This is a genomic window from Streptomyces daliensis (assembly GCF_054782395.1).
On sequence record NZ_BAAGSO010000100.1, the window covers coordinates 1 to 57136 of the forward strand.

The following is a 57136-nucleotide window of genomic DNA, read 5'->3' on the forward strand; positions in this document are numbered from 1 at the left end:
GTCGCACGTCCGGTTCGGAGGGCGGACCGGAGAAACCCACCTGCCGACAAGACAGACAGGGCGCTCCGGTCCGACCCTACGTGCCCGTGTATCTGGGGGATCGGGTGCTGGTGCGGCTCGGGCGGGAGTCGGGGGCTGTGATCCGGGATCCGTACGGGCGCCGGTTGACGTGGTTGGTGCCGCCTGGTGCGACGCGGGGGTGGGTGGTGCCGGAGACCTCGTGGGTGCAACTGCTCGGCATCGCGCAGCATGTGACGGTTCCGCCTGGCTGGTGTACGCGGTCGGCCTTCACGCACTGGGTGCGGGGGTGGGCTGAGCATGGGCTCACGGACGCACGGTTGCTGTACGTCGTCCTCGACGCGGTGATCCGGGTCGAGCACGGGCCCCGCGACGGTGTGAGGGGGGCCGGGCGGTGAGCGTGCGCTGTTTCCGGTGCTGTCGGGTGCCCGGCACGCAGACGGTCCTGGAGCTGTACTCCGGTGACGAGCGGGGCGCGAGCCCGCAGACACGTACGCGCATCGTTCCCGTGAAGGTCTGCGATCCCTGTGCGAAGACGATCGCCGCCGAGGACGAGGCCCGCGCCGCGAGCACGGAGGCGGCACGGTGACCGGCCGCGCGTGTGAGGTGGAGGGCGGCGGCCACGTGGGTCCCGTCGTGCGCTACCTGGCCACCGCCCGCTACCCCTGGCACGAACCGGTATGGCTCTGCCCTGGGCACGGGGCCTACCTCCCTCTGGCGGCGATCCGCGCGGAGGTCACCGGGGAGACCGCGGCCCGCGCCATCACCGTCTTCACCGGCGCAGGGAAACGCCGCACCGACACCGAGTCCGTCGACTCCGCGCCCACCGTGACCCCCACCTGCAACTGATCTGGAGCAGCCTCGTGTCGCGTGACCACACCGTTCTCATCCCCGCTGACCCCGAGGATGTCTTCTACGACCCCTACGGCTGGGCCACCACCGCCGGTTTTCCCGTCGCCGTTCTGGAAGGCCAGCAGGCGCGCTTCGTGATGCGCCGCATCCAGGACAGGGCCGTGCGCCTCATGTACGAGCTGCCGCAGGGGCCCGCGTTCCTCACCAGCTACCCGCGCCCTATGCCCTCCGGGCAGGTCATCGAGATCATGGAAGGCAACCTCGCCACCCTCCTCACCGCCCACGCCTGCCACCCCCTCCGCCTGCGCGAGAAGGGCGAACGCATCACTGTCGACGGCGAACCCCGCGACTGCCTGTCCACCCTCCTCACCCCCCCGGCACTGGTGGCACGCCCGTCATACCCGTATCGGCAAGGCCCTGCACCACGAGGGCCGCACCGTCATCCTCACCGCACCCCTCGTCGGCGGACGCGCACTCCAACTGGCCACCGCGACCCCATAAAGACGCCCGCCCCCTGGGGAACCGTCGGCAGCGGTCCAGGGGGCGGGCTCGGGTTCCGGTCTCGTGGCGGCGGTGCGGGGCCGGAGCCCCTGCACAGCCGCGGAGCCGGTTACTTCTCCGCGGCGACCAGCTCCGCGATCTGCACGGCGTTCAGCGCCGCGCCCTTGCGGAGGTTGTCGTTGGAGAGGAACAGCGCGAGGCCGTTCTCGGCGGTCTCGTCGGCGCGGATGCGGCCGACGTAGCTGGCGTCCTTGCCCGCGGCCTGGAGCGGCGTCGGGATGTCCGACAGCTCGACGCCCGGCGCCGCGCCCAGCACCTCGCGGGCCCGCTCCGGGGAGAGGGGGCGCTCGAAGCGGGCGTTGACCTGGAGGGAGTGGCCGGTGAAGACGGGCACGCGGACGCAGGTGCCCGAGACCTTCAGCGCGGGGATGTCCAGGATCTTGCGGCTCTCGTTGCGGAGCTTCTGCTCCTCGTCCGTCTCGTCCGAGCCGTCCGCCACGACGGAGCCGGCGACCGGCAGCACGTTGAACGCGATCGGCCGCTTGAACTTGTCGGGCGCGGGGAAGTCCACCGCGTCGCCGTCGAAGGTCAGCCGCGAGGCGTCCGACTCGACGGCCTTGCCCGCCTGCTCGTTCAGCTCGGCGACACCGGCGAGGCCGCTGCCCGAGACCGCCTGGTAGGTGGCGACCACGATGGACGTCAGCCCCGCCTCGTCGTGCAGCGGGCGCAGCACGGGCATGGCGGCCATGGTGGTGCAGTTCGGGTTGGCGATGATGCCCTTGGGACGGCGCTTGGCGGCGTCCGGGTTCACCTCGGACACGACGAGCGGTACGTCGGGGTCGAGGCGCCAGGCCGAGGAGTTGTCGATGACGACGGGGCCCTGGGCCGCGACCTTCTCCGCGATGGCCTTCGACGTCGAACCGCCCGCAGAGAAGAGGACGATGTCGAGTCCGGAGTAGTCGGCCGTGGCCGCGTCCTCGACGGTGACCTCGCCGTCCTGCCAGGGGAGGGTGCGCCCGGCGGAGCGTGCGGAGGCGAACAGCCGCAGCTCGTCGACCGGGAATTTGCGCTCGGCCAGAATCTCGCGCATCACAGTGCCGACCTGGCCGGTTGCTCCGACGATCCCGATCTTCATGGGGCTCCTTCTGAGTCTGTGCTCGTATCGCTTGTCGCTTGTGTCCCGGCTGCCTCCTACCCTGCCCTGCGCGAGGTAGGGGCCGCCAATTCTTTGATTTCGGTCACAGCGGCCCGGCCATGGTGTACGGTCCCGCCTCGCGTTATGTCCGGGCCGTTCCGCCCGTCCGGCTCGGCGGGGCCGCTGACCAGGTCCGTCGCGGGTCCGTCACGGGCGCACATCCGGCTTGTTCGGATCGCTCGGTTCTCTCGGGATTCTCTCGGGCCGGTTCAGGCGCGGGGCGTGTGCAGTCCGGCCGTCAGTTTCCGTACGCAGCTCACCGCGGTCTCGGCCGGTCCCCTGCCCCTGTCCTGCTCCCGCTCCCCGGCTTCCCCCTCGTCCGCCGAGCCCGCCGAGCCCGCCGAGCCCGCCGAGCCCGCCGAGCCCGTCGCGTCCGCCGCGTCCGCCGCCCAGGTCTCCACGGCGACCCGCATGGCGGTGTTGACCGCGGCGGCCAGCAGCCGGACCTCCAGGGGATCGGTGTCCGCGCGTACCAGCGTGCCGAGCACGGGCACCAGGGACTCCTCCGAGTCGGAGTGGACGCGGTGCCAGACCGAGCGCAGCGCGGGCTCGTCGGGCATGGCCCGCAGCAGGTCCCGCGTCCAGCGGAGGGCCTCGGCCGCCTCCTCGCCCTCCGGGGTGAGCGCCGTGCGGACGGCCGACTCCAGCGCCTCAGCGACGGGCAGCCCGGGCGGCGCCGCCGCGAGATCGTCCAGCCACTGCCGTACGCCTCCGGTGAGCAGGGGCGCGACGGCCTCTTCCTTGGTGCGGAAGTAGCGGTAGAAGGTGCGCAGCGAGACTCCCGCCTCCCGTGCGATCCCCTCGGCCGTGACGGATCCGGCGCCGTGCTCGGAGAAGAGCGCGGCGGCGGTACGGGCGATCTCCATCTGGGTCTCGGCCTTGCGCCGCTCGGTGAGGGTGGGGCGGGGAGCTGTGGGCATACGGGGAAGCCTACGTCGGCGGCAAGGGTGCATGTTGTGCAACTGTGGCACGTTGTGCCATGTAGGCGTACGGTGAAGCCGTATGGGTCCTCGCGTGGGCAGAGCGCGGCAGGGCGACAGGGTGGCAGACGGAGGCGGACATGGGAACGACGGGACAGGGGCGCTTCGGAGGGCGGCGGATCCTCGTCACGGGCGGCGGCTCCGGCATCGGCCGGGCCACCGCGCTGCGCCTGCTGGAGGAGGGCGGCGCCGTCGTCGCCGCCGACATCGCCGAGCCCGGCCTCGAAGAGACGGCCGCACTCGCGGCGGAGGCGGGCACCGGCGCCCGGCTGACCACGGTGACCGTGGACATCGCGGACGAGGCGTCCGTACGGGAGGCGGTCGGCACCGCGACGGCGGGGCTCGGCGGGCTCGACGTGCTGGTCAACGCCGCCGGGATCCTGCGCTCCTCGCACACCGAGCACACCACCCTCGAATTCTGGAACCGGATCGTCGCGGTGAACCTCACCGGCACCTTCCTCGTCACCCGCGAGGCGCTGCCCGCGCTGCTCGCCACGGGCAAGGGCGTCGTGGTCAACTTCAGCTCCACGTCGGCGAGTTTCGCCCACCCCTACATGGCGGCCTACGCGGCGACGAAGGGCGGCATCCAGTCCTTCACCCACGCCATCGCCTCGGAGTACAGCAAGCGGGGGCTGCGCGCGGTGTGCGTCGCGCCGGGGTCCATCGACAGCGGCATGACCCGTGATCCAGGGCTGCCCGAGGACACCGACTTCGGGCTGCTCGGCAAGCTCACCCCGGCGATCGGCCGGGGCTTCGCGGGCCCGGAGACCGTCGCGGGAGCCATCGCGATGCTCGCCTCGGACGACGGCGCGTTCATCACCGGCACGGAACTGCGCATCGACGGCGGCACGCACATGTGACGGCGGCTTCGCGCACGCGTGGCGGCGGCGCGCACCTGTGACGGTCACGCGCGCAGGTGGCGGCGGCCCCCCGTGTGCGGCCGGTTCGCCCATCCGCCTGGCGCCCGCCCGTCCGTCCGGCGCCCGCCCGGCGAGGGCTCAGCCCGCGTCCGTCAGCCGGGTCACGGCGGCCAGTCCGCGGTGCGCGCCGGGTGCCGCGCCGCTGGGCAGGACGTACGCGCGCAGCCCCGCGCCCACCGCGCCGCCGTCCTTGGCCGGGTGGTCGCCCACCATCAGCGTCTCGGCGGGCTCGACGCCGAGCTGTTCGCAGGCGTGGAGGAAGAGCGCGGGGTCCGGCTTCTCGGTGTCGTGCTCGTACGAGTGCGTCCACGAGCCGATGTAGCCGTCGAGGCCGTGGTGGGCGAAGGTCGGGCGCAGATCCCAGCCCACATCGCTCACCACCCCCACCGCTATGCCCCGGCGGCGCAGCCCGAACAGGGCGGCGCCGCTGTCCGCGTACGGCAGCCAGTAGCGCGGGGTCCGCAACTGCTCGTACAGCTCCTCCGCGACGGGCGCCAGGAGCGGGACGGACGCGTACCACGTGGTGAACGCGTGCCGGTGCGCCTTCGCCGACACGTCGCGGCCCTGCTGCGCCGCGACCACCTCCGGGTCCGAGAGGCCCGCCTCCAGTCCCGTCAGCACCTCGTCCATGGTGGCGTCGTCCAGCTCCCGCGCCGTCACGGCGGCGCGTATGCGCGCGGAGTAGGGGGCGATCTGGAAGAGCGTGCCGGAGAAGTCGAAGAGCACGGCGCGCAGGGGAGGCGCCGGTCTGCGGGAGACGGGGCCCCGGCGGATCGGCCCCTCGGGGCCGAGTACCGGCAGGGCGGGACCGGGGCCGGGAGTGCTGGCGGGGGTGCTGAGGTGGTCGTGGTCGGTCATGGGTGCCGTTCTAGTCGACGGCGTCCCGTTCGCGCGGGGTTTCCGGTGAGCGGGGGCGGGGCCGCTCCGGGCCCTGGTGCGCGGCACGGCGCCCGTTTCCGGCCACGCATCGTCGCAGGTCAGCGAGGTGTGCGGCGCTGACCTGGGGAAACGTCACGTTCGAACGAAAGTTCGATGGCTGGTTTATGGTGGAGGGGATTCAGCGGACAAGGGGGCGGACGCGACAGGAGGTGCGTGCGGATGTCGGGGTTTGTGCATCTGCACGTGGCCTCGGGCTTCTCCCTGCGGTACGGCGCCTCGCACCCCGAGACGCTGGCCGAGCGGGCGGCCGAGCGCGGCATGGAGGCGGTCGCGCTCACCGACCGGGACACCCTCGCCGGGGCGGTGCGGTTCGCCAAGGCGAGCGCGCGGGCGGGGGTGCGGCCCGTCTACGGGGTGGAGCTGGCCGTGGGGGAGCGGCAGGAGCGGCCGGAGGAGAGGAGTGCGGTGCGGCGTCGGCGGACGCCGGTCAGGGGCGGTGCCTTTGTCGACGAGTCGGCGCAGCGTGTCGTCTTCCTCGCCAGGGACGGCGCCCATGGCTGGGACCGGCTGTGCCGGATGGTCAGCGCGGCGCACGCGGGTGCCGTTCATGGGGGCGCGGCTCATGGGGGCGCCCCCGGTGCGGAGCGGCCGTGCCTGGAGTGGGACGCCATGGCATCGGTCCACGGCGACAGCGGCGCCCAGGGCCTCCCCGCCCCCGGCGCGGGTGACGCGCTGACCGTGCTGCTCGGCGCCGGTTCCGACGTCGGACGCGCGCTCTCCGCCGGGCGCCCCGACCGCGCCGCACGCCTGCTCCGCGACTGGCGCGAGGTCTTCGGCGACGCGCTGCGCCTGGAGGCCAGTGCCGCGGGCCCGCTGCGCGACGCCGCGCGGACGCTGGGCCTGGCGGCCGAGCAGGGCGTGAAGCCCGTACTGACGAACTCCGTACGCTACGCCGACCCCGGGCAGGGCCCCGTCGCCGATGTGCTGGACGCGGCCCGTCGGCTCGTCCCCATCGACCCGCGCAACGGGCTCGACGGCGGCGAGCGCTGGCTCAAGGGCCCCGGCGAGATGGTGGAGGCCGCCGAGCGCATCGCCGAGGCGGCCGGTTACCGGCGGAGCACCGCGCACCGGCTGCTGAAGCTGACCGAGGAGACCGCCGCCGAGTGCCGGGTCGATCCGGAGGACGACATCGGCATCGGGCGCGTCCACTTCCCCGAGCCCCGTCTGGTGGGCGCCGGGCAGCGCACCGCCGCTCGGGTGCTGCGCTCGCGCTGCGCGGCCGGGATGGTCACCCGGCGCTACGAGCGCGACCAGGACCGCTGGCGCCGCCTGGAGGAGGAGCTGCGGATCATCGAACACCTCGGCTTCTCCTCGTACTTCCTCACCGTCGCGCAGGTCGTCGAGGACGTGCGGGGCATGGGCGTCCGGGTCGCGGCGCGCGGCTCGGGTGCCGGTTCCCTCGTCAACCATCTGCTGGGGATCGCGCACGCCGACCCCGTCGAGCACGGGCTGCTCATGGAGCGCTTCCTCTCGCCCCGTCGCGCCGCGCTGCCCGACATCGACATCGACGTGGAGTCCGCCAGGCGTCTGGAGGTCTATCGCGCGATCTTCGCGCGCTTCGGCGAGGAGCGGGTCGCCACCGTCGCCATGCCCGAGACCTACCGGGTGCGGCACGCCATCCGCGACGTGGGCGCCGCGCTCGGCATGGACCCGGCCGAGACCGACCGGCTCGCCAAGGCGTTCCCCCACATCAGGGCCCGCGACGCGCGCACCGCGCTGGCCGAGCTGCCGGAGCTGCGCGGGGTCCGCGAGTCGGCGGAGGAGCGGCACGGGGTGGGGCACGGCGAGCGTTTCTGGGACCTGGTCGAGGGGCTGGACGCGCTGCCGCGCGGGGTCGCCATGCACCCGTGCGGGGTGCTGCTCTCCGACGCCTCGCTCCGCGCCCGTACGCCCGTGGTGCCGACCAGCGGCGAGGGGTTCGCCATGTCGCAGTTCGACAAGGAGGACGTGGAGGACCTGGGGCTGCTCAAGCTGGACGTGCTGGGGGTGCGGATGCAGTCCGCGATGGCCTACGCGGTACGGGAGACCGAGCGGGCCACGGGCGAGCGGATCGAACTGGACGAGATGGCAGACGGCGACGCGCGCACGTACGAGCTGATCCGCTCCGCCGAGACGCTCGGCTGCTTCCAGATCGAGTCGCCGGGCCAGCGCGACCTGGTCGGACGGCTCCAGCCCTCCGGCTTCCACGATCTGGTCGTGGACATCTCCCTCTTCCGGCCAGGCCCGGTCGCCGCCGACATGGTGCGGCCGTTCATCGAGGCCAGACACGGGCGCAGACCCGTCCGCTATCCGCACCGCGATCTGGAGCCCGCGCTGCGCGACACCTACGGCGTCGTGGTCTTCCACGAGCAGATCATCGAGATCATCTCGGTCATGACCGGCTGCGACCGCGCGCTGGCCGACGAGGCGCGCCGCGCGCTCTCGGACGGCGAGCGCCAGGGGCGGCTGCGGGTCTGGTTCGCGCGGGAGGCGGAGCGGCGCGGGCACACGCCCGAGACCATCGCGCGCACCTGGGAGATCGTGGAGGCGTTCGGCTCGTACGGCTTCTGCAAGGCGCACGCGGTCGCCTTCGCCGTGCCGACGTACCAGTCCGCGTGGCTGAAGGCCCACCACCCGGCCGCCTTCTACGCCGGACTGCTCCAGCACGACCCCGGGATGTACCCGAAGCGGCTGCTGCTCGCGGACGCGCGGCGGCGCGGGGTGCCGGTGCTGCCGCTGGACGTGAACCGTTCGGGCGCCGCCTATCGGATCGAACTGGAGTCCGATTCGGGGTCGTCGGGTCCGGGTTCCGGTTCCGGTTCTGGTTCCGGAGTCGGGGGCGACGGTGGTGGCGCGGGACGCGGCGTGTGGGGCATCCGCCTGGCGCTCTCCGAGGTCCAGGGCATCACCGAGGCGGACGCGGAGCGCATCGAGGCGGGCCAGCCCTACGACTCGCTCGGCGACCTCTGGCAGCGCGCCCGGCCGCCCCGCCCCGTCGCGGAGAACCTGGCGAGGGTCGGCGCGCTGGACGCGTTCGCGCCTGGCGGCAACCGGCGCGATCTGCTCCTCCACATCGCCGAACTCCACCGCGCCCAGCGCGGCGCGGGCGCGCGGGAGGGGCAACTCGCGCTGGGCGAGGGCGCGTCGGAGGCACGCGAGGGGGAGCCAGCGGGGCTGCCCGACCTCGACCGCGACGAGCGGCTCGGCGCCGAACTCGGCGTCCTCGGCATGGACGCCTCCCGCCATCTGATGGGGGATCACACCGCGTTCCTGCGGGAGCTGGACGCGTACACGGCACGCGGGCTGCGCGAGGCGGAGCACGGCGAGACGGTCCTCGTCGCGGGCGCCAAGGCCGCCACCCAGACCCCGCCGATCCGGTCAGGCCGCCGCGTCATCTTCACCACGCTCGACGACGGCACGGGACTGGTCGACTGCGCCTTCTTCGACGACAGCCACGCGGCCTGCGCGCACACCGTCTTCCACTCCTGGCTGCTGCTGGTGCGGGGCGTGGTGCAGCGGCGCGGGCCGCGCAGCCTCAGCGTGGTCGGCTCCCGTGCGTGGGACCTCGCGGAGCTGGTCGAGCTGCGCCGCACGGGCGGCCTCGACGCGGTCGCGGCGCGCCTCGCGGAGCCGCAGCGCGTGCCCTCCGGAGAGGGTGACGGTTCCGATTCCGGCTCCGGTCCTGACTCCGGCTCCGGTTCAGGAGAGGAGCCGTCGCGCGGGACCCGTCGGACCGTCCAGGTCACCCCCGGCTACGAGATGCACCCCTGGGCCGACCTGCGTCCCCCCGGCGAGTCCGCCGACTCGGCGAAGGCGCTGCGCAAGCTCTGGCACTCCAGCCCCGGGAGCGCGGGATGAGCGGGACCGCCACCCATGTGCCGCACGCGCCGCACGCGCCGTCCGCGCAGCCCGCGTCGTCCGAACCCCATGTGCTGTACGTGCGGTTCGACGGCTGCGCCGAGGCGGACCACCCCCGCCTCCTCGACCTGCTCACCCGCCTCACCCCCGTCGTGCAGGCGCTGCCGCCCGACGCCGCGCTCGCCGACGTACGGGGAGCGCTGCGCTACTTCGCGCGGGACGCGGTGGGGCTGGCCGAACTCGTGCGCCTCCGCGCCGCCGGGCTGTACGGCACCGACTGCACCGTCGGCGTCGCAGCCAACCCGCTCCTCGCGCGGATGGCCGCGCAGGCGGGGCCCGCCGGCACCGTCCACGTGGTGCGCCCCGAGGACGCCGGGGCCTTCCTCGCGCGCAGGCCCGCCGCCGCGCTGCACGGCGTAGGGCCTGCGACCGCGCGCACCCTGGTCTCGTACGGCCTGGACAGCGTCGGCCGGATCGCCGAGGCGTCGCCCGCCACGCTCCAGCGGGTCCTGGGCGCGACGACGGGCCGCCGTGTGCACGAGCGGGCCCACGGCATCGACCCGACCCCCGTCACCCCGAGCGCCCCGGCACGCTCGGCGAGCGCCGAGTACCGCTTCGGGCGCGACGAACTGGACCCGGACCAGCGTCGCCGCGCGCTGCTCACGCTCGCGGACGAGCTGGGGCTCCGAATGCGTACGGACGGCCAGGTGGCACGCGCGCTGACCCTCACCGTCCGCTACGCCGACCGCTCCACCACCACCCGCACCCGCGCGCTCGCCGAACCGACCGCGCACACGCTCGCGCTGACGTCGGCCGCCTACGCGCTGCACGACGCGCTCGGGCTCCAGCGGGCCCGGGTGCGGGCCGTCGTGCTGCGCGCCGAGAATCTGGCCGCGGCGGAACTCGCGGCGCGGCAGCTCTCCTTCGACCCCCGCGAGGAGAAGGCCCGCCGCGCGGAGGCGGCGGCCGACCGCGCCCGCGCCCGCTTCGGCGCGGACGCGGTCCGCCCCGCGGGGCTGCTGGACGCGGCGTAGGCCGGGAGCGCGGGGTCAGGCCGGGGTCAGGCCGGGTGCGGTGTGTCGTGCGGGGCGTCGGTGAGGAGGCCGACGGGGGTGACCTCCCGCACGTGCACGAGCGCGTCGAACCATCCGGCGAGCGAGCCTCCCGACAGGTGGTGCGCCGCGTCGTCCTCCGGGTCGTAGAAGGGCCCCACCAGCCGGGTCATGGCCGGGGCTTCGAACCAGGCCCGTACGGGTTCGGGGCACGGGGCGCGCAGGTCCAGGGCGAAGGCGTCGCCGCCCGCGCCGCCCAGGACCGCTTCGGCGAACTCCGGCGGCGGGGCGGGCACGGACACGGGTCCGTGCCCGTGCCCGGACAGCGGATGCGTGCCGTGGTGGAAGAGCAGTCCGACGGAGACGTAGCCGTCGCCGAAGCGCTCCCGCAGATGACCGCCCAGGTTGCGGTGCGTCAGCGGAGGAGAGGGAGGGGAAGGCGGGGAGACGGTACGCGGATCGCCGACAGCGGTGTGGGCGCCGCCGCCCCAGTAGACGATCTTGTCGCCGGTGCGCTCGTGCCACCGGACGGTGTCCCCGGCCATGGCCCGCTCGATCTCCGCGAGCCCCGTGGGGGCCCCGAGGGGCGCCGCGTGCGGCGGCGGTTCCTGGGAGGACACGAAGCGGACCGGGTCGCCGGGGTGGCGTGCGTTGTACGCGCGTATCCACCGGACGGCCGCCAGGATCTCCTCGGTCCGCCAGAACGGCCGCGCCCGCGCCAGCAGCGCGCGCGGGTCCCCGTCGCCCGCGGCGACGTACGCGGCGAGCCCGGTCCGTACGGCGTCGTCCCCCTCCAGCGCGAGGGCGCGGAACCCGGCCTCCTCGACCAGCGTCCGGAGGATCCGGTGCGCCACGGCGGACAGTTCGCGCGCCTGCCGGGTGGAGGCGCCCAGCGCGACGACCACGGCGTCGCGCGTTCTCGCGTCCACCGGCCAGGGGTCGTCGAGCGCGGCGTGGGGGTCGGGGGAGCCCACGGGCACGGGACGCGCGTGCCGCGCGATCCATCGGGTCACTGCTGCGGTCATGAGGGTTCTCTCCTTGGCGACGGCGACGGCGACGGCGACGGCGACGGCGGCGGCGGCGTCGGCCGGTTCCGGGCGCCACCGGGAACAGGCTCGGAAATGAACCACGGTTGAGGTCAAGGGAGAGACCGGGAACGGGGAGAGGCCGAGAGAGGGACGCGACGGAGTCATGCGCACCGAACCTTCACCGGTACGCGGCTGGTCACCTCCGTTACCCGCCCGTACGTTGACGGACAGTCAATAGCGTTCATCCATCCTCAGAGCCGCGAGGAGACGAACCGTGAAGCTGTCGAAGTCGTCGAAAACGTCGAAGCCGCCCCTGAAGCGCATACGCATGAAGCGCATACGCAGATCCGCGGCAGTCATCGCCACGGCGGTCGCCGTGACCGTACTCCCGGTCACGGCGACCGCCGCTTCCGTTCCGGGGGAGGAGGCCACTGCTCCGGCGTCGCAGCAGCAGTCGTCGCAGTCGTCGCAGTCGTCGCAGCCGCCGATGCCGCAGTCGTCGGCCGCGAGCGGCGGCTGGAACGACTACTCCTGCGACCCCTCCACCGCGCACCCCCGCCCCGTCGTGCTGGTGCACGGCACCGGAGGCAACAAGGTCGACAACTGGCTCGGCCTCGCCCCGTACCTGGCGCGGCGCGGATACTGCGTCTTCTCCCTCGACTACGGCCAGAAGGCGGGCGTGCCCTTCCTGTACGGGCTCGGGCCCATCGAGAAGTCGGCCGAACAGCTCGCCTCCTTCGTCGAGAAGGTGCGGGCCGCCACGGGCACGGCGAAGGTCGACATGGTCGGCCACTCGCAGGGCGGGATGATGCCCCGTCACTATCTGAAGTTCCTCGGCGGGGCCGACAAGGTCAACGCCCTCGTCGGCATCGCGCCCAGCAACCACGGCACCACCCTCAGCGGCCTCGCCCGGCTCGCCGACCAGTACCCCGCCATCGGCGACGCCGTCGAGGACTTCGGCCCGGCGCTGATGCAGCAGAAGGAGGGCTCGGACTTCCTCAAGCGCCTCAACGAGGGCGGCGACACCGTGCCGGGCGTGAAGTACACCGTCATCGCCACCAAGTACGACGAGGTCGTCACCCCGTACACGACCCAGTTCCTGGACGGGCCCGACGTCAACAACGTGCTGCTCCAGGACCTGTGCCCCGCCAACATCTCCGAGCACCTGGCGATCGGGCTGCTCGACCGGATGGCGTTCCACGAGACGGCCAACGCCCTCGACCCCGCCCACGCCACCCCGACGACGTGCGCGGCCTGACCCGCCCGGCGAGCCCGGCCCGCCGGAAGCCCTCGTCCCGTCAGCCGTCGTAGAGGGTCTCCGCGTACGCGGGACCGTAGTGCTGCTCCAGCAGTTCCAGCGGATCGTTCCGGCGCTCCAGCGCCTTGGACAGCCGGGCGCGGCTCGGCAGCGCGTCCGGCTGCCAGCTCTCCGGGTTCCAGGTGCTGGAGCGCAGGAACGCCTTGGAGCAGTGGAAGAAGATCTCCTCGATGTCCACGACGAGCGCCAGCTTGGGCCTGTTGCGCTTGACGGTCATCTCGTCGAAGAAGGGCGCCTCGCGCACGATGCGCGCCCGCCCGTTGACGCGGAGGGTGTCGCCCCGGCCCGGCAGGAGGAAGATCAGGCCCACCCGCGGGTTGGCGAGGATGTTGCGGAAGCCGTCGACGCGCTTGTTGCCCGGACGGTCCGGGATCGCGAGCGTACGGTCGTCGAGGACCCGTACGAAGCCGGGCGGGTCGCCCTTCGGGGAGACGTCGCAGGAGCCGTCGGGCCCCGAGGTCGCGATCAGGCACAGCGGCGAGTGGGCCAGCCAGGCGCGGTCGAGCGCGTGCAGTGCGGTACGGGCCTTGTCCGCCGCGTACGGTGCGGGCTCGCCGACGAGTTCGCGGAGTTCGGACTCGGACGTGACCTCCACCGTTTCTTTTTCTGTTGTCATGAGCTGATCGTAAATCCGGGTCCGCGCCCGGGGGCGGGTGGTGGAGGGCGCGGACCCGGCTCGTACGGCTCGGCCGCGGTGATCGTGGTGACGGATCAGCCGCGGTGACGGCCGCCGAGGGCGCGGCGGCGGGCACCGGCGAAGAGCGCGCCCGCGCCGATCGCGAGGGCCGCGGCACCGCCGATGGCGATGGTGGCGGTGTTGTCGTCGCCGCCGGTCTCGGCGAGGTTGGTCTTCTCGGCGCCGCCGTTGGGCGCGGGCGTGTTCTCCTCCGTGCCGCTGCCCCCGGTGTCCGAGGCGTCGTCGGCCGTGTACTCGGTGCCGTTGTGGCCCTTGTGGTCGGCGCCGTGGCCGCTGTGGTCCACGGTCGACTTGTCGGCCTCGGCGGTGATCTGCTCGTCGCTCGGCGCGGCGGCCTCGCTCTCGCTCTCGCTCTCGTTCTCGCCCTCGCCCGAGGTGGTGGCGCCGGAGCCGCTGGAGCCGCCGAAGGTGACGTCCGAGCAGGTGTAGAACGCCTCCGGGCTGTCCGAGCGCTGCCAGACGCTGTAGATCAGGTGGTGCCCCGACTTCTTCGGCACGGTGCCGTCGAAGACGTAACTCCCGTTCGTCAGCGTGGGGTTGGTGACCTTCGCGAAGGGCTCGGCCTCCAGGTCCGACCACTTCAGCGGCTTGGCCGGGTCGTAGCCGTCCTTGGTGATGTACAGCTCGAACGTGCCCTTGTGCGGCGCGGTGGCCTTGTACTGGAAGGTGTGGTTGCCGCTCGTCATCTTCGAGGCGGGCCAGTCCGTGCGGGGCAGGTCCAGGCCCTTGTACTTGTCACGGCCCGCGCTGCACAGCTTCCCGTCCGGGATGATCTCCTTGTGCTTGCCAGCGGCGTTCGGGATGTTGACCTCGTTCCAGTCGTAGAACGCCTGGGTGCCGCTCGCCGCGACGGCCGCCTTGCAGGCGGCCGACTTCGGGCTCTCGGGCCCCTCGGCGAAACAGGCGGACACCCGGCTGACCGGGTCCGACATCGACCCGTGCGCGACGGCGGGGCTCGCGGCCAGCGCGGTCAGCGCGAGCGGCGCGACACCGAGGGCGGCAACGCTTGCTGCCTTGCGGCGAACGGTCATCGTGGAGGTCTCCTCACGGTGGGACACGTCAGAGGTGTGGGGGGTTGCGGGGGATCGCAGGGGGGGTGCGGGGACTGTGGGGGACGGCCCGGACCCCGCCTGGCGATCAGCACGTTAGCCCCGCTCAGCAGCGGTTTCGCCTGCTGCGGAGCGTTCTGGGCGATCCTTATGCCCCCTTTAAGGGAGGGCTCAGGCTGGGCTGAGGTAGGCCCCTCGGGAAGCCCTCTAAGGAACCCCTCTGGGGAAGCCCCGTACCGCCCGCTGCCCAGCGGTTCGGCTCCGCCCTCTTCTACCGGAGTGCCGTGGCGTTGGCGGGGGAGCCGACTCCGCCGGTGAGGTGCAGTGGTTTGACCGTGAGGAGGCTGTCCCAGCGGCCGGTGGCCCGGCAGTCGGCGGCCAGGGCTGTGAGATTCCACAGCTCACCCAGGGGGAGGCCGAGTTTGGCGATCAGCTCCTGGTGCATCATCCCGGCGTCCTCGGGCGCGCTGTGCAGGAAGTCGCTGTCCGGCAGGACGGGCAGGACCTCCACGGCGAAGGTGTCGGTGGCCATCAGGGCGATGCGGTGGTTCCAGCACCAGGCGGCGAAGTCGCGGGACTGGGCGAAACCGGTGGCGCGCCGCGACTGCCGCGTTTCGGCGCGGGTGGCGGGGTCGGCGGTGAGGTACCAGTGGGCCCAGCCGGTGTGGACGAGGACGAGGTCGCCGTCTTTGACGCGGGAGCCCTGCGCGTGGAGTGCCGCGTCGAGCAGGTCCGGGGTGAGGGCGGGGCCGGCGGCGTGGTCGAGCGGGGTGCCGCGGTCGCGCAGCAGGCCGTCGACGTCGATGAGCAGTCCCCGTCCGGCCAGCGGCGTCTCGGCCCACATCTGGACGCCCAGGCGCGGGCCGCGCGGGGCGATCTCCTCGTCGGGGACGCCGTTGTAGAAGCCGTGTCCGGAGGCCCGGCGGTGGCGCAGCCCGTCGACCTGGGTGCTCGCCTGGAGATGGAAGTTGTCCAGGACGTCGTCGCGGGCCTGGTCGTGCTTGGCGGTGATGCGGTGCCGGGGGATGCCGCGTGCCGTGGACATGGGCGGGTCGAAGGCGTCGAGGGCGTAGTCGAGGCTGAGGGCGCGGCCGGTGCGTACGCACTGCGCGGCGCGCAGGATCTGCCGGGGGCCGGCGAGGTTGGCCATGCCGCGTTCGGGCTCGTCGGTGAACAGGTGCCAGCTCGATCCGGGCGGCGCGTCGGTGCGGTGGAGGAGTTCGTCGTAGGTCGGCAGGAGTGGCACGGGTGCGGCCTTCGGTTCGGTTCAGGGGCAGCGGGCGGCGACGGCCCCCGCCGCGTGGCGGACTTCGGTGATGACGCGGGCGTGGTCGGACCCGGGCAGGTCGCTGCTGGGCCCGACGACGCTGAGCGCGCCCAGCAGGTGGCCGTCCTTGAGGACGGGGGCGCTGACGGAGGTGACGTCCAGGACACGTTCGTCCTGGGAGAGGGCGAATCCGTTCTGTTTGACGTCGCGCAGTTCGGCGGTCAGGTCCTCGGCGGTGATCTGCTGTCCTGAGGCCCGGGTGAAGGGCACGGCGGCGGCGACACAGGCCCCCTGTTCGTCCTCGGGCAGCCAGGCCAGCAATGCCTTTCCGGCCCCCAGGTGGAGGGGCAGCTTGTCGCCGATGGGCAGTTGGTAGCGCAGCGGATTGCGGCCCTCCACACGTGCGATCGGCACCCGGGCGGATCCGACGCGGACGAACAGGGTCGGGGTGAGGCCGGTGGTGGCGGCCAGTTCCTGGAGGATGGGCAGGGCGACAGGGGTGAGCCGGTTGTTGACCAGGAACGCGTGGGCGGTGGCGACGGCGGCGGGGCCCGCCACGTAGCCGGTGTCCTCCTTGGCCGCGTATCCGCGGTCGACGAGGACGTTCAGGATGCGCTGGGCGGTGGCCACGTGGAGGTCCGCACGGCGGGCGACCTCGCTCAGCCGCAACGGGAGCCGGGCGTCCTCCAGGACGCCCAGCACGTCCAGGGCCCGGTCGACCGAACGCATGGGGCTGGCGGGTGTGGTGGCCATCGACGGGGCTCCTGTGGCAGTCGGCGCGGCACTCGGTGTGCCGTTGTCCGATAAGAGTTATCAGACCACCGCCACCGGTACGTGCGCTCACCCCTCCGCGGCTCCGGTGCCGCCCTTACCGCGTGCTTACCGCGAGCGGGGGCTGCCGGTGGGCTGCATCTCCTTGGACCGGCTGGACGGGCCGGACGGGCCGGACGGGCCGGAGTCATCGGGCACTTCCCCGGGCGTCAGGTAGGACAGGGCGAAGGCGATCAGTCCGCTGATCCCGGCGATGACGAAGGTGGGTGGTCCCGCGTGCTCCTCCACGGCGGTGACCCAGTCGGCGTCGCCGACGACGATGCCCAGGGTCTGGCCGAGGACGAGGAGGAGGCCGCCGGCGAGGAAGCCGATGACGCTGACGCGGAAGAGGAACTGGAGCGGCCGGACGGGTCGAACGGGCCGGATGGGACGGACGGGCATGGGCGGTCTCCGGTTCAGACGGGCAGGACGCCGGTGGCCACGGCGGCGCCGATCAGCAGGATCGGGACGCAGTAGTAGGTGAGCAGGGGGACGAAGGTGCGGGACGGGTCCACGCCCGCGATGCCGCTCGCGACGTAGATGGGAGCCCCGGACGGGGGTGAGGCGCCCTCGGTGGAGGCGAAGATCAGGACGGCGACGCAGGCGGTGGCCGGAGAGACACCGGCACCCGTCAGCGCGGAGACGGCGACCGGGCCGATGGCGGCCATGGTGGCGCTGGCGGTGAGCGGGATCGCGACGCCGACCACGAGGACGCCGACGACCAGGGCCATGACCCACAGCGGGGCGTCCACGCCCGAGAGCAGCTCGGTGAGCTGCTCGGGCAGGCCGAGTTCCCCCAGGGCACCGGCCGCGGCGAAGGCGGCGACGATGGTGACGCCGAGGACACCGAACTTGGGGGCCGCTCCGCCCAGCAGATCCCACCACCCCTTGCCGGTGCGGGGCAGGTGACGGCGGCCGAGCACCAGCACCAGGGCGATCATCAGCACCGGTATCCAGGTGATCAGGCTGATCACGTCGGACATCCTCACGCCGTCGGTCCAGCGGCCCAGCGCGCCGGCGAGCGGCCCGCGGGTCAGCAGCAGCGGCACCGCGATGCCGCCGAACAGCAGCAGACTGGTCCAGCCCGCGCCCAGCGTGCGGCGCAGCGGTTTGAGTTCGCCGGTGTCCACCGCCTGGATGCCGTGCCGGCGGACCATGACGAACGCCGCGACGAGCCGGTACCCCAGGCACCACAGCCCGCCCAGGAACAGCGGCAGCACGACGTCGTCGGTGGACACCACCGAGGCGACACCGGCCGAACCCATGAGGATGAACATGGTGGAGCTGAAGGGGAAGGTCACGCCCATGCCCGCGCCCCCGGCGGCGACGGTGGCGGCGAGTTCGCCGCTGATCCGGGAGCGCTTCATCCAGGGAATCGTCACCGAGCCGACGGCCGCGGTGACCGCGGCTCCCACGTGCGCGATGGCGCCGAACACACCGGCGGCGACGGTCGAGGTGTAGACGGGGCCGCCGCGCAGCCGCCCGAGCAGCGAGTTGAGGATGTCCAGGAGGTGGTCCAGCACCGGAGTGCGGGCCAGTACGTAGCTCATGAACACGAAGGCCAGGGCGGCGAAGGTCACCTCCTCCCGCATTGCTTCGGCGAGACTGCTCCAGAGCACGTGGAGGATGTCGCCGCCGGAGAACAGGCCGGTGACCAGGAACCCGACGATCAGCGCCTCACCGATGTTGCGCTTGAGGACGGTGTTCCACAGGAGGATGGCCGCGATGTAGCAGCCCAGCGCCCATACGGCGATCATGATGTTTCTCCGGTTCCGGCGTGGCCGCCCGCGTCGCCCGCGTCGCCCGCGCCGGCACGGATCCGGGCGCGGCGGCCTGCCTCGTCGGCCTCGACCGCGCGGGCGGCGTCGAGCACCGACACTGTCTTCTCGGCGGCGACCACGGCAACTCCGTCGCTGTCCGCCACGACCAGGTCACCGGGCCGGCAGACCAGCCCGCCCACCGCCACGGGCACGTTGACGTGTCCGGGGCCGAACTTGTAGGGGCCCGCCGGGGTCACGGCCCGCGCCCACACGGGGAAGCCGATCTCGGCCAGTACGTCGACGTCGCGTGCGGCGCCGTCGAGGACCATGCCCACCACACCGCGGGCCTTGGCGCGCTCGGCGATCAGCTCACCGATCAGGGCGCGGGAGGTGTCGCCCTCCCCGTTGACCACGATGATGTCTCCTGGCACCGCGATCCTGACGGCCTCGTGGACGGCCTTGTTGTCGCCCGCCCGCGTCCACACGGTCAGCGCCCGTCCGATCGCCCGTGCTCCCGGCCACAGCGGCCGGATGCCCGAGTCGAGCAGAGCGAGGCGGTCCACCGCGTCGCCGATATTGGCCGTGGCCACGTCCCCGTGCGCGGCCAGCAGCTCGTCCGTGACCTGCGGTATGTCGCGCAGTCCTTCGGGGCGGGCGGCCAGCGTGTGCACATGGCCGATCGCGCGGGCGAGCCAGGCGTCCAGGCCGAGGTCGGTCATGAGGTCGGCGGCGGCCGACGCCTCGAAGGCGCGGCGCACACCGTGCTTGGCGGTTCCGGTGTACAGCCGCTCCAGCGTGCTCTCACCACCGGCCAGCTCGGACGCGATCTGCTCGCGCACCCACGTCTCGTCCCCCGCGGCGCGGCCCGCCTCCACGGTCTGCGCGATGATCGCGCCCAGGCCCTTCATGAACACGCTGCGCAGCAGTTTGCGGGCCGAGGCCGCCCCCGGCTCCCCGCCCAGGTCCTCCACCGGCGCCCCGAGCGCGCCGAAGTGGCCGACGATCATGGCGGCGCCCGGGCCACTGGTCATCAGTGCCGTGCGGTGGCGGTACGCGGGGACCGAACCGATCACCGACACGTCCGCGAAGACGGCCCTCGACGAGTCGGCGACGGTCTGGGCGATCGTCCCCTTCAGCCCGGGAGCGGCGGCGTTCATGTCCGCGTACACCGTGGAGGGGGACAGGTGCGGAGCCGCTTCCCTGGCCACCGCGAGCGCTGCTTTCGCCCCGGTCAGCCCGAGCACCAGATCGCAGCCGCGCACCGCCTCCGCGACGCTGTCCGCCCGCTCGACGCCCTCCGGGGTGGGCACATCTCCCGGGTCGAATCCCGTCACCGACCAGCCGTTCTCCAGAAACCCGGCCGCATACAGGCTTCCTGCCTCGCCCAGTCCGAGCACGCCGACGCGCATGCGTGGCCTCCTTGCCACCCACAAAGGGGTTATCATTCTCTGATAAGTGTTATCGCTCAATGAGCAGTTGGATGTTGCCTGCGCGTGAAGCGGGCGTCAAGGGCTGGAGAATGATCGATCAAATGGCCCCGGGGTTCGGGCGGGAGGGGCCGGTGCCCGGCCGGGGCGGGAGCCGGGCGTTGGCGTAAAAGGCAAAGGGACGTAGATTCGCGCCATGGGTGTCGGGGAGAACAGGGGAGCGGCGACGGGACGCGGCGGGCCGGGAGGTGAGGGGCCGGTGCGGGTCGTCGTGCCCGTGCTGGAGGAGACCTCGCTCTTCGAACTGGCCGTCCCCTGCGCCGTCTTCGAGCCCCCGCACTACGAACTGACCCTGTGCGACAGCACCCCGGCCCCCGGTCCCCGGCGCGCACGGGGCGGGCTGCGGCTGGAGACCGAGCGCGGCCTGGCGGCGCTGGACGAGGCCGATCTCGTGATCGTCCCCGCCTGCGTCGTGGCCTCCTACGAGCCGCCCGCCGCGCTCCTCGCAGCGCTGCGCGCCGCCCACGCGCGCGGCGCGCGGATCGCCTCGCTCTGCTCGGGCGCGTTCGTGCTCGCGGACGCGGGGCTGCTGGACGGGCGCACGGTGGCGACGCACTGGATGTACGCCGACGAACTGCGCCGCCGCCACCCCCGGGTGCGGGTGGACGAGCGGTCGCTCTACGTCGACGACGGCGACGTCCTCACCAGCGCGGGCACCGCCGCGGCGATCGACCTGTGCCTGCACATCGTCCGCCGCGACTACGGCACGGCAGCGGCGGGCGAGGTCGGCCGCCGCATGGTGGTGGCGCCGCACCGCGAAGGGGGCCAGGCGCAGTACGTGCCGCCGCGGCAGGCGGCGCTGCCGCGCTCGGCCGAGGGCGCGGCGGAGGGGCTGGCTCCGGTGCTCGACTGGGCCGTCGAACGGCTCCACGAGCCCCTGACCATGGGCCAGTTGGCGTCCCGCGCCGGAACGAGCACGCGCACCTTCGGGCGGTGGTTCGCGAGGGAGGTCGGGACGACGCCGCTGAAGTGGCTGAACCAGCAGCGGGTGGCGCGGGCGCGGGAGCTGCTGGAGACGACCGATCTGCCGGTCGACTCCGTCGCGCAGCGCTGCGGCCTCGGCACGGGCGACGGCCTGCGCCAGCACTTCCGCCGCACCCTGAACACCACCCCGGCGACGTACCGGCGCACGTTCCGCCCGTGACGGGGCGGGTGGGTGGGCCGCCCACGAGCCGGTGCGCCCGAGCGTGGCCTACGTCGTCGGTGCCGTCGGCCGGGACGTGTCGAGGGCCAGGGTGACGGCCAGTGCTCCGAGCACCGTGCCCATGACGTACCGCTGCACGCGCAGCCATGACGGCCGGCGGCCGAGGAAGACCGCGATCGTTCCCGCGGCCAGGACGATGGCCGCGTTCACCCCCACGCTCACCGCGATCTGGAGCGTGCCGAGCGCGAGCCCCTGCGCCAGCACATGTCCCGCCCCCAGATCGACGAACTGGGGGATCAGCGCGAGGTACATGAGCGCGACCTTCGGGTTGAGCAGGTTCGTCGTCAGCCCCATCAGGAACAGCCGCCGCGGCGAGTCCGGGGCCACCTCGCGGGGCTCGAAGAGGGACGCGCCGCCCGGCTTGAGGGCCTTCCACGCGAGCCACGCGAGATACCCGGCACCGGCCGGCTTGACGGCCACGTACAACTGGGGCACCGCCAGGAACACGACCGACAGGCCCAGGTTCGCGGCGACGAGATAGACCATGAAGCCGACGGCGACGCCGCCCAGCGAGACGATCCCCGCACGCCGCCCCTGGGTGATGCTCCGCGAGACCAGATACATCATGTTCGGTCCCGGTGTGAGCACCATCCCGAGGGCGACCGCCACGACACCGAACACGGCGCTTGTTCCGAGCACGGTGAACCCCTTCCTCCGCCGAGGCCGAGCCGACAAGCTGGGCCGACAATGCGACGCAGAGTATGTTCCCTTCGCAGTTAAGTGCAATATCCTTTATTGCTCTCGGTGCAATGGGAGAAATGGGGCGGGGAGGGTGTTGGAGGAGTACCGGCGGATCGCCGACCGCATCGCGCAGGACATCGCGTCCGGACGGCTCAGGCCGGGCGACCGCCTCCCGCCGCAACGCGAGTTCGCGGCCAGGAACCGTGTCGCCAACTCCACGGCGGCGCGCGTCTACCGCGAACTCGCCCGCCGCGGCCTGACGGTCGGAGAGGTCGGCCGCGGTACCTACGTACGGGCCCAGGCGCCCCGCCCTCACCCCGGCCGGGGCCCCGCGCTCGCCGAGCCCGCGGACAGCGGGGTGGACCTGGAGCTGAACTACCCCGTCGTGCCGGAGCAGTCCGCGCTGCTCGCCGACGGGATCGGTCCGCTGCTGCGTCCCGACGTCCTGGAGTCCGCGATGCGGCCCGTCGGCGTGACCGGTACGGCCGGTGCGCGGGGCGCCGTGGCCGCCCTGCTCGCGCGCGGCGGCTGGCGGCCGGACCCGGAGCGCGTCCTCTTCGCGGGCAACGGGCGTCAGGCCGTGGCCGCCGCCGTGGCCGCGCTGGTGCCGCCGGGCGGGCGGCTCGGCGTCGAGGAGCTGACGTATCCCGTGCTCAAGGCCATCGCGGCCCGGCTCGGCGTCACCGCGGTACCGCTGGCCATGGACGGTGACGGGCTGGTGCCCGCGGCCGTCGCGGCGGCGCACCGCACCGCGCCGCTGCGTGCCCTCTACGTACAGCCCACCCTGCACAACCCACTGGGCCTGGTCATGCCGGATCGGCGAAGGGCCGAACTCGCCGACGCTGTACGGGAGTTGGGCATCCCCGTCGTCGAGGACACGATCTGGGCCTTCCTGCGGGACGACCTGCCGCCGCTGGCCGCGCTCGCGCCCGGCTCGACGGTGGTCGTCGACAGCCTGTCCAAGCGGCTGGCCCCCGGCCTGACCCTCGGCTTCGCCGTCGCCCCCGAGGGCCTGCTGCCCGGGCTCGCCACGGCGCTGCGCTCCGGTGGCTGGGGCCCGGCGCGGTTCGCGCTGGACGCGGCGACCCGCTGGCTGACGGACGGCGCGGTACGGACCGTCGTGCGCGCCAAGCGCCGGGACGCAGCCGCGCGCCAGGAGATCGCCGCGCGCCAACTGGACGGTCTCACCGTGCGCGGCGGCCCGTACTCCTACTCCTGCTGGTGGGAGCTGCCGCGGCCGTGGCGGGCCGAGACGTTCGTCGCGGCGGCGGCGAGGCGGGGGATAGCGGTCACCCCGGCGGCGGCGTTCGCCGTCGGCGACTCCCGCGCGCCCCACGCCGTGCGCGTCGGCCTCGCCTCACCGCCCCCCGACGTCCTGGCCCGCGCCCTCGGCACCCTGGCCGGACTGGCCCGCTCGGGCCCGGAGGACGCCGTCGTGGAGTGAGCACGGGCGGGCGGCGAGTGGCAGTCGGCCCGCGCCTGGGGAGGTCAGCCCAACTGGACGGAGCGCTTGGCGAGGCCGCCCCAGAATCCGTCGATGACGGTGCGCGCCCGCGGCAGGTCGGCCTCGCCCGCGCCCAGCGCGACGAACAGGGGCGCGAAGTGCTCGCTGCGCGGGTGCGCCACGCGTCCGGCGGGGGCCTTGTGCGCGAAGTCGAGCAGTGCGTCCACGTCCTGGCGGGCCAGCGCCTCGCCGCCCCACGCGTCGAACTCCCGGGACCAGCCGGGCGCCTCGTCGGGCCCCGTGCCCCACGTCATCCCGCGCAGGTTGTGGGTGAAGAAGCCGCTGCCGACGACGAGTACGCCCTCGTCGCGCAGCGGGGCCAGCCTGCGCCCCAGCTCCAGCAGCCGTGCCGGGTCGAGCGTCGGCATGGACAACTGGAGTACGGGGACGTCGGCCTCCGGGTACATCTCGACGAGCGGGACGTAGGCGCCGTGGTCGAGGCCCCGGTCGGGCGCGTCGTACACCGGGGTGCCAGGGGCGCTCAGCAGCCCCCGTACGCGCTCGGCCAGCAGGGGAGCGCCGGGCGCTGCGTACCGGACGTGGTAGTAGCGCTCGGGGAAGCCCCCGAAGTCGTAGACCAGCGGCACCGTCTCCGTCGCGGCCAGCGTGACCGGCGCGGACTCCCAGTGCGCCGACACCATCAGCACGGCCTTCGGGCGCGGCAGCCGCGCCGACCAGTCGGCGAGCTGTGAGGTCCACAGCGCGTCGTCGGCCAGGGGCGGGGCGCCGTGGCTGAGGTAGAGGACGGGCATCCGGGCCCCGGGAGCGGGGGTGGTGGTGCCGCTGGTCATGGTCGTGAGCCTTTCTCGGTCGGGTGCCGGTCGGGTGCCGGTCGGGTACCGGTCAGCCTCGGCTCGGCTGCGTACGCGCGGGTCAGCTGCGTACGCGCACCGCAGCGACGTACGAGCAGATCAGCTGCGTACGAGCAGGACGATCCCCGCCACGACGGCGCCGAGCACGACCGCGCCGGCGCCGTAGGCGAGGCGGTGCGCGCGCAGCACGGGCAGTGCGCGGTCCACGGCGTACCGTCCGGGGCCCGTCAGGGTGAGGCCCGCGGCCACGGCGGTGAGCAGCAGCTCGTACTCGACGCCCTCGGGCGCGAAGAAGCTGCCGTTCCACTTCACGGCGAGGGCGTTGAGCATGGTGCCGAACACGGCGGCGCCCGCGAGCGGGGTGAGGAGGCCGAGGACGAGCGCGAGGCCGCCGAACGTCTCGGTGAGACCGGCGATCACGGCCATGGCCTCGCCGGACGGGTACCCGGCGGAGCTGAAGAACTGGCCGGTGCCTTCGAGGCCACCGCCGCCGAACCAGCCGAAGAGCTTCTGCGCGCCGTGCGCGGCCATGGTCAGACCGAGCGCGATCCGGAGGACGAGCAGTCCGGCGTCGTAGGCGTGCGGCGTGGCCGCCTGCGCGTCGGCGCCGGTTGTCGCGGGGTCGGCGGTGCCGAGGGTGGCGTTGGCGTGAGGGGCGTGAGGGGCGTGAGGGGACGGCATGAGCGGAGGCTCCCTACGTCGGTCAGTGAGGCGTGCGGATCCCGCGCGGACGGCCGGCTCGAAGAGGACGGTGAGCCTGCCGTGCCCGCTGGGATCGACGAGCTGTTGTTCAAATTCAAACCAGCTCGGTTCGCCCGACGGTAGTCGATGGTTTGAATTTGAACAACCGCGTACCATGGGCGCATGGGTAACAGCGGCTGGCTGAACGAGCGGGAGATGGCGGCCTGGCACGGCTTCGTCGAAGCGAGCAACCGGGTCGACCGCCGTCTTGAGCAGCAGCTCAAGGACGATGCCGGGCTCTCGCACCCGCAGTACGAGATCCTCGTCCGCCTCGCCGAAGCGCCCGACGGCGAGATCCGGATGACCGAGCTGGCCAGGCTGCTGATCACCTCGAAGAGCGGGCTCACCTACCAGGTCGGCCAACTGGAGAAGCGGGGCCTCGTGCGCCGCCGCTCCTGCCCGACCGACGTACGCGGCGTCTTCGCCGTACTCACCGACGAGGGCAGGCGGCTGCTCGAAGAGGCCGCGCCCGGCCATGTCGCGACGGTGCGCGAGGTACTGATCGACGTCCTCGACGAGGCGGAGCTGGACGTGCTCGCCCGCGCCCTCGGGCGCGTAGGACACCGTCTTCGCGGGCCCGGCCACCAGGATGAGGGGAGCCCGCGCGGGTAGCGGCGGGGGTGCGTGCGTGCGGGTGGCCGTATGCCCCGTATGCCCTTTGTCACAAGGTGGGCGGCGCGGAACCGGGAAGGTACCTTTCCGCGTTCTGTCCATCACCCGCACTCGCCCACACTCGCCACCAGGGCAGAGCACCCGGCCGACCGGCCATCCGACCGACCACCCGCATGAACCACCGCTAGCGCACACCGCCTCACCGGCCCCGTCCCCGCGACGCGGCCGGCAGGGCGAAAGGGGAGCGCCGTGAACCTGCTCGACGTACTCCTGCTACTCGCAGTGCTCGTCTACGCCGTCTCCGGCTATCAGCGCGGACTCGTCGCGGGGCTCGTCTCGCTCGCCGGGTTCGTGGGCGGCGTGGTCGTCGGCGTGTGGCTGCTGCCCTTCGCCCTCGATCAGGTGACGGAGGGCACCACGGGCGCGACGGTCGTGGCCCTGCTGACGGTGCTGGTGCCCGCCCTCGCGGGGCACGCGCTCGCGGCGCCGCTCGGCTGGCGGCTGCGGCGCGGGCTGAGCTGGGCGCCGGTGCGGTGGGCCGACGGTGCCGGGGGAGCGGTGATCAACGGGCTCGCCGTGCTGGTCGTCGCCTGGGTCGCGGCGAGCGCCCTCGCGGCGTCGCCCTCGCCGGTGCTCAACCAGGCCATCAGGGGCTCCTCCGTCCTCGGTACCGTGCACGACCGTATGCCCGCCCAGGCCGCGACCTGGTTCAACAGGGCGACCGGCGCCCTGACCACCGCCGGCTTCCCGCCCGTCTTCAACCCCTTCGAGCATGAACCGGGCGTCTCGGTCGCCGAACCCTCGGGCGACTCCGTGACCCCGGCGGCGACCCGTGCGGCGCAGCGCAGCACCGTCAAGGTCGAGGGCGTGGCCAACGTGGACGGGCGCCAGCAGGGCCAGGAGGGCAGCGGGTTCGTCTACTCCGGGGACCACGTCATGACCAACGCGCACGTGGTCGCGGGGGTCGACGACCCGACGGTGCGCGTCGGCGGCGTCGGACAGCGCTACGAGGCGGAGGTCGTCCTCTTTGACCCCGGTACCGATGTCGCGGTCCTCGATGTACCGGGCCTCGACGCACCCTCCCTCGACTTCGCGGGCGACGCCTCACGCGGCGACCCCGCCGTGGTCGCCGGATACCCGGAGAACGGCGGGCTCGATCTGCGGGCCGCGACCGTCGCCGAACGCGTCAGGGCACAGGGGCAGGACATCTACGGCAGCAGCCTCAGCACCCGCGACATCTACGCCCTGCGCTCCACGGTCCGCCCCGGCAACTCCGGCGGCCCCCTCCTCACCACCGACGGCAAGGTGTACGGCGTCATCTTCGCCCGCTCCACGAGCGACGCGGACACGGGTTACGCCCTGACCGCCGACCAGGTCCGCGCCCACGCGAAACGCGCGTCAAACGCGACCCAGCCGGTGGACACGGGGAACCGCTCCGCGTTGTGAGCGGGGTTCTGGGGTGGGAGCGGTGCTCTCGGGGGTGAGCGGTGCTCTGTGTTGTGGGCGCCCCTTCGGGGGCGAGCGCCGCTCCCTGTACGAGCACCGCTCTCGGGAAGGCGGGCATCGGACGGCAGCCCCGAGGATGATCCGGCCCGCCCGCTCATCGAGGCCATCGAAGCCCACACCACCGCGCTCGACCGCATCGGCCGCAACCTCAACCAGATCACCTCCGCCATCCACCGAGGCACCGTCCCCGAACAAGCCGAGGCCGTACTGGCCCGCGTCGAGCAGGCAGCCCAGAGCAGCTATCGGTCATGGACCAGCTTCTGGCCGAAGGCGCCAACCGTGGTGCCTGACGTCTCCACCGGATCCAGCACACGCGGCCTGATCCGCTACCTCTTCGGCCCCGGGCAGCGCGACGAGCACACCGACCCGCACATCGTCGCGGCCTGGGACATGAACGGAGCCCCGGACCCCGGCCGCGATCCCGAGGCCACCTTCCCCCCGCTCGCCAAACGCCTTGACCACCACGTCGACCTGCGCACCCGCGAACTCGGCACCCGGCCACCGCGGCACGTATGGCACTGCCCCGTACGCACCGCGCCCGGTGACCGCTACCTGACGGACGCCGAGTGGGCGCAGGTCGCCCGCCGCATCATGGCCGCAGCCGGTATCGCACCCGAGGGGGACGAGAAGGCGTGCCGGTGGATCGCGGTGCGCCACGCGGACGACCACATCCATATCCTCGCGACCACCGTGCGCGATCCTCGCGACCACCGTGCGCGCCGACGGCCGCCGCCCCCGCATTCACCGCGACGGTCAGCGTGCCCAGGCCGAATGTCGCGAGATCGAAGCCGACCTCGGGCTGCGCCGCCTCAAGCCCGGCGACCTGACCGCACCCCGTACACCGACCGGCGCCGAGCGGGCCAAGGCCCAGCGCCAGGGCCAGACGGTCACCGCGCGGCAGTGGTTGCGCGAGGAGGCGTACACCGTCGCCGCGACCGTACGCAGCGTTGAGGACTACTTCACCGTGCTGGACTCGCTCGGCATCCAGGTCAAGCAATGCGTCGGTCCCGAGAGCGGTGAGGTGACCGGCTACAGCCTCGCCGCCCCCGGCGACACCAACGCCCAGGGCAAGCCGGTCTGGTACGGGGGCTCGAAGCTGGCGCCCGACCTGTCAATCAACCGTCTACGCGAACGCCTTTCCACTCAGGATGTGGCCGACAGCCCCCGCCAGATGACGGATCCGGCCGATATCTGGCGCCGCGCTGAAGACGCCATCCGCCACTCCCACCACGTCCTCGATACGAATGCCGATGAAGTGGCGCAAGGCCACCTGGACGCCTTCGGTGACGCCCTGCACACCATGGCCCTCGCCACGCACGGCCCGCATCGGGGCGAACTGCGAGCGGCGGCCCAAGCGTTCAACCGCGCCCGCCGCTCCACGATACGCGCCGACCACCAGGCCGCCAACGAGCTGCGTCAAGCAGCCAAGGAACTCGCCCACGCCCCCACCGAACCGGGCGGAACCGCCATCGCCCTGCTCTTCGCTACCCTCCACCTGGCTCGCGCCGCCGCCAAATGGCACCAACAACGCCACCACGAACAACAGGCGTCAGCGGCCGAGCAGACCTTCCGCCACCTCCAGGACGGCTACCGGCAGGCCGCCGAGCCGGTCCTGGCAGAACTCGCCCAGCGAGCCCCCTCTCCCGCAACCGCCCACCGGTTCGAGCACGAGCTTCGCGCGGCCCTGCCCGACCACGCAGAACGCATCCCCGTCGACCCCGCCTGGCCCGCGTTGACCACCACACTCGCCCGCGCCGAGAGCGCTGGCCACAATCCTCGCCGCCTCCTGGCCGAGGTCGGCACCCGCCGTGAACTCGACACCGCCGAGCGCCCCGCAGAGGTCCTCAACTGGCGTATCACCGCCCAGCTGAACAACCGCGCGCAGGCGGCGCGCATGCGAAGCACTCATCACCCCACGGCCCATACACGGGCCCCTGCGCGCTCCGCGGCTGCAACCGTGAAAACAGAGGGCAGGGAACGGAGGCGCCGTCGGTAGTGAAGGAGCCGCTGCGGGCTCTATCCAAGGGGCCTCCGTGCGCGCACTTCATGCGGCTGAGGCTCCGCTTGAAGTGGCAGGTCCAAGCGTCCGTGGACCGGCCAACCGCCCGGCCCACGCACGTACCTCGGCCAGGTGTTCCATCTGCAGCCCGACGTGCGGGTCGGGCTGCAGGAGGAGAGTCTCCGGGCCGCGCTCGGTGCGTTCCGCAGCCCATTCGTGGTCGAGTCCGGTGAAGTCGTCGTCGATCCAGGTAGCGGGTGCTTCGTCAAGCCAAGGGTCGACGTGGTCGCGTTTCCACAGGTAGCCGTTGGGATGGCTGGTGGTGATCTGTGGGCGCGGGAGATCGACGTGAGGGAAGGGTGGGAGTCCGAGGAGGGGGTCTATCAGGGTGGCGGCGTCCTGGCGCCAGCTCGTGCACCAGACGGGGGTGAGCAGGCCGGTGCGAAGCACGTCCATGAGCAGCGGGCCGTGGGCCGTGTTGAGCCAGACCGTCACCGGGTCGTCCGGGTCCCGATGGGAGGGGACGACTTCGTGGTGGACGTGGCTGGCTGGTCCGGCCCCTTCGTCGTCGGGGAACGGTATGAGGACGCCGTCGATGTCGAGGAGCAGGTAGGGCACACGCATCGGTTCCTCCGTGGGAGAGCCGGGGCTGGTGTCAGAGCTTGCGTGCGGTGATCAGCAGAGTGGTGGGCCAGCAGTGCTGGCGGGCGTCGTGGAACTCCTGGGCCGAGGCGAGCCATAGGCCCGCGCGGTTGAGGTGCTTCTCCCAGTGGTCTGCGTCAAAGTCCCAGCGGATGAGGGGCAGACGGCTGCGATCAGGCAGGACGACGGAGTCACGACGGGGCCGGTCGTCGGCGGAAGGACGTCTGCCGGCGCGCAAGGGGTGAGGCACTGAGAAGGCGAGCAGGCAGCCCGGTTTGAGGTGGTGCGCGATGGCAGGGAGCAGGAGTTCGGGAGCGACGAGTCCGACGGCGCCGAAAACGGAGTAGATCGCGTCGAAGGGCTCGTCGGATGCCTGGAGGTAGTGCAAGGCATGACCTGCCACGAGGGTGAGGTTGGCGAGGCGTCCGTAGTGGGAGCGGGCCCGGCGGACCTGGAGGCCGACCAGGTCGACGCCGGTGACGCGGGCGCCGTGGCGGACGGCCAGACAGGCGGCGTTGTGTCCGGGGCCGCAGCCGAGTTCCAGCACCCGCTTGCGGCGCAGGTCCGGGCCGAGGGTTTCGGCGCCGGGCCCGCTACCTGGCCGTGTAGTCCACTCCACGCGGGCCGGTACGGGCAGCGGCTCGGCCGGACCAGCCGCGGTGCGCTGGAGGGCGTGGGCGTACCACGGGGTGGTCTGGGCGAGCATCTACGCCTCCAGGAGCTGCAGGGCATCGGTGAGGTGGCGGCGTACGACCCTGGTGTACGCCGGGTCCGAGGCCGGGTCGTTGATCCAGCGGATGGACTGCTCCATGAACCACTCCACGGCCCAGATCCGGTGCCATCCCAGCGCCCATTTCTCGGCCGCGAGCCCGCCCCGCTCGGCGAGGGCGTCGGGTGTACCGCCTTCCGTCACGTACGACTCCAGAAGGGCGCGCAGGCGTACGGGGTCGGGGGCGTCGACGGTGCCGTGCCAGCTCGCGAGGTCGAGCAGGCCGGGACCGGTAAAGGCGCGGGCGAAGTCCAGCAGGCGCCAGCCGCGCTGGCCGATGTGGAGGCTGGTGGGGTGGAACTCGGAGTGCACCCAGCCGAAGGGCGCCACGGTCGCTCCGGCCGAACGGGCATCGGCGCCCTGGGCGATCCGTTCAAGAGAATCCTGGATGTCGTCCGCGTCCTGCCAGCGTTCTTCCTTGCGGAGCTGACCGAGGTGGTCGAGCGCCCGGCCCGGCAGGGCACGGAGCCCGTGCTCGTCGAGGACAGGCAGGGAGGCTGCGCTGCGGGTGCGGTGCAGGACCACGGCTGCGGCGGCACCGTCGAGGTCGTCTGCTTCGCGGATGGGAGAGCCAAGGTCTTCCAGCAGCATCCCCAGCCAGCCGTCCTGTACGGCGGAGGCGAGGACCTGCGGGACGGGGATGCCGAGATTGTGGGCCAACCGCAGCGCCTGGTCCTCGCAGTCGAACGGTTTCCTGGCGTACTTGAAGATCGCCATGGTCCTGTCCGGGAAGGTCAGACGTTCGACGCCGGACATGGACCACACCCGCACCTCCTCACGGGCCGGGGCGGGCCGGCCCGTGATGGTGAGCAGGCTCTCCAGGAGTTGGGTGTTGAGTTTCGTGTCCATCAGAAGGCTCCAGTGCGGTGGGAGGTGTCCGGGGTGGGCGGGGGGCGGCAGCCCGCCCCGGACACCTGGTCGGGGTTACGTGGGATCGCTCACGCGGTGGGCGTAGATCTGCTTGATCCATCCGGCCTTGAAGGCCGCGAGGTCGTCACGGAAGGCGGCCATCGAGGCACCGTAGGGCGCCACGACGCCGCCGGACTGGTCCGGCACGGACTGGCAGCCGTGCACGAGCCGTCCGCCGAGGGCGGCGTGTGCCTTGATGGACTCGATGCGGCGGTGCTCGTTGAACCAGCCGCCGTGGTAGACCTCGTCCAGCATCCCGCCCGTCTCGTCGTCCAGGTCGAAGACGACGGAGGTGGCGGCCGGGAAGAACCAGCACGGGCCGACGTTGGAGATGCGCCCGTCCAGCTCGACCTTGTTCAGCGCCATCAGCGTCGCCGCCTCGCGCAGCATCCGCAGATGGTCGGAGGTGAACTGCGGGAGCCCGAGGCTGGCGAGGTGCTCGTCTCGGAAGAGGTACGCGTACACCTCGTAGGCGGTGCGCAGCACCCGGGCCGCGTCGGATGTGGACTCGGCGTGGGTCTTAATGAAGTCGAGGGCAAGCTGCTCGACAGCACTCTCGGCGGTCTCCTCCGCGTCCAGGAGGCGGGCCTTGACCAGTTCCCAGTCGGCGACGAGCCATGTGCTGGACTCGAAGCGGAAGAAGTGGTCAGCGGGATCGATGGTGATGCGTCGGCCGTCGATCTGGATGCCAGGCAGTCGGCGCCAGCGCTCGTCTAACGCCTCGGGCAGTTCGACCGTGATGGCCGTGGTGTCGATGGTGGTCACCGTGTCTCCGTCTCTGTTCGGGCATACGAATGCCCGAACCCGGTGTCGTTGCAGGATTCTTCGGAAGCCGCCCGGATTGGCGGGGGAGCCTGGGGCGTGTTGAGCAATTCCGGGCGGCTGTACTTCAGTGAACCTGTCGTCACGCACAGTGGGTACGGTGAGAGGCAGTTGAAGCCGTATACGCGGTTTACAGCCCCCCGGAACGGAGGCGAACGTGGCAGCCCAGAGGGAACCCAACTGGCGCCTGCGTGAGACCATCGACGCGGTCGGCTGCACGTATGAGGCGCTGGCGAAGGACGTACGACGCATCGCCGCCGAGAACGGCGAGATCCTTCAGACGAACAAGTCGGCCATCTCCCACTGGGTGGGCGGCGTCCGTCAGCCCACCGGCCGGGCCGGCGGCTACCTGGCCGAGGCGCTCTCCCGCCGTGCCGGGCGTGTCATCACCCAGGCCGAGATCGGCCTACGCTCGCCAGCTAACGATCGGGCAGATGAGCACGATCCAATTCTGACGGTCACGGACCTGGGCCGCGCCGATGTCGAGCGCCGCCGCTTCCTCGCCCTGGCCGCCTTCACGACCGCTGGCGTCGCCATGCCACTCGCCTACGACCACGAAGCCACAACGCGCATGCTGCGCGCCCGCACGGGCATGGCCATGATCGGCCTGGAAGAGGTCGAGGTCGTACGCCAGATCACCGCCACCTTCAGCGCTGCCGATGAATGCCTCGGCGGCGGCCACGGCCTGACCACCGTCACCGCCTACCTCGCAGACACTGCAGCGCCCATGCTCCGGGGGCGATTCCCCTCTGAGCCACTGCGCCGAGCAGCCTTCGCCGCCGTAGCCGAACTCGCCTACCTCGCTGGTTGGAAACACCACGACCTCGGTCAGGAGGGCGCCGCGCAGCGCTACTACCAGGTCGGCTATCAGCTCGCCTGCGAAGCCGACCCTCACGGACACGCCGCCTGGATGATGCGTGCCCTCGCCCACCAGGCGCTCAGCCTCAAGCAGCCGCACCACTGCGTGGACCTGGCCGAAGCGGCCCTGTCCCAGGGAATCGGCCACATCGACGGCCAGACCGAGGCCCTGCTCCACATCACCCACGCCCGCGCCTTCGCCGCCATTGGTGAGAAGCCCGCCGCTGCCCGAGCCCTCCTGGCCGCCGAAGACGCCCTGCTCCGCGACGACGAGCCTCAGCCCAGCTACTCCCGCGTCAGCGGACCAGCCCCCGGCACCGTCGCCAGCCACACCGCCCGCACTCTCACCGATCTGGCCGATCACGTAGGCACCGAGCAACAGCACCGGGACGCCCTGACCCGCTGGGATCCGGAGAAGTACAAGCGTGTCCACGCCCTCACCTACGCCGATCTCGGCGACAGCCTCGCCGCCCAGGCCCGCGCCGACGAGGCCATCGCTGTCTGGTCCCAGGCCCTGACGCTCGTAGAGGGCATGACCTCTGACCGCACCCGCAAGGCGATCACTTCGATGAGGTCGCCGCTTGCCATCTACCAGCGGCGCAAAGTGCCCGGTGCCGCTGAACTCGACCGCCGTGCACGCGAAGCACTGGCATAGCATCGCCCCGAACCTGGCCGACGAAGGGACGCGACGTGGCTCAGCCGAACACCGGGGACCAGACCAAAGCGCTCAAGCCCGCCCTCGAATCCATGACCCTGCTGGTCGCCGCCGTCATCGTCCACGACAAGGACACCAACCGCGTCGTGCTCCTGCAACGCAGCGAGAACGCCAAGTTCGCCCAGGGCATGTGGGACCTCCCCGTCGGCAAGAGCGATCCCGGTGAGCCGATCACGGAAACGGCGGTCCGAGAGCTGTACGAGGAGACGGGGCTGGTTGTGAAGCCCGAGTCCCTGAAGGTAGCCCACATCATCCACGGCGCCTGGGGCGTCGAAGCCCCCAACGGCTTCCTCACCGTCGTCTTCGCCGCCCACGAGTGGACCGGCGAACCCGAAAACCGCGAACCGCGGAAGCACGCGCAGGTGTGCTGGGTCGGCGCGGAAGCGATCCCTGACGAGTTCGTGGACACCACCGCCAGCGCGCTCCGCAGCTACCTCGGCAACGGACCGCAGGTCTCCCTCGACGGATGGCACTGACGCCCTTGGTCAGATCCCCGTGTCCTGAGAGCCCGGCACGCCGTCTAAACTGACGCGCCCTCTCGACGGAGTGTTACGCGCTACTTACCGTGGGTCCAGGAGTATGCAGGGTGTGCTGACTCGTGGGGGGGCCATGCAGCGCAGGAGCGAGCTACGTCGAATCGTCAGCGAGTTTGGTGCGACATGTAAGCAAGCGTTGCTTCACGGTCAGAAGGAAGCCGCGATACGCCGGGCGGTGGAGACTCTTCTCGTCGACGCCGCAGGCGTGTTCGGACTGCAGGCCACGCTGCATGCCGAGGTCGCGATCGCAACGCACAGGATCCGGCCCGACCTGGCCGTGCGAATCGGGAAGCTACCGCGCAACATCGTCGGCTATGTCGAGCTGAAGAGCCCGGACAAAAGCGTGATCCATCCTGGCGGACTCAACAAGCGCGACCGCCGTCAGTGGGAGGGGATGGCGAAGCTCCCCAACTTGATCTACACCAACGGCCAGACGTGGATCATGTACCGCTCGGGCGAACAACGCGGCGACACCATCCACCTGGAAGGCGACCTCCGCACCGCCGGCGCGCGCTTACGGGTACCGACTGCCAACGAAGCAGCCTTCGAAGCAATGCTGACTGCATTTTTCGGTTGGCAACCGAATCCACTGACGTCGATGCGGGACGTGGTCGCCCAGGTAGCTCCCCTGTGCACTCTCCTACGCGACGCTGTCCACGATCGCCTTGACGCCGAAGCCAACCTTCCTCGCCGCCAACGTCCTTTCACCGACCTCGCCTCCACTCTTGAGGTCGATCTCTTTCCCACTTCAGACGCCCGGGACAAACGCGCGGCATTCGCTGATCGCTACGCCCAGTCCGTCACCTTCGCTCTCCTACTCGCCAGCTCGGACACCTCAGACGATCACGAAAGCTCACTGGCGAGTATGAGCCTGCATGAGATCGGTCGACGCCTGGGTGCGGAGCACTCGGTCATGGGCCGCGCTCTGCAGATTCTCACCGACCAGGTAGAGGGGGAATTTCGCGACAGTCTCGACATGCTCGTCCGCGTCATCGACGCGATCGACTGGAGCAGTGCCCTGGCCGACGATCCGGGCTTTCATATCCATCTGTACGAGCACTTCCTGCAAGAGTACGACGCCGACTTGCGCAGGGACTCCGGCACCTACTACACCCCAGCCCCGCTGATGACGGAGATGATCCGGCTTGTCGATGAGGTGCTGGCCATCACACTGGATTGCCCGGACGGGTTCGCCGATTCCGGCGTGTCCATCATCGACCCAGCGATGGGCACCGGCACATTCCTCACTGGCATCATCGACCTCGTCGCCCGGAAGCAGTCCGAGGGCGGAAACGAAGGTTTCCGCTCGGAATCCGTACAAGAACTCGCAGGGCGGCTGATCGGCTTCGAAAAGCAAATGGGCGCCTTCGCCGTAGCCCAGATGCGTGTCGGGCAGATGTTGCGCCAACTCAATGCTCGGGTCCGGCTGCGTGACATGCGACTGCACCTGGCCGACACTCTCGCCGACCCCTGGCGGCCCAGTGAACTCTTCGAGCGATACGGCGCCTTGTGGGGGCCCTTACGTGATGACGCCGAGGCTGCTAGCACAATCCAGCGCAACGAACGCATCACCGTCGTCATCGGCAATCCTCCCCACCGTGAACAGGCAGAGGGACAGGGCGGATGGATCGAAAACGGCTCACAAGGACGTGGCGCTGCACCACTGGACGACTTCCGACTACGGGGTTCGACCGGCGTGTATGAGAATAAGCTAAAGAGCCTGTGCACCTACTTCTGGCGCTGGGCCACACACAAAGTATTCGATCAACACGATGACCACCGCCACGGCATCGTCTGTTTCATCAGTACCGGTGGGTTCATTCGCGGAAGCGGCTACCAGGGTATGCGCTCCTACCTACGGCACACCTGCACCGAAGGATGGATCATCGACCTTACCCCCGAAACTAAAAGACCCCCACTCGACAGCCGCTTCTTCCCTGGAGTCCAGCAGGAGTTAGCAATCGCTATCTTCGTTCGCCGACAAGGTAAGCGATGCGCTGACCTGGCTCCCGTTCACTACGCGGCAATCCATGGCACTCGTCAGTACAAGGAACAGCAACTGCAAGATCTACGCATCAACGGAACCGGATGGCGTACATCCCACCCCACCGAATACGCGCCATTCACACCTGCCTCTAGCAGTGGCTGGGAGAGTTTTCCTACCCTCACAGACCTCATGCCATGGCGCAAACCCGGTATCACCACCAACCGCAACTGGGTCATCAGTCCCTCCAAGACCGCCTTGGGACGACGTTGGGATCTCCTGATCCAAGAACGTGACCCCATCGCGAAGCAGGCACTGTTCAAGGCGACCGACGGCCGCACGCTGGAGAAGAACGCCCCACAGATACCCGGCCACCCGCACCCACCCGGCCCCCTATTGGACGAACGCGGCCCTTGTCCCTCCCCGAGACGGATCGCCCGCAGAGCGCTGGACCGTCAGTGGCTCATACCGGACGGCAGGCTCATCGACCGTGCACGCCCCGATCTATGGCGTGCAGCCATAGATGATCAGATCTTCGTTGTCGAACAGCACGCCCAGCGCCTGCAGACCGGCCCCGCATTGCTGTTCTCCGCCCTAATACCCGACGTTCACTACTTCAACGGAAATGGCGGTCGCGTACTTCCCCTCTTACACGCCGACCGCTCCCCGAACATCACCCCGGGCCTGCAGAATCACCTGGCTAATTCCTACGGACTCGGGGAAATAGCCCCCGAGGACTTACTTTCTTATATCGCCGCCGTCGCGGCTCACCCCGCCTTCACCGAGCGCTACACAGACGACTTGAACTCCCTCGGAGTACGTATCCCTCTGACTGCCGACCGCGACTTGTGGCACAAAGCAATAGGGCTGGGTCGCCACATCCTATGGGCCTCCACCTTTGGCACCCGCTGCGTCAACCCAGATGACGGCCGACCAGCAGGCAAGTCGAACTGGTGGCGGCCTCTGTACCCTGAGATCAGGTACGCTCGAGAGGTTGACCCTACAACGCTACCTTCCCGTTTTACATACGACGCCGAGAACGAGAATTTGATCATCGCGGGGGGCGTATTCACCGGGGTTACGCCTCGCATGCGCAATTACACGACTGGCGGGCGCAATGTACTCGACAGTTGGCTCGGATACCGTAGTATCCGAGCTACCGGCAAAGTGACCAGCGACCTCGACCGCGAGCGCCCTGAACGCTGGGACCCCGATTGGAGCCGGGAACTGGTTGAAATCCTTTCCGTGCTCAGCCATCTCACGAGACTGGAACCAGAGCAGGCTGAACTCCTCAAGGATATAGCCTCTGGCCCTCTGATCGACATCGGCGAACTGACTCGACGTCACATTCTCCCGGTGCCCGAACATACGAAGAAGTTCCGCACCGCCCCAGACAACGCCTTCCTGCCGGGCATGGAAACCGTCGATGGCAAGCCACCTGGACCTGTCGACCCACTATCCATCCCGGACGACTCCGCAGGAAGTGCATCGTCAAAGTCACGGCCCCACTCACCTGGGCGGCCTGGTTCTCGCAACCGACGACGCCGTGATCAAAGCTGAGGCACCGCACGAGTGAAGTCAAAACGCGGCGGGTCGAGGTAGCCCCGGACGAAACGGGTTCAGCACACATGAGACCAGAAAACCTCGCGAACATATGAGAACCAGAGAGGGGAATCTTCGCAGGTCAAACGCCCAATAGTCGGCGTTCGCGCAGGTCACAGCCCCGCCCAAGGAAAAACTCCTAAAGCGGGTGTCGCAGGTTCGTGTCCTGCCGGGGCACAGCGCAAAGGACCCTGGGAACCGCCGAAGCGCCATTCGCGTGAACGCCGCTCCGCTCAGTGACTCGGCTCACGCGGCTCCCACATGCTTCGCATACGCTCACGCGCCTGGTCGGGGGCGGGATCTCGTTCAAAGACACCCGGACAAACTCGATGGATGATGTCGATCCCGTAATGGTGCAGAAGGTGGCGTTCCTTGGGCTCAAGAGGCTGAGGGAAGAGCGCTGCGAGGCGGTTGACCACGCCGGGGGCGTAGCGCACGTAGTCGAGCAGCTGAGCCAACGCCTCGCGTACGTAGCTACGCTCGACGCGCGACTTCGCCTCGATGAGTTCTCGCCCCTCGGGGCCGTTCAAAAAGATGTCACAGATGCCCGCAGCGCTAGCGAAACGTTTCACCGTCGTGTTGTTGAGAGTCTCGCAGAACTCGATGACCAACGCCGACTCATCACGGTTGAAGAAGACCTGCTGAGCAGCCCGCTCAACGGTCGTATAGCGGGTGTGCTGTCGCTCCACCGGCAACTCGCTGGCCGTGCCGGGCGGTGCCACAGCGCCAGCGTCCTCCAAGGCCGTCCTGGTGCTGATGAGCAGGCCGTCGATTCCTGAACGAGCTTGCTCCCCAGAGAGCACCAGCTGTCCGGGGTACTGAAAGTTGGGCTTGTAGCCGAGGAGAGCGCTCAACGCGGTGTACGGAATCTCCGCCAGCTCGAACTGGCGCAGGCTGTAGACCGTGTGCCAGCTCTCGCCACCCTGCTTCGGGGGCCACATCACGTCGGCGAAGGAGCTGTTCTGAAAGATGGCCCCGACCTCGCCGATCGCACGTACGCGGTTCTTCCCCGTGAAAAGCACCACGTCACCTGCGGAGACCCCCGCCATCTTGCTGTCGTGACCTGACGTAGCACCCCAGAAGCGCGCCTGACCGTCCGGGTGGAACTCCTTTAGGCGATTCAGCTGGGCTTCCGTCAACCTCTCGGCGTACTTAGCCTCGGTGAACGGCACCAGCTGGTCCAGAGTATCTTTCCAGTGTCGGCGCGACTCGGCCCTGCCGTACGCCGGTGAGACCAGCAGACGTGTCGCGAAGCTTGAGTCGGCGGGACCCTTTCCCGCTTGGCCTCCCTCGACACGGAAGCCGAGCCGGGTCAACACCGGTACAACTGTCTCAGCGCCTCCGGAGAAGTCACCTGCCCTCAAGGCGCGGCCGTCCACATGACGGTGGGCCACGCCGACGATGGCCTTCGAGTCATACCGACGACCCTCGTGAAGGATCAAGTAGTCTCGCGCAGGCTTGAACCCGTAATTGTCGAGGAACACCTGCCTACCGAGGTCGTCGCACTCTGCCAGTGCCTGAAGCACGTGATCACGGGTTATGCCATCGATTCCCACACTCGAATCATATGACTGGCGGTCAGCTTGGTGACGATCGGCCACAGTTACTGGCGCGGGCTGTTCCTCAGTGCGGCTCTCCTGTGCCACGCCGTATCAATCGAACCGTTCCGTGCGTGCGCGATGGGTGAGCGGGCTGTCGGGCGGCGGCCTGCTTGGGCCCGTCCACCCGCTCCCAAGCGTGAGCACCGCTCCGGCACGGTGACGGCGCACAGTGCGGATGCGGGCGCCCTCCGGTTCCCCGCTGCGCTGCGAGAGAATCGGCAGCGCACCCCACCGACTCCCGCACCCCGACAGACCCCGGAGACCCCGTGCCGCTGAAGATCAGCATCGATCCGTCCGCGCCGGACGCACCGTACGAGCAGTTGCGTGCCCAGATCTCGCGTCAGGCGCGCGGGGGCAAGCTGCCCACGGGGTACAAGCTGCCGACCGTGCGGGGGCTGGCCGAGGAGTTGGGGCTCGCGGCGAACACCGTCGCCAAGGCGTACCGGGCGCTGGAGGCCGACGGGGTCATCGAGACGCGGGGGCGGAACGGTACGTACGTCGCCGCCGCGGGTGACGCCGCCTCGCAGGAGGCGGCCGAGGCGGCGCAGGCGTACGCGCAGCGGGCGCGGCGGCTCGGCCTCGACCGGACCGCCGCGCTCTCCGCCGTGGAGGAAGCGGTGCGCGCGGCGTACGGGACGAGGTAACCGGCCGCGCCCTCCGTCTCGCCACCGCGACCGACACCGCTCCGACCCCGGCCCCGGTCAGTTCAGCTTGTTCACCGCCGTCGCCGTCGTCTTCTTGAAGGCGGCCAGCGGGGCCTGGTCCAGATGGCCCATCTCCGCCCAGCGGACCACGGTTACCGTCTTGCCGTCCCGGCCCACCGCGAAGAGGTTCACGCCCGGCTCGGATTCGGGGATGGAGGTGTGCACGCCGTAGACGTGGGCGCTGTCCCCGGCGGCCACCGTGCCGTAGTCGTCCCAGGAGGCCGAGCCGCCCGGAGTCTCGCGCAGCCAGTCGGCGGCGCAGGCCGCGACCTTCTTCTCCAGCGACGTGGCCAGCGCCTTCGCCGCCGTCACGCTGCTCGCGACGACGCTGACCTGGGCCGCGTGCGTGTCGTAGTCGGTGCCGAAGAAGCGGTGGTAGGTGCCGCCCCCGGCAGGGACGGCGCCCTCCAGGCAGAACGGCTCCGGGTCGGGCAGGCCCTTGGTGACCGTCCCGGCGAACCAGGGGGAGGAGCTGTGCGGCGGCAGCTCACCGGCGTCGAGGAACCCGGGGGCCGCGGCCACACGCGCGCCGCTCCCGGCGGCCCCCACCGCTCCGGCTGACCCCGTCGTCCCGGTTACCCCCGTCGCCCCCGCCGCCGCTCCCGAGGCGACCATCGTGCCCAGCGCGGCGGTCGTGACGACGGCAGCCGCGACAGCGGTACGGATCGGATTTATGCGCATTCAATGGACCTTTCCCCCGTAAGAGTGCTGACGCCCCATAAGACAGCCCTGCCACGGTGAAGGTTGCACGGAACGCGGGCCTTCGCTTCGTCCGCCCTCGCCCCCCTCGCCTCCTTTACCGGGCGGCGGTCTCTTCACAGACGGGAAACCAGGGGCATCCTGGTTCCCATGCCGTACACCGACGCCCGTCTTCCCAGGGCCCTCGTCCGCCGTCCCGGTCCCCGCGTCGCGGAGGGACTGGTCACGCATATCGACCGGTCGCCCGTCGACCCGGGGCTCGCCTCGCGGCAGTGGGCGGCGTACGTACTGGCGCTGCGCGCCCACGGGTGGGAGACCATCGAGACCGAACCCGCGCACGACTGCCCCGACGCCGTCTTCATCGAGGACACCGTGGCCATATACCGGGGAACGGCGCTGCTCACCCGCCCCGGCGCCGCCTCACGGCGCGCCGAGACCCGCGCCGTGGAGGCCGCCGTCAAGGCCCTCGGGTGCTCCGTGCTGCGGGTGGAGGCACCGGGCACCCTGGACGGCGGCGATGTGCTGAAGGTCGGCGACACCGTGTACGTCGGAAGGGGCGGGCGTACCAACGCGGAGGGCGTGCGGCAACTGCGTGCCGCGTTCGTGCCGCTCGGCGCACGCGTCATCGCCGTGCCCGTCAGCTCCGTGCTCCACCTCAAATCGGCCGTGACCGCGCTGCCCGACGGCACCGTCATCGGCTATCCGCCGCTCGTCGACCACCCCACACTCTTCCCCCACTTCCTGCCCGTCCCCGAGGAACAGGGCGCACACGTCGTCCAGCTCGGCGGCACCGCGCTGCTCATCTCGGCCGCCGCGCCGAAGACCGCGGAGCTGCTGAACGACCTCGGCTACGAGCCCGTCCCCGTGGACATCGGCGAGTTCGAGAAACTGGAGGGCTGCGTCACCTGTCTGTCGGTACGCCTGCGCGGCTGAGCAGCCGCGTCCTGGCCGCCATCAGCGCGAACCCCAGCAGATTCTCGCCCCGCCACTGGGCCGGATCGCGCACCCGCTCATCGTCGGCCGGCAGCCCGACGCCCCACACGCGGTCCAGGGGGCTGGCCTCCACCAGCACCCGGCCGTGCGTACCCAGAAGGAACTCCCGCAGCTCCTCGTGCTGCCCGAACTTGCGGACGCTTCCCTCGACGACGATGCCGAACCGCTCCCGCTCCCACACCCCCTCGTCGAAGCCGCGCACGGTGCGTCCCGCCGACTTCGCCTGGCGCGGGTGCGGGGCCGCTATCGCTCTGCGCTCGGCGTCCGCGTCCCCGAACAGGCGCGCCTTGCCCGCCATCATCCAGTGCTCCGCCGTCGCGTACTCCACCCCGTCGGCGGTGAAGGGCGCGGGCCACCACTGGCTGAGGCAGCCCTTCCCCGCGCTGCCGTCGCGCCGGGGACGGTGCCCCCAGAAATAGAGGTACTTGAAGCGCTCGCCCCGTGCCAGGCGCTCGGTCAGTTCGCCGACGTTCCCCACCAGCTCGTCCATGCCGCGATTCTTTCAGCGGCCACTGACAACGCACGACGCATTTACCGGACCGTGCCGCGTGCCCACGGCTTCCTCCCGCCCGAGCCCTTCACCCATGCGGCCCGGCAGAACGCGCGCCTCGCACGGGCGGCGACTTAGCGTGAGGACGCGAGCACGCGCATACGTGCCGAAGCAGCGCCGTAGGAGGGGCCGTGACAGACAGTCCGACCGGGGCCAGACCAGGCCTCGACGGCGCGGCCAGCGAACTCCTGCTGCGGACGGGACGCTTCTTCACCCGGGGCGTGGTCTCCGGCGACCTGCGGACGGTCACGAAGAAGGGCGGACGCGACGGCGACGTCTTCTACCGGGACCGGTGGAGCCACGACAAGGTCGTGCGCTCGACCCACGGCGTGAACTGCACCGGCTCCTGCCGCTGGAAGGTGTACGTCAAGGACGGGATCATCACCTGGGAGACGCAGGAGACGGACTACCCCTCCGTCGGCCCCGACCGTCCCGAGTACGAGCCGCGCGGCTGCCCCAGGGGCGCCGCGTTCTCCTGGTACACGTACTCGCCGACCCGCGTGCGCTACCCGTACGTACGCGGCGTGCTCCTGGACATGTACCGGGAGGCCAAGCAGCGCACCGGCGGCGACCCCGTGCTCGCCTGGGCCGACATCCAGGGCGACCCCGAGCGCCGTCGCCGCTACCAGAAGGCGCGCGGCAAGGGCGGACTGGTGCGCGCGAACTGGGACGAGGCCGTCGAGCTGGTCGCGGCGGCGCACGTGCACACCATCAAGCGGTACGGGCCCGACCGGGTCGCCGGGTTCTCGCCGATCCCCGCCATGTCGATGGTGTCCCACGCGGCGGGCGCGCGCTTCATGTCGCTGATCGGCGCGCCGATGCTGTCCTTCTACGACTGGTACGCGGATCTGCCCGTCGCCTCGCCGCAGGTCTTCGGCGACCAGACCGACGTCCCCGAATCGGGCGACTGGTGGGACGCGGCCTACCTGCTCATGTGGGGCTCGAACGTGCCGGTGACGCGGACGCCGGACGCGCACTGGATGGCCGAGGCACGGTACCGGGGTCAGAAGGTCGTGGTCGTGGCCCCCGACTACGCCGACAACACCAAGTTCGCCGACGAGTGGCTGCACCCGCACCCCGGCACGGACGGCGCCCTCGCGCTGGCCATGGGGCATGTGCTGCTCACCGAGTTCTTCGTGGAGCGGAGGACACCGTTCTTCGAGGACTACGTGCGCCGCTTCACCGACCTGCCGTTCCTCGTCACCCTGGAGGAACGCGACGGCGCCTACGTGCCCGCGAAGTTCCTGCGCGCCTCCGACCTGGGCGACGAGAGCGAGGGAGCCGAGTGGAAGACGGCCGTCCTGGACGGCGCCACCGGGCTGCCCGCCGTGCCGAACGGCTCCCTCGGCTTCCGCTGGACCGACAGCGGCAAGGGCAAGTGGAACCTCGACCTGGGCGCCGTCGAACCCACGCTCTCGCTGTACGGGCACCGGGCCGCCGTGGGCACCGAGGTGCTGCTCCCGCGCTTCGACACCGACGGCGGCGCGCACGGGCAGGGGCGCGGCGACACCGTGCGACGCGGGGTGCCCGCCACCCGATTGGGTGATCAGGACGGGCCGCTGGTCACCACGGTCTTCGACCTGTTGCTGGCGCAGTACGGCGTCCCACGTCAGGGGCTGCCGGGGAGGTGGCCGGAGGGGTACGGGGACGCGAGCACCCCCGGTACCCCAGCGTGGCAGGAGACGCACACCTCGGTACCGGCGGCGCGGGCGGTGCGTACCGCGAGGGAGTTCGGGCGCACCGCGGAGCGCTCGCGGGGGCGCTGCATGATCCTCATGGGCGCGGGCACCAACCACTGGTTCCACTCCGAGACCATCTACCGCGCCTTTCTCGCCCTCCTCCAGCTCACAGGATGCCAGGGCCGCAACGGCGGCGGCTGGGCCCACTACGTCGGCCAGGAGAAGTGCCGCCCCTCCACAGGATGGGCCACCCTCGCCTCCGCCAACGACTGGTCGCGCCCGCCCCGTCAGATGATCGGCACCGCCTACTGGTTCCTCAACAGCGACCAGTGGCGCTACGACCGCTTCACCGCCGACGTCATGGCCTCCCCCCTCGGCAAGGGCGCCTTCGCGGGCATGACCGGCGCCGACTGCCTGGCCGCCGCCACCCGCGCGGGCTGGATGCCCTCGTACCCGACGTTCGACCGCAACCCCCTCGACCTCGTGGACGAGGCCGACGAGACCGGCGCCGACGACCCCGTACAGCACGTCGTCGGCCAACTGCGCTCCGGGCGGCTCGGGTTCGCCTGCGAGGACCCCGACGACCCCGCCAACTGGCCCCGCGTGCTGACACTGTGGCGCGCCAACCTGCTCGGCTCCTCCGCCAAGGGCGCCGAATACTTCCAGCGCCACCTGCTGGGCACCGACTCCTCGCTCAGCGCGGAAGAGGCACCGGCCGACGTCAGACCGCGCGATGTGCGCTGGCGCGAGCAGGCACCCGAGGGCAAGCTCGACATGCTGCTCTCCCTCGACTTCCGCATGACCTCCTCCACCCTCATGTCGGACGTCGTGCTCCCCGCCGCCACCTGGTACGAGAAACACGACCTGTCCAGCACGGACATGCACCCCTACGTGCATGCCTTTACACCGGCCGTCGACCCGCCCTGGCAGGCCAGGAGCGACTTCGACGCGTTCCACGCCATCGCCCGACGCTTCAGCGCCCTGGCCCGCGGCCACCTCGGCACCCGCCGCGACATCGTCGCCACCGCGCTCCAGCACGACACCCCCGGCGAGACCGCGCAGCCCGGCGGAGTGTGGCTGGACTGGCGCGCCGGCGAGTGCGAGCCCGTGCCGGGGAAGACCATGCCCGCCCTCACCGTCGTCGAGCGGGACTACACCGCCGTCGCCGCGAAGATGGCCACCCTCGGACCCCTCGCCGAGCGGCTCGGCCTGCCCTCCAAGGGCTTCGCGTTCCGGCCGGGCGACGAGGTCGCACTGCTCGGGCGGCTCAACGGCACCCAGCACGACGGGCCCGGCGCCGGACGCCCCCTCCTGGACACCGCCGTCAAGGCCGCCAACGCCGTCCTCACCCTCTCCGGCACCACCAACGGACACCTCGCCACCCAGGGCTTCCACACCCTGGAGGAACGCGTCGGCACCGGGATGGCGCACCTCGCGGCCGAGCACGAGGGCACACGGATCAGCTACGCCGACACCCAGGCCGCGCCCGTCCCCGTGATCACCTCACCGGAGTGGTCGGGCAGCGAGTCCGGCGGGCGCCGCTACAGCCCCTTCACGCTCAACACCGAGCACCTCAAGCCCTGGCACACCCTCACCGGGCGCCAGCACTTCTTCCTCGACCACGACTGGATGCACGAACTGGGCGAGGCACTGCCCGTCTACCGGCCGCCCCTCGACATGAACCGCCTCTTCGGCGAACCGGAACTCGGGCCCGACGGCGAGGCCCAGGTGACCGTCCGCTATCTGACGCCGCACAACAAGTGGTCCATCCACTCCGAATACCAGGACAACCTGTTCATGCTCTCGCTCTCCCGAGGCGGCCAGAACATCTGGATGTCCCCGCAGGACGCGGAGGCCATCGGCGTCCACGACAACGACTGGATCGAGGCCGTCAACCGCAACGGCGTCGTCGTCGCCCGCGCCATCGTCTCCCACCGCATGCCGCGCGGCACCGTCTACATGCACCACGCGCAGGACCGCACCGTCAACGTCCCCAAGACCGAGACCACCGGCAAGCGCGGCGGCATCCACAACTCGCTGACCCGGCTCATCCTCAAGCCCAGCCACCTCATCGGCGGCTACGGCCAGCTCTCCTGGGCGTTCAACTACCTCGGCCCGACGGGCAACCAGCGCGACGAGGTCACCGTCATCCGCCGCCGCTCCCAGGAGGTGACCTACTGATGGCCCGCCGGAAGGAGGCCCCGACAGGTCGCCGCGTCATGGCACAGATCGCGATGGTCATGAACCTCGACAAGTGCATCGGCTGCCACACCTGCTCCGTCACCTGCAAGGAAGCGTGGACCAACCGGGGCGGGGTCGAGTACGTGTGGTTCAACAACGTCGAGACCCGCCCGGGGCAGGGCTACCCCCGCCGCTACGAGGACCAGGAGAAGTGGCGGGGCGGCTGGGAGCTGAACAAGCGGGGCCGCCTCAAGCTCAAGGCGGGCGGGCGTTTCAAGAAGCTCGTCACGATCTTCGCCAACCCCAAGCTGCCGGACATCAAGGACTACTACGAGCCCTGGACGTACGACTACAAGAACCTCACCGACGCGCCGCTCGGCGACGACTTCCCCGTCGCACAGCCCCGCTCCCTCCTCTCAGGCAAGCCCATGAAGATCGAGTGGAGCGCCAACTGGGACGACAACCTCGGCGGCGCGAGCGAGCACGGGCACCTGGACCCCGTCGTCGAGAAGGTACGCGCACAGGCCGCTGAACAGGCGGCGGAGAAGGTGCGGTTCGCGTTCGAGCAGACCTTCATGTTCTATCTGCCGCGCATCTGCGAGCACTGCCTCAACCCCTCGTGCGTCGCCTCCTGCCCCTCGGGCGCGATGTACAAGCGCAGCGAGGACGGCATCGTCCTCGTCGACCAGGACCAGTGCCGGGGCTGGCGCATGTGCGTCACCGGCTGCCCGTACAAGAAGGTCTACTTCAACCACTCGACCGGCAAGGCCGAGAAGTGCACCCTGTGCTACCCGCGCGTCGAGGTCGGCCTGCCCACCGTCTGCTCAGAGACGTGCGTCGGGCGGCTGCGCTACCTCGGCGTCATCCTCTACGACCCCGACAAGGTCACCGAGGCCGCCGCCACCCCCGACGAGAAGGACCTCTACGGCGCCCAGCTCGGCGTCTTCCTCGATCCCGAGGACCCGGACGTGCGGCGCGACGCGGAGCGCTCCGGCATCCCGTACGACTGGATCGAGGCCGCCAGGCGCTCCCCTGTACACGCCCTCATCAGCACCTACCGCGTCGCCCTGCCCCTGCACCCGGAGTACCGGACCATGCCCATGGTCTGGTACGTGCCGCCCCTGTCGCCCGTGGTCGAGGCGCTGAACGAGACCGGCTTCGACGGGGAGGACGCGGACAACCTCTTCGGCGCCATCGACACCCTCCGCATCCCCCTCGAATACCTCGCCGAACTGTTCACGGCGGGCGACATCGCACCCGTGCGCGCCAGCCTGGAGCGGCTCGCCGCCATGCGCGCGCACATGCGGCGCGTCAACCTCGGCGAGGAGAGCGGCGTCGAGGAGGAGGCCACGGCCGGGGCCGTCGGGATGACCGGCAGACAACTGGAGGAGCTGTACCGGCTGCTGGCCATCGCCAAGTACGAGGAGCGCTACGTCATCCCCACCGCTGCCGTCGGCGACGCGCGCCGCCTGGAGGAGACCGCGCTCCCCGACACCTGCTCCCTCGACTTCGAGGGCGGCCCCGGCATGGGCGGCTCGGGGCCCGTAGGGGAGGCGTCAGGGGGTGTGCCGCCCGTGGCCGTCGAGAACTTCCACGTCCTGCGCGACCGGCAGACCGCGGACGAGCCGGCGGACACCGCCCGCCAAGGCCGCGTCAACCTCCTCAACTGGGACGGCAACGGCCGCCCCGACGGCCTCTTCCCGCCCGCCGACGACAACCCCCGCACACCGCCGGCCGACGAGGGTGACGTGCCCGCCGGGGAGCGGCCATGAGGTGGCCCCGTGGCGGCGGCGCGTCCGGCTCGTACGCCGTCGAGTACCAGGCCGCGGCCCGCTGCCTCACCTACCCCGACGACGCGTTCCACACCGACCTGCCCCTGCTGCGCCGCGCGCTCGAAGGCCGCCGGGGCGCCCCGGCCCGCCACCTGCGCGTCTTCCTCGACCACGCGGAGGCGGCCGGGCCCGGCGAGCTGGAGCGGCACTACGTCCAGACCTTCGACTTCAAGAACCGCCGCTGCCTGTATCTGAGCTGGTGGACCGACGGCGACACCCGCCGCAGGGGCGAGACCCTCGTGGCCTTCAAGGAGGCCTACCGCGCGCACGGCCTGGAGTACGCGCACGACGAGGAACTGCCCGACTTCCTCCCCGCCGTCCTGGAGTTCACCGCGCTCAGCGGCAGCGATACGCTGCTGCGCCGCAACCGCCCAGGCCTCGAACTCCTCCGCCTCTCCCTCGCCGAGTGCGCCACCCCCTACGTCCGGCTCCTCGAAGCCGTCTGCGCCACGCTGCCGGGGCCCTCGCCCAAGGACCGGGCGGCTGCCAAGGCCATGGCGCGCGGGGGACCGCCGCGCGAGGACGTCGGCCTGGAACCGTACGGAACCGGAACCGGAGCCGGAACCGCAACGGGGCCTGGGCCCGAACCCGGAACCGGACCCCGAACCGGACCCCGAACCGGACCCGCCGACACCCGCCGCCTCCTGCCCCTCCTCGACGGAGAACAGCGATGACCACCACCCCCCTGTGGGGCGCCCTGCCCTACGTCGTCCTCGTCCTGCTCGTCGCGGGCACGGTCTGGCGCTACCGCTACGACAGGTTCGGCTGGACCACGCGCTCCTCGCAGCTCTACGAGTCGCGGCTGCTGCGCGTTGCCTCACCGGCCTTCCACTACGGCATCCTCTTCGTGTTCGCTGGCCACCTCGTCGGTCTCCTCATCCCGGAGTCCTGGTCGGCGGCGGCCGGGGTCTCCGAGCACGTCTACCACCTGTTCTCCCTCTACGGCGGCACGGCGGCGGGCGTCCTCACCGTCCTCGGCATCGCCGTCCTCGTCTACCGGCGGCGCACCAATGGGCCCGTCTTCCGGGCCACCACCGTCAACGACAAGCTGATGTACCTCGTGCTGCTCGGCGCGATCGTCATGGGCATGTGGGCCAAGCTCACCCACGCGTCGGGCGACGGCTACGACTACCGCACCACCATCGCCCCCTGGCTGCGCAGTCTCTTCACCCTCCAGCCCGACACGTCGCTGATGGCGGGCGTGCCGGTGCTGTACCAGATCCATGTGGTCGTCGGGCTCGTGCTCATCGCGCTGATCCCCTTCACCCGGCTCGTGCACATGTTCAGCGCGCCGGTCCAGTACCTCTTCCGGCCCTACGTCGTCTACCGCAGCCGTGACGAGGGGCAGCTCGCCTCCCGTCCCGAGCGACGGGGATGGGAGCGCGTGCCGTGACCACCCGAGCCCCCTCGGCCGGTGACCCGGCGCCCCCGGCAGGCCCCGGAACCGGAACCGGAACCGGAGCTGGAACTGGAACCGGATCCGGTCCAGGCGCCGGGCCCGGTACCGACGAGGCGCCCGCGGCCGCCGCCTACCGCAACCTGATCATGGCCACCGTCGCCTTCGCGCTGACGTTCTGGGCGTGGAACCTCATCGCGCCGCTCGCCTCCGACCTCGCGGAGAACATCGGCGCCAGCTCCTTCGCGCAGTCCTTCATGGTGGCCGTGCCCGTCATCGTCGGCTCGCTCGGCCGGGTCCCCGTCGGCGCGCTCACCGACCGCTACGGAGCACGCGTGATGTTCCCGCTGGTCACGGCGCTGACGATCGTGCCCGTGCTGCTGCTCACGCTCGTCGACCACTCGGCCGCAGGGCTGCTGATCGTCGGCTTCTTCCTCGGCCTGGGCGGCACGACGTTCGCCATCGGCGTCCCGCTCGTCAACTCCTGGTTCCCGCCGTCCAGGAGAGGGCTCGCGCTCGGCGTGTTCGGCATGGGCATGGGCGGCACGGCGCTCTCCGGCTTCTTCACCCCGCGCATCTACCAGCACGGCGAGAACCTGCCGTTCTACGTCGTCGCCGTCGCGCTCGCCGTCTGCGCCGTGCTCGCCGCGCTGCTGATCACCGACCGGCCGGGGCGCGCCGTCCCCACCACTCCGCTCGCGGCCCGGCTGGCCGCCGCCGGGGAACTGCGGGTCACCTGGGAGCTGTCCGCGCTCTACGCGATCGGCTTCGGCGGCGTCGTCGCCTTCGGCGTCTACTTGCCGACGTATCTGAAGACCTTCTACGAGCTGAGCCCGACCGACGCGGGCACCAAGGCGGCCGGGTTCGCGCTGGTCACGGTCGTCTTCCGGCCCATCGGCGGCTCCCTCTCCGACCGGGTGCACCCGGCCGTGGTCACCGCGTGGGCGCTGGCCGTCGTCGCCCTCCTCGGCATCGTGCAGGCCTTCGACCCGGACCTGTACCCCGTGGGCACCATCGCCCTGCTGATCATGGCGGCGGGGCTCGGCGCGACCAGCGGCAGCGTCTTCGCGCTCGTCTCACGGGTCACCCCGCAGGCCCAGGTCGGCAGCGTCACCGGCATCGTCGGCGCGGTGGGCGGCCTCGGCGGCTTCGTCCCGCCGCTGGTCATGGGCGCGATCTACAGCGCCAAGGACTCCTACGCGATCGGCTTCATGCTGCTGGCCATGCTCGCCCTCGCGGGCTGCGTCTACTCCTACGGGCGCATGCGCGACGCGGGCACACAGGGCGCGGCCTGAACCATCCCGCGTGCCCCTACGGCGCCACCCGCGCCACAGTCCCCGACTCCAGCGCCACCCACAGCGCGCCGTCCGGTCCCACCGTGATGCCGTGCGGCTCGGACGCGGACGCGGGCAGCTCGTACTCGGAGACGGCGCCCGCAGTCGTGACGCGCCCGACGCGGTTCGCGCCCCACTCCGTGAACCAGCACTCCCCGGCGGACACCGCGACGATCGCGTGCGGTTTGGCCGCGCGGTCGGGGAGCGGGAACTCCTCGACGCCGCCGTCCACCCGCACCCTCGCGACCTGGCCCGCGCCGATCTCGACGCACCACAGGGCCTCGCCGTCGCTCGCGATGCCCACGGGACCGGCGCCGGGAGTGGGCAGCCGGTGCAGCGACGTCCCGCCGTCCACGCCGACGCGGCAGAGCGCGTCCGCCTGGTTGAGGGTGCACCACAGGGCGCCGTCCGGGCCCGCCGTGATCGCGGAGGGGTAGGCGCCGGGCACGGGCAGCGGGAACTCGGTGAACTCGCCGCCGGGCGTCAGACGGCCGACGCGACCGGCGTTCAGCTCCGTGAACCACAGCGCGCCGTCGGGCCCTGCCGCGATGCCGAAGGGGCCGCTCTCGGGCGTCGGCACCGCGAACGAGGCGATCTCGCCCCCGACTGTGATCCGGCCGATGCGGTGGTCCCGGGTACGGGTGAACCACAGCGTGCCGTCCGGGCCCGGCGCGATGACCGTCGGCTGGCACTCCGCCGAGTCCAGCGGATACCGCGTCAGACCGCCGTCGACGGTGAGACGCGCGATCTCACCGCTCCCGGCGAGGGTGATCCACAGCGCCCCGTCAGGTCCTGCCGCGATGCCGTACGGGCCCGCGTCCGCGTCCGCCACGGGGAACTCCTGCACCAGCGGGCTACCACCGGCATCCGGCACGGCGACTCCTTACGGGAACGGTGGAACGGCCGGTGACGCCACCGGCCCGGCGCAGCCGCCCGAAGCCCGCGCGGCCGTCCGCCACCGCACCCTCCCCGCGGCGAGGCCCCGGCGGCAACCGCTTTTCCGCACGTCCGACGTTCGCCGCCGCAGGTACGGAGCGAGCCGCTACGGTGGGCAACGGCTCATGTACGCGGGAGGAGAGACGGTATGGAGGGGGAACACGCCTGCGGATTGGCGCGGTTGAGGGAGGAAGCGGGGCACACGCAGGCGTCCTTCGTGCGGGCGTTCGCAGAGGAAGCCGCACGCCTCGGCATCGACGCCTCGGTGGGCATCCGGCAGTTGCGCCGTTGGGAACGCGAGAGTCCGCCCCCGCTGCCGCACCCCGGACAGCGAGCCGTACTCGAAACGATCTTCGGTGTACCGCTTGCCGAGATGGGGTTCGAGATTCCCGCCCGTCGCAGAACAGCGCTCGAAGGTGTCGGGCAGGCTGGAGAGGTGAAGAGGCGGACGTTCACAGCGGACGTAGGGGCGCTCGCCGCGGGTGCTCTGGTGCCGCGTCAGGTGGGAGACCGGATCGGGACAGGGGACGTCGAGCGGCTGCGCGAGCAGCTCCACAGCCTGTATCGCACGGACCACACGGCAGGCAGTGCACCGGCCCGAGTGCGGGCACGGAGCGTGGAGCAGGGGATCACGCAGGCACTGAGCAGTGGCTCGTACACCTCGGCCGTCGGCCGTGATCTGCAAGGGATGCTCTCGGAGCTCTACAGCCTGCGGGCCTGGTTCGGCTATGACGGTGGCCCGGTGGACCGAGCCCGCGCCGCAGCCGTCGAAGCGCTGACATCGGCCCAGCTCTCCGGGGACCCGATGGTGCACATCTCCGCGCTGGAAACCCTCGTCCTGCTGTCGGTGAAGGCCGACCGGACGTGGGAGGCATCGAGCGCCGTCGACTACGCCTACCGCCTCGCGGAGTCGGCCGGAGCAGGGCCGACAGTCCGGCTGGTGATCGCCTTGCGCGAGACGAACGTCGCTGTCCACGCAGGCGACTTGGGCACCGCACGGCGTGCTCTGAGCCGCGGCATGTCCTTCCTCGGCCGCATGGACTCGGACACCGAGGTACCGACCTGGGCGCGGTTCGCCGGCGCGGGGGAAGTCGACTACGCCACGGCCAGCATGTACCTGCGCGCTGGGCAACCGAACCGAGCCCTGCCGTTCCTGCGCTCGACGATCGGCGGACTGGACAGCGAATACACCCGCAACAACGCCTGGTACCGGGCCAAGCTGGCCGGTGTTCTGCTGCGAGCCGGAGAGGCCGAGGAAGCCTGCGCGGAGATGCACGCGGTGCTCGACAGGCATGACGGGATCTCCTCACCGAGTCTCTCACGCCGCATGCGAGCCTTCTGCCTGCGAGCGGCCGAGTACGACACCGCCACGGCCCGCGAGTGCGCGACACGCATCCGCGACGCAGTGGGGAGCGGCACGGTATGAGCCCGGCGGACATGATCACGGTGGAGGCCCTCGACGGTGAGGGCGCAGCCCGCGCCGAGCAGGATTTCCGCGCGGTGTACGCCGAGGTCTTCGCCGAGCCGCCGTACAACGAGACGGCTGACGGCGTCGCCTCCACCTTCCGCCGCTTCCGCTCCCAGACCCGCAAACCCGCCTTCCGCGGTGCGCTGGCACGTACGAAGGACGGCGAGCCGGTAGGGATGGCGTTCGGCTATCCGCTCGGCTCCGGCACCGGGTGGTGGGGGCACCTCACCGAGCCCGTGCCGGAAGAGATGAGCCGCGAGGACGGACAACGCACCTTCGGTCTCATGGAGATGGCCGTACGCGCGTCCTGGCGGCGTCACGGGGTAGCACGGCGACTGCATGAGGTGCTGCTCGCGGGAGGAGACGAGGAGCGTGCGCTGCTCAACGTCCATCCCGCGAGCGAGGCAGCACAGGCGGCCTACCGCTCATGGGGGTACCGCAAGGTCGGTGAGGCCCGCCCATGGGCAGGCGCGGAACCGCACGACGTGCTGCTGCTCACCATCCGGTAGCCGATGCGCTGGTGGACGCAGGCCACCGAGCCCCGCTCACGGGACAAAGGACGTCAGAGGTACAGCCCCGCCCCCTCGCGGTCCGCCTGGGAGGGGAGCGACGAGGGGGACGTGCCCTTGCGGAGCGCGAACAGCTCCGCGAGCGTCGCACCGTCGCGCCCGACGCCCTCCTCCGTGCCGAGCCAGCCCACCGCCTCCTGCCGGGAGAGCGGGCCCACCTCGATACGGGCGAGGCACCGGCCAGGACGCACGACCGCCGGGTGCAGCCGCTCCAGGTCCTCGTTCGTCGTGACCCCCACCAGCACCCGCCTGCCCTGGCCCAGCAGCCCGTCCGTCAGGTTCAGCAGCCGCGACAGGGCCTGGCCCGCCGCGTGCTTCGCCTCCCCGCGGATCAGCTCGTCGCAGTCCTCCAGCAGGAGCAGCCGCCAGCGCTGCTCGTCGTCCTCGTCGGAGTCGTCGGCGCCGATGGCGATGTCCATCAGATAGCCGATGTTGTTGAACAGGTGCTCAGGGTCCAGCACGCAGTCCACCTGGCACCAGTCGCGCCACGAGCGGGCCAGCGTCCGCAGCGCCGAGGTCTTGCCCGTGCCGGGCGGGCCGTGCAGCAGCAGGAGCCGTCCCGCGATCTCGTCCGGGGTGATCTTCATCAGGTCGTCCATGGCCGTGGCCACCCGCGACGTGTAGTTCGCGCGGACGTCCTCCCAGGTGCCCGCCGTGATCGTGCGGGTGGTGCGGCGCGGACCGCGCATGGGGGAGTGGTACCAGAAGCCCATGGAGACCTTGTCCGACTGCGGCTCGGGCTCGTCCTCCGCGCCGTCGACCGCCTGCTTGAGCTGCTTCTCCGCCAGCTCGTCACTGACCGCCGTCACCGTGACGTCCGCGCCGTGGCTCCAGCGCGAGACGAGCGCCGTCCAGCCCTCGCCCTCCGCGAGCGTGGTGCGGCGCCCGTCGGCCCGCGCCTCGCGCAGCACCTTCGCGCCGGGAGGCAGCAGCTCGCTGCCCTTCTTGACCCGGTCGACGGAGTGGCTGCGCGAGTACGGCTGCTCACCCCGCGTGAAGCGGCCCAGGAAGAGCGCGTCGATGATGTCGGAGGGGGAGTCGGTGTCGTCGAGGGTCAGCCGCGCGGGCAGCGCGTCCTCGGGCGGGGTCGGCGCAGTCAGGGCGTCACTCCTGTCGTCGTGTGCGGGTGCGGTGCGGCGGGTTGCGGACATGCCGCACATGATCCGGCATCGGCCCGGCATCGTGCACGCACGTTTCCTCTCGCGCGGCGGGACGTTACTGACCTGTTCCAGCGGAACCGCTCATACCGGACGCCGCCACCGATACCGTGGGCCGAATGGGGCCGCACAGCGGGCACAACGGCGGGGACCGCGGGGACCGCGGAAGCCAGGGAAACCGAGAGGCCCGGGGGCACCGGGGAGACCGGGCAGCGATGAACGTGGCGCGCTGGCGCACGGCGGGCCTGACCGGCGTCGCCCTCGTGGCGGCCGGACTCCTCCTCGCCCTGTTCGGGATGCCGGGCGGCCCCGGCGAGGACACGGGCGGTGCCGGGGTCTACGGCCACCCCGAGCGCCCCGCCGGCAAGCCCAGGCCCGAGCTGGGCTGGGGCTTCACCCACACCGCCGACAGTGCCGACGAGGGTGAGAAGGCGGCCCGCGACCGTGCCAGGCGGCTCCTCGCGGACGCGAAGCTCCCGCAGAACCAGCACATCATGGGCTGGGGCGCCGACAGCCCCGAGCCCTCACCCGGCGACTACGACTTCGCGGCGCTCGACAGCCGCGTCGAGCTGATGCGCGCGACGGGACAGCCGCCCGTCATCACCCTGTGCTGCGCCCCCGACTGGATGAAGGACGGCGGCGAGGCGGGCGAGACCGACTGGAGCGAGCTGGAGACCGCGCCCAGCCGCAAGCACTATGCCGACTTCGCCGAGCTGGCCGGGAAGATCGCCCGGCGCTACCCGGACGTGCGCCACTTCATCGTCTGGAACGAGATGAAGGGCTTCTACGACGACCGTCTCGGCCGGTGGGACTACGAGGGCTACACCGACTTCTACAACCTCGTACACGCCGAGCTGAAGAAGGCGGACGAGGACAACCTCGTGGGCGGCCCGTACGTGGTGATGGACAGCGTGGGCAAGGCCAGCGGGCACGCCTCCGACGTGACAGGACCCTGGGGCGCCCTCGACCAGCGCGCACTCGACGCCGTCAGCTACTGGAACAAGCACAGGCGCGGCGCCGACTTCGCCGTCGTCGACGGCTCCAGCTACACCATGGACGACCGCCTCGTGCCCGACGAGTTCGCCGCCACCGACAAGCTCACCGCCGTCAGCCGCTGGGTGCGCGAGAAGACGGGGCTGCCGCTGTGGTGGGCCGAGTGGTACGTGGAGGTCGGCGACGAGAACGACGAGCGCGACGCCTGGAGCGAGCCGCACAGGACCGCCGTCCAGGCCGCCGGGATGATCGCCATGGCACGCGGCGGCGCGACCACCGGCTTCTACTGGAACCCGCAGAACAGGGGAGCCAAGTGCGCGGGCTGCCTCTGGCGCAGCACGGAACTGTCCGACGGCGGCACCGGGCTGCCCATGATGGGGCTGCTGTCCCGCTTCGCCCGGGAGTTTCCGCCGGGCACACGCTACGAGGACGTCACGATCGCCGAGGACGACCGGCCCAACGTCAGGGTCCTCGCCGACGACGCGGCCGTCCTCGTCGTCAACACCCTCGGCCGGGAGATCGACGCGAGGATCGACGGGCGGCGCTTCCCGATGGACGGGTACGAGGTGCGCTGGCTCAAGCGCGACGGCCGCTGAACCGCCCGTCTCTGGGGGCGCGGCGCGGGCCCCACCCGTCAACTCCCGCCCCGTCAGGCCCAGTTGGCGTCCCGGCGAGCGAACGGTCCGCGTCAGGTGCGGCTCCGGGGGTACGCGTACACCTGCCCGAGCCCCAGGCCCCCCCGAGGAGGGTTCATGAGCGCTGCCCCACGCGAAGGCGGGCGCGTCCCGCGGCTGACCGCGTTCCTCGTCGTCCTCGTCCTCGTGCTGGGAGTGGCGGTGCTCGCGGGCCGGAACCTGCTGCCCGACCTGCGCAGCCCCTTCGGGACGGAGACCAAGGACCGCACGGGACCCGTCCTGCTCAAATCCATCCAGGACATGAGCCGCTACCAGGCGGCGGAGGGCACCTTCCAGGTCGTCGTCGACCTGGAGAAGGACGCCAAGTTCCTCCCCGACGCCGTGCGCGGCAGCCGCACCCTCTACGTCGGCAACGGCAGCGTGGCCTCCTACGTGGACTTCGGCGGCCTCGACGACGGCGCCGTCAGGGTCTCCGACGACGAGAAGTCCGTCTCCGTACGCCTCCCGCACGCGAAGCTGGCCAAGCCCTCGCTCGACGTGGAGCGCTCCTACCCGGTGACGAAGGAACGCGGCCTCCTCGACCGCATCGGCGACTTCTTCACCGACAACCCGGACGACGAGCGCGAGGTGCACAAGCTCGCCGTCCGCCACATCAGCGAGGCGGCACGCGAGAGCGACCTGGAGAAGCGCGCCGAGAAGAACACCACCGACATGCTGGAGGGCATGCTGCGCTCCCTCAAGTTCGAGGACGTCTCCGTCACCTACGCGGAAGAAGCCAAGGGCAACTGACCTGCGCCTTTCGA

General features: G+C 71.3%; 48 protein-coding genes and 1 pseudogene. 26 read left to right on the forward strand and 23 right to left on the reverse strand.

All coding sequences use genetic code 11. From position 1 onward, the window contains the following. The first annotated feature begins 86 nt into the window (after positions 1–86). The 3 genes from ACYVOO_RS26825 to ACYVOO_RS26835 are packed head-to-tail and all read left to right on the forward strand — an operon-like array spanning position 87 to position 867. Positions 87–416 (forward strand): hypothetical protein, encoded by a 330-nt coding sequence (locus ACYVOO_RS26825; RefSeq protein ID WP_461018278.1) that lies wholly within the window; start codon positions 87–89, stop codon positions 414–416. A 26-nt stretch (positions 417–442) separates the two neighbouring features. Further along, complete coding sequence (locus ACYVOO_RS26830; RefSeq protein WP_461018279.1) at positions 443–607, forward strand: hypothetical protein; 165 nt, start codon at positions 443–445, stop codon at positions 605–607. Beyond that, a complete protein-coding gene (locus tag ACYVOO_RS26835) occupies positions 604–867 on the forward strand; it encodes a hypothetical protein (protein WP_461018280.1) in 264 nt (87 codons plus the stop codon). The genes ACYVOO_RS26830 and ACYVOO_RS26835 overlap by 4 nt, the downstream gene beginning before the upstream one ends. Positions 868–1480: 613 nt before the next feature. Here ACYVOO_RS26835 and ACYVOO_RS26840 read toward each other — a convergent pair. After that, entirely contained in the window at positions 1481–2506 is a 1026-nt protein-coding gene (locus ACYVOO_RS26840) for an aspartate-semialdehyde dehydrogenase (RefSeq protein WP_461018281.1), read from the reverse strand. A gap of 269 nt (positions 2507–2775) precedes the next feature. Then, positions 2776–3486, reverse strand: coding sequence for a TetR/AcrR family transcriptional regulator (locus ACYVOO_RS26845; RefSeq protein WP_461018282.1), 711 nt, complete (start codon positions 3484–3486; stop codon positions 2776–2778). A gap of 140 nt (positions 3487–3626) precedes the next feature. Between ACYVOO_RS26845 and ACYVOO_RS26850 the strand changes: the two genes are divergently transcribed. Next, on the forward strand, positions 3627–4406 hold the full coding sequence (locus ACYVOO_RS26850; protein WP_461018283.1) for an SDR family NAD(P)-dependent oxidoreductase: 780 nt from the start codon (positions 3627–3629) through the stop codon (positions 4404–4406). A gap of 138 nt (positions 4407–4544) precedes the next feature. Here ACYVOO_RS26850 and ACYVOO_RS26855 read toward each other — a convergent pair whose 3' ends face one another. Further along, on the reverse strand, positions 4545–5324 hold the full coding sequence (locus ACYVOO_RS26855) for an HAD family hydrolase (RefSeq protein WP_461018284.1): 780 nt from the start codon (positions 5322–5324) through the stop codon (positions 4545–4547). Positions 5325–5564: 240 nt separating this feature from the next. Between ACYVOO_RS26855 and ACYVOO_RS26860 the strand changes: the two genes are divergently transcribed. Both ACYVOO_RS26860 and ACYVOO_RS26865 read left to right on the forward strand, forming a co-directional pair. Further along, positions 5565–9242: a DNA polymerase III subunit alpha gene (locus ACYVOO_RS26860; protein WP_461018285.1), complete on the forward strand. Its 3678-nt coding sequence runs from the start codon at positions 5565–5567 to the stop codon at positions 9240–9242. Then, positions 9239–10276, forward strand: a complete 1038-nt coding sequence (locus ACYVOO_RS26865) for a DNA polymerase Y family protein (protein ID WP_461018286.1) — start codon at positions 9239–9241, stop codon at positions 10274–10276. The genes ACYVOO_RS26860 and ACYVOO_RS26865 overlap by 4 nt, the downstream gene beginning before the upstream one ends. Before the next feature lie 26 nt (positions 10277–10302). On the opposite strand, the gene ACYVOO_RS26870 is transcribed toward ACYVOO_RS26865, so the two are convergent. Continuing rightward, complete coding sequence (locus ACYVOO_RS26870; protein ID WP_461018287.1) at positions 10303–11319, reverse strand: erythromycin esterase family protein; 1017 nt, start codon at positions 11317–11319, stop codon at positions 10303–10305. A 331-nt stretch (positions 11320–11650) separates the two neighbouring features. On the opposite strand from ACYVOO_RS26870, the gene ACYVOO_RS26875 reads away from it, so the two are divergent. Then, on the forward strand, positions 11651–12580 hold the full coding sequence (locus ACYVOO_RS26875) for an esterase/lipase family protein (protein ID WP_461018382.1): 930 nt from the start codon (positions 11651–11653) through the stop codon (positions 12578–12580). Positions 12581–12620: 40 nt separating this feature from the next. Here ACYVOO_RS26875 and ACYVOO_RS26880 read toward each other — a convergent pair whose 3' ends face one another. From ACYVOO_RS26880 to ACYVOO_RS26910, 7 genes are all read right to left on the reverse strand, one after another. Next, positions 12621–13256 carry a pyridoxamine 5'-phosphate oxidase family protein gene (locus tag ACYVOO_RS26880; RefSeq protein WP_461018288.1) on the reverse strand — a complete coding sequence of 212 codons (636 nt, stop codon included), beginning with the start codon at positions 13254–13256 and terminating at the stop codon, positions 12621–12623. Between the two features lie 95 nt (positions 13257–13351). Continuing rightward, the gene (locus tag ACYVOO_RS26885; protein WP_461018289.1) at positions 13352–14368 is read right to left on the reverse strand and encodes a lytic polysaccharide monooxygenase auxiliary activity family 9 protein; all 1017 of its coding nucleotides are present in this window, start codon (positions 14366–14368) and stop codon (positions 13352–13354) included. A 289-nt stretch (positions 14369–14657) separates the two neighbouring features. Further along, entirely contained in the window at positions 14658–15632 is a 975-nt protein-coding gene (locus ACYVOO_RS26890) for a cyclase family protein (RefSeq protein WP_461018290.1), read from the reverse strand. 21 nt (positions 15633–15653) lie between these two features. Then, entirely contained in the window at positions 15654–16406 is a 753-nt protein-coding gene (locus ACYVOO_RS26895) for an IclR family transcriptional regulator (protein WP_461018291.1), read from the reverse strand. Positions 16407–16532: 126 nt separating this feature from the next. Continuing rightward, positions 16533–16865, reverse strand: coding sequence for a hypothetical protein (locus tag ACYVOO_RS26900; protein WP_461018292.1), 333 nt, complete (start codon positions 16863–16865; stop codon positions 16533–16535). A 14-nt stretch (positions 16866–16879) separates the two neighbouring features. Further along, positions 16880–18220, reverse strand: a complete 1341-nt coding sequence (locus tag ACYVOO_RS26905) for a TRAP transporter large permease subunit (RefSeq protein WP_461018293.1) — start codon at positions 18218–18220, stop codon at positions 16880–16882. Then, positions 18217–19632 (reverse strand): RraA family protein, encoded by a 1416-nt coding sequence (locus ACYVOO_RS26910; protein ID WP_461018294.1) that lies wholly within the window; start codon positions 19630–19632, stop codon positions 18217–18219. The genes ACYVOO_RS26905 and ACYVOO_RS26910 overlap by 4 nt, the downstream gene beginning before the upstream one ends. 214 nt (positions 19633–19846) lie before the next feature. On the opposite strand from ACYVOO_RS26910, the gene ACYVOO_RS26915 reads away from it, so the two are divergent. Further along, on the forward strand, positions 19847–20854 hold the full coding sequence (locus ACYVOO_RS26915) for a GlxA family transcriptional regulator (protein WP_461018295.1): 1008 nt from the start codon (positions 19847–19849) through the stop codon (positions 20852–20854). Positions 20855–20902: 48 nt separating this feature from the next. Here ACYVOO_RS26915 and ACYVOO_RS26920 read toward each other — a convergent pair whose 3' ends face one another. After that, positions 20903–21505: a LysE family translocator gene (locus ACYVOO_RS26920; RefSeq protein WP_461018383.1), complete on the reverse strand. Its 603-nt coding sequence runs from the start codon at positions 21503–21505 to the stop codon at positions 20903–20905. Positions 21506–21689: 184 nt separating this feature from the next. Here ACYVOO_RS26920 and ACYVOO_RS26925 point away from each other — a divergent pair, with 184 nt between their 5' ends. Continuing rightward, positions 21690–23039, forward strand: a complete 1350-nt coding sequence (locus tag ACYVOO_RS26925) for an aminotransferase-like domain-containing protein (protein ID WP_461018384.1) — start codon at positions 21690–21692, stop codon at positions 23037–23039. 44 nt (positions 23040–23083) lie between these two features. Here ACYVOO_RS26925 and ACYVOO_RS26930 read toward each other — a convergent pair whose 3' ends face one another. Continuing rightward, positions 23084–23890 carry a dioxygenase family protein gene (locus ACYVOO_RS26930; protein WP_461018296.1) on the reverse strand — a complete coding sequence of 269 codons (807 nt, stop codon included), beginning with the start codon at positions 23888–23890 and terminating at the stop codon, positions 23084–23086. A 120-nt stretch (positions 23891–24010) separates the two neighbouring features. Beyond that, positions 24011–24592, reverse strand: coding sequence for a DoxX family protein (locus tag ACYVOO_RS26935; protein WP_461018297.1), 582 nt, complete (start codon positions 24590–24592; stop codon positions 24011–24013). Between the two features lie 183 nt (positions 24593–24775). Here ACYVOO_RS26935 and ACYVOO_RS26940 point away from each other — a divergent pair, with 183 nt between their 5' ends. The 3 genes and pseudogenes from ACYVOO_RS26940 (at position 24776) to ACYVOO_RS26950 (ending at position 28766) form a co-directional block, all read left to right on the forward strand. Next, complete coding sequence (locus tag ACYVOO_RS26940) at positions 24776–25264, forward strand: MarR family winged helix-turn-helix transcriptional regulator (RefSeq protein WP_461018298.1); 489 nt, start codon at positions 24776–24778, stop codon at positions 25262–25264. 249 nt (positions 25265–25513) lie between these two features. After that, a complete protein-coding gene (locus ACYVOO_RS26945) occupies positions 25514–26710 on the forward strand; it encodes a MarP family serine protease (RefSeq protein WP_461018299.1) in 1197 nt (398 codons plus the stop codon). Between the two features lie 339 nt (positions 26711–27049). Further along, a pseudogene (locus ACYVOO_RS26950) lies at positions 27050–28766 on the forward strand (relaxase/mobilization nuclease domain-containing protein). Positions 28767–28814: 48 nt separating this feature from the next. On the opposite strand, the gene ACYVOO_RS26955 reads toward ACYVOO_RS26950, so the two are convergent. The 4 genes from ACYVOO_RS26955 to ACYVOO_RS26970 all read right to left on the reverse strand — a co-directional run bounded on the left by ACYVOO_RS26955 (position 28815) and on the right by ACYVOO_RS26970 (position 31854). After that, complete coding sequence (locus ACYVOO_RS26955; protein ID WP_461018300.1) at positions 28815–29393, reverse strand: HAD domain-containing protein; 579 nt, start codon at positions 29391–29393, stop codon at positions 28815–28817. A gap of 31 nt (positions 29394–29424) precedes the next feature. Then, positions 29425–30117: a class I SAM-dependent methyltransferase gene (locus ACYVOO_RS26960; protein ID WP_461018301.1), complete on the reverse strand. Its 693-nt coding sequence runs from the start codon at positions 30115–30117 to the stop codon at positions 29425–29427. Further along, entirely contained in the window at positions 30118–31029 is a 912-nt protein-coding gene (locus tag ACYVOO_RS26965; RefSeq protein ID WP_461018302.1) for a phosphotransferase family protein, read from the reverse strand. Between the two features lie 75 nt (positions 31030–31104). Then, positions 31105–31854 (reverse strand): hypothetical protein, encoded by a 750-nt coding sequence (locus ACYVOO_RS26970; protein WP_461018303.1) that lies wholly within the window; start codon positions 31852–31854, stop codon positions 31105–31107. Between the two features lie 214 nt (positions 31855–32068). Here ACYVOO_RS26970 and ACYVOO_RS26975 point away from each other — a divergent pair, with 214 nt between their 5' ends. The 3 genes from ACYVOO_RS26975 to ACYVOO_RS26985 all read left to right on the forward strand — a co-directional run bounded on the left by ACYVOO_RS26975 (position 32069) and on the right by ACYVOO_RS26985 (position 37564). Beyond that, positions 32069–33424, forward strand: a complete 1356-nt coding sequence (locus ACYVOO_RS26975) for a tetratricopeptide repeat protein (protein WP_461018304.1) — start codon at positions 32069–32071, stop codon at positions 33422–33424. A 35-nt stretch (positions 33425–33459) separates the two neighbouring features. After that, on the forward strand, positions 33460–33960 hold the full coding sequence (locus ACYVOO_RS26980) for an NUDIX domain-containing protein (protein ID WP_461018305.1): 501 nt from the start codon (positions 33460–33462) through the stop codon (positions 33958–33960). A 133-nt stretch (positions 33961–34093) separates the two neighbouring features. Further along, complete coding sequence (locus ACYVOO_RS26985) at positions 34094–37564, forward strand: type ISP restriction/modification enzyme (protein ID WP_461018306.1); 3471 nt, start codon at positions 34094–34096, stop codon at positions 37562–37564. 275 nt (positions 37565–37839) lie between these two features. Here ACYVOO_RS26985 and ACYVOO_RS26990 read toward each other — a convergent pair whose 3' ends face one another. Then, a complete protein-coding gene (locus ACYVOO_RS26990; RefSeq protein WP_461018307.1) occupies positions 37840–39162 on the reverse strand; it encodes a hypothetical protein in 1323 nt (440 codons plus the stop codon). Positions 39163–39473: 311 nt separating this feature from the next. Between ACYVOO_RS26990 and ACYVOO_RS26995 the strand changes: the two genes are divergently transcribed. After that, entirely contained in the window at positions 39474–39851 is a 378-nt protein-coding gene (locus tag ACYVOO_RS26995) for a GntR family transcriptional regulator (protein WP_461018308.1), read from the forward strand. Positions 39852–39908: 57 nt separating this feature from the next. On the opposite strand, the gene ACYVOO_RS27000 is transcribed toward ACYVOO_RS26995, so the two are convergent. Then, positions 39909–40592 (reverse strand): hypothetical protein, encoded by a 684-nt coding sequence (locus tag ACYVOO_RS27000; protein ID WP_461018309.1) that lies wholly within the window; start codon positions 40590–40592, stop codon positions 39909–39911. Positions 40593–40760: 168 nt separating this feature from the next. Between ACYVOO_RS27000 and ddaH the strand changes: the two genes are divergently transcribed. Then, the gene (gene ddaH, locus ACYVOO_RS27005; RefSeq protein WP_461018310.1) at positions 40761–41543 is read left to right on the forward strand and encodes a dimethylargininase; all 783 of its coding nucleotides are present in this window, start codon (positions 40761–40763) and stop codon (positions 41541–41543) included. Here ddaH and ACYVOO_RS27010 read toward each other — a convergent pair. Beyond that, positions 41512–42093 carry an NADAR family protein gene (locus ACYVOO_RS27010; protein WP_461018311.1) on the reverse strand — a complete coding sequence of 194 codons (582 nt, stop codon included), beginning with the start codon at positions 42091–42093 and terminating at the stop codon, positions 41512–41514. The two genes, ddaH and ACYVOO_RS27010, sit on opposite strands and share 32 nt — an antisense overlap. A gap of 191 nt (positions 42094–42284) precedes the next feature. On the opposite strand from ACYVOO_RS27010, the gene ACYVOO_RS27015 reads away from it, so the two are divergent. The 5 genes from ACYVOO_RS27015 to ACYVOO_RS27035 all read left to right on the forward strand — a co-directional run bounded on the left by ACYVOO_RS27015 (position 42285) and on the right by ACYVOO_RS27035 (position 50536). Then, complete coding sequence (locus ACYVOO_RS27015) at positions 42285–46013, forward strand: nitrate reductase subunit alpha (RefSeq protein WP_461018312.1); 3729 nt, start codon at positions 42285–42287, stop codon at positions 46011–46013. 38 nt (positions 46014–46051) lie between these two features. Next, positions 46052–47785, forward strand: coding sequence for a nitrate reductase subunit beta (gene narH, locus ACYVOO_RS27020; protein ID WP_461018313.1), 1734 nt, complete (start codon positions 46052–46054; stop codon positions 47783–47785). Next, on the forward strand, positions 47782–48519 hold the full coding sequence (gene narJ, locus ACYVOO_RS27025) for a nitrate reductase molybdenum cofactor assembly chaperone (RefSeq protein ID WP_461018314.1): 738 nt from the start codon (positions 47782–47784) through the stop codon (positions 48517–48519). Before narH ends, narJ begins: the two co-directional genes overlap by 4 nt. Beyond that, positions 48516–49238 (forward strand): respiratory nitrate reductase subunit gamma, encoded by a 723-nt coding sequence (gene narI / locus ACYVOO_RS27030; protein WP_461018315.1) that lies wholly within the window; start codon positions 48516–48518, stop codon positions 49236–49238. The genes narJ and narI overlap by 4 nt, the downstream gene beginning before the upstream one ends. A gap of 152 nt (positions 49239–49390) precedes the next feature. Then, positions 49391–50536: an MFS transporter gene (locus ACYVOO_RS27035; protein WP_461018385.1), complete on the forward strand. Its 1146-nt coding sequence runs from the start codon at positions 49391–49393 to the stop codon at positions 50534–50536. 16 nt (positions 50537–50552) lie between these two features. Here ACYVOO_RS27035 and ACYVOO_RS27040 read toward each other — a convergent pair whose 3' ends face one another. Further along, positions 50553–51449, reverse strand: a complete 897-nt coding sequence (locus tag ACYVOO_RS27040) for a Vgb family protein (protein WP_461018316.1) — start codon at positions 51447–51449, stop codon at positions 50553–50555. A gap of 210 nt (positions 51450–51659) precedes the next feature. Between ACYVOO_RS27040 and ACYVOO_RS27045 the strand changes: the two genes are divergently transcribed. Then, positions 51660–52937 (forward strand): hypothetical protein, encoded by a 1278-nt coding sequence (locus ACYVOO_RS27045; protein ID WP_461018317.1) that lies wholly within the window; start codon positions 51660–51662, stop codon positions 52935–52937. Then, positions 52934–53488, forward strand: a complete 555-nt coding sequence (locus tag ACYVOO_RS27050; RefSeq protein WP_461018318.1) for a GNAT family N-acetyltransferase — start codon at positions 52934–52936, stop codon at positions 53486–53488. The genes ACYVOO_RS27045 and ACYVOO_RS27050 overlap by 4 nt, the downstream gene beginning before the upstream one ends. 53 nt (positions 53489–53541) lie before the next feature. Here ACYVOO_RS27050 and ACYVOO_RS27055 read toward each other — a convergent pair whose 3' ends face one another. Continuing rightward, positions 53542–54699, reverse strand: a complete 1158-nt coding sequence (locus ACYVOO_RS27055; RefSeq protein WP_461018319.1) for a DUF5925 domain-containing protein — start codon at positions 54697–54699, stop codon at positions 53542–53544. A 221-nt stretch (positions 54700–54920) separates the two neighbouring features. Between ACYVOO_RS27055 and ACYVOO_RS27060 the strand changes: the two genes are divergently transcribed. After that, on the forward strand, positions 54921–56294 hold the full coding sequence (locus ACYVOO_RS27060) for a xylan 1,4-beta-xylosidase (RefSeq protein WP_461018320.1): 1374 nt from the start codon (positions 54921–54923) through the stop codon (positions 56292–56294). A gap of 156 nt (positions 56295–56450) precedes the next feature. After that, positions 56451–57122: a DUF4230 domain-containing protein gene (locus tag ACYVOO_RS27065; RefSeq protein WP_461018321.1), complete on the forward strand. Its 672-nt coding sequence runs from the start codon at positions 56451–56453 to the stop codon at positions 57120–57122. The last annotated feature ends 14 nt before the right edge of the window (positions 57123–57136 follow it).

Bases quoted from the DNA above. Each gene is read 5' to 3' on its own strand.
- ACYVOO_RS26840 (WP_461018281.1), bottom strand. From the start codon at position 2,506: ATGAAGATCGGGATCGTCGGAGCAACCGGCCAGGTCGGCACTGTGATG.
- ACYVOO_RS26845 (WP_461018282.1), bottom strand. From the start codon at position 3,486: ATGCCCACAGCTCCCCGCCCCACCCTCACCGAGCGGCGCAAGGCCGAG.
- ACYVOO_RS26850 (WP_461018283.1), top strand. From the start codon at position 3,627: ATGGGAACGACGGGACAGGGGCGCTTCGGAGGGCGGCGGATCCTCGTC.
- ACYVOO_RS26855 (WP_461018284.1), bottom strand. From the start codon at position 5,324: ATGACCGACCACGACCACCTCAGCACCCCCGCCAGCACTCCCGGCCCC.
- ACYVOO_RS26860 (WP_461018285.1), top strand. From the start codon at position 5,565: ATGTCGGGGTTTGTGCATCTGCACGTGGCCTCGGGCTTCTCCCTGCGG.
- ACYVOO_RS26865 (WP_461018286.1), top strand. From the start codon at position 9,239: ATGAGCGGGACCGCCACCCATGTGCCGCACGCGCCGCACGCGCCGTCC.
- ACYVOO_RS26870 (WP_461018287.1), bottom strand. From the start codon at position 11,319: ATGACCGCAGCAGTGACCCGATGGATCGCGCGGCACGCGCGTCCCGTG.
- ACYVOO_RS26875 (WP_461018382.1), top strand. From the start codon at position 11,651: ATGAAGCGCATACGCAGATCCGCGGCAGTCATCGCCACGGCGGTCGCC.
- ACYVOO_RS26880 (WP_461018288.1), bottom strand. From the start codon at position 13,256: ATGACAACAGAAAAAGAAACGGTGGAGGTCACGTCCGAGTCCGAACTC.
- ACYVOO_RS26885 (WP_461018289.1), bottom strand. From the start codon at position 14,368: ATGACCGTTCGCCGCAAGGCAGCAAGCGTTGCCGCCCTCGGTGTCGCG.
- ACYVOO_RS26895 (WP_461018291.1), bottom strand. From the start codon at position 16,406: ATGGCCACCACACCCGCCAGCCCCATGCGTTCGGTCGACCGGGCCCTG.
- ACYVOO_RS26900 (WP_461018292.1), bottom strand. From the start codon at position 16,865: ATGCCCGTCCGTCCCATCCGGCCCGTTCGACCCGTCCGGCCGCTCCAG.
- ACYVOO_RS26905 (WP_461018293.1), bottom strand. From the start codon at position 18,220: ATGATCGCCGTATGGGCGCTGGGCTGCTACATCGCGGCCATCCTCCTG.
- ACYVOO_RS26910 (WP_461018294.1), bottom strand. From the start codon at position 19,632: ATGCGCGTCGGCGTGCTCGGACTGGGCGAGGCAGGAAGCCTGTATGCG.
- ACYVOO_RS26915 (WP_461018295.1), top strand. From the start codon at position 19,847: ATGGGTGTCGGGGAGAACAGGGGAGCGGCGACGGGACGCGGCGGGCCG.
- ACYVOO_RS26920 (WP_461018383.1), bottom strand. From the start codon at position 21,505: ATGGTGCTCACACCGGGACCGAACATGATGTATCTGGTCTCGCGGAGC.
- ACYVOO_RS26930 (WP_461018296.1), bottom strand. From the start codon at position 23,890: ATGACCAGCGGCACCACCACCCCCGCTCCCGGGGCCCGGATGCCCGTC.
- ACYVOO_RS26935 (WP_461018297.1), bottom strand. From the start codon at position 24,592: ATGCCGTCCCCTCACGCCCCTCACGCCCCTCACGCCAACGCCACCCTC.
- ACYVOO_RS26940 (WP_461018298.1), top strand. From the start codon at position 24,776: ATGGGTAACAGCGGCTGGCTGAACGAGCGGGAGATGGCGGCCTGGCAC.
- ACYVOO_RS26955 (WP_461018300.1), bottom strand. From the start codon at position 29,393: ATGCGTGTGCCCTACCTGCTCCTCGACATCGACGGCGTCCTCATACCG.
- ACYVOO_RS26960 (WP_461018301.1), bottom strand. From the start codon at position 30,117: ATGCTCGCCCAGACCACCCCGTGGTACGCCCACGCCCTCCAGCGCACC.
- ACYVOO_RS26965 (WP_461018302.1), bottom strand. From the start codon at position 31,029: ATGGACACGAAACTCAACACCCAACTCCTGGAGAGCCTGCTCACCATC.
- ACYVOO_RS26985 (WP_461018306.1), top strand. From the start codon at position 34,094: ATGCAGCGCAGGAGCGAGCTACGTCGAATCGTCAGCGAGTTTGGTGCG.
- ACYVOO_RS27000 (WP_461018309.1), bottom strand. From the start codon at position 40,592: ATGCGCATAAATCCGATCCGTACCGCTGTCGCGGCTGCCGTCGTCACG.
- ddaH (WP_461018310.1), top strand. From the start codon at position 40,761: ATGCCGTACACCGACGCCCGTCTTCCCAGGGCCCTCGTCCGCCGTCCC.
- ACYVOO_RS27010 (WP_461018311.1), bottom strand. From the start codon at position 42,093: ATGGACGAGCTGGTGGGGAACGTCGGCGAACTGACCGAGCGCCTGGCA.
- narH (WP_461018313.1), top strand. From the start codon at position 46,052: ATGGCACAGATCGCGATGGTCATGAACCTCGACAAGTGCATCGGCTGC.
- narJ (WP_461018314.1), top strand. From the start codon at position 47,782: ATGAGGTGGCCCCGTGGCGGCGGCGCGTCCGGCTCGTACGCCGTCGAG.
- narI (WP_461018315.1), top strand. From the start codon at position 48,516: ATGACCACCACCCCCCTGTGGGGCGCCCTGCCCTACGTCGTCCTCGTC.
- ACYVOO_RS27035 (WP_461018385.1), top strand. From the start codon at position 49,391: ATGGCCACCGTCGCCTTCGCGCTGACGTTCTGGGCGTGGAACCTCATC.
- ACYVOO_RS27045 (WP_461018317.1), top strand. From the start codon at position 51,660: ATGGAGGGGGAACACGCCTGCGGATTGGCGCGGTTGAGGGAGGAAGCG.
- ACYVOO_RS27050 (WP_461018318.1), top strand. From the start codon at position 52,934: ATGAGCCCGGCGGACATGATCACGGTGGAGGCCCTCGACGGTGAGGGC.
- ACYVOO_RS27055 (WP_461018319.1), bottom strand. From the start codon at position 54,699: ATGTCCGCAACCCGCCGCACCGCACCCGCACACGACGACAGGAGTGAC.
- ACYVOO_RS27060 (WP_461018320.1), top strand. From the start codon at position 54,921: ATGAACGTGGCGCGCTGGCGCACGGCGGGCCTGACCGGCGTCGCCCTC.
- ACYVOO_RS27065 (WP_461018321.1), top strand. From the start codon at position 56,451: ATGAGCGCTGCCCCACGCGAAGGCGGGCGCGTCCCGCGGCTGACCGCG.